Source organism: Nonomuraea sp. NPDC002799, from assembly GCF_053592075.1.
Genome location: NZ_JBSFVA010000044.1, coordinates 1 through 56,196, shown reverse-complemented (window position 1 = coordinate 56,196; position 56,196 = coordinate 1). Strand labels below are relative to the sequence as shown.

The window sequence follows — 56,196 nt, the reverse complement described above, 5'->3', positions numbered from 1 at the left end:
AGAGGCTCTTGAATGTCCGGTCCCGCAGGCCGTAACCGATGAACAACAAGGAACGCGTCGTGAGCGCCCGGCGGATCACCGGCGGGATGATGGCCGGGTCCGCTGTCAGGTTGGCGATGAACGCGTCGTGGTCGTCGCCGGTCAGGACCATGGAGGGCGGCTGGCTCAGCCGCCGTGCAGGTGGTAGATCAGCGGGGCGTCGGGCTGGGGGTTCCAGCCCGCCTCGCTGTCCAGGAGTTCGCCGCTGGGTCGTCGGCGTCGTCGTAGGGATAGCCGTGCTTCCTGGCCAGACGCCGGCTCAGCTCGCGGCCGCTGGGCAGGGCGCCCGCGACCGCGCCCGCGCCGATGAAGGGCACGCGGTCTCCGTGACGTAACTGGTCGATGAGCCGGTTCCACTCGCCGTCCCGCCACGCGCCGAAGTCCGTCAGGTGGCGCACGGGCGGATCAGGTCACCGAGCTGAATCCGGCGATCGGTTCGGTGTCCTCTTCGAACAGGCTCTCAAGGGTGCGCCGCAGCGGTGTGCTGTCCAGCTCCTTCAAATCCTCCAGCGACCAGTCCTCGACATTGATGAGGGCGGCCGTTCCCGGCAGGTCGTCATGCATTTTACGCTCCATGGTGTGGCCGGCGGCTGTATCCGGTCGTCCGATAACTTTAATAGGGTCGGTGGCTCGCGCGTGCTCTCAACGCGATTCTGTGGTGAGACGACATGCTATTCAACCTTTACTATGGCGGGCAGGGAAACAATCTTCCTTATCTCGGAGGTCCCAGATGGAGCCGGTCGACACCGCGGGCGCGCCTGGACCGGCTCCGGAGGTCTGGGGGCGGGTCCCGCAACGCAACCGCAACTTCACCGGCCGCGAAGCGCTGCTGGAGCAGATCCGCCACAGCGTCAGCGAGGTGGCCGCCGTGGTCCCGCTGCCGAAGGCCCTGCACGGGCTGGGCGGCGTCGGCAAGACACAACTCGCCGTCGAGTACGCCTGGCGCTACCGCGGCCTTTACGACCTGGTCTGGTGGATCACCGCCGACCAGCACGTCCTGGTCCCGCCCACGCTGGCGTCGCTGGCGCCCCGGCTCGGCGTTCCGCTGGCCGAGAACGTGGGCATCGAGCAGTCCGCCGAGGCCGTCCGCGACGCGCTCCAGCGCGGCCAGCCGTACGCCAAGTGGTTGCTGATCTTCGACAACGCCGACCAGCCGGAGTCGATCAAGGGCTACATCCCCGCGAACGGCCACGTGCTGATCACCTCCCGTAACCCCCGGTGGGACACGGCGGCGATGCCGGTCTCCGTCGACGTCTTCACCCGGCGCGAGAGCGTGGAGTTCCTGCGCAAGCGGGCGCAGGGCATCGAGGCCCGGCAGGCCGACGAGCTCGCCGACGCGCTGGGCGACCTGCCGCTGGCGCTGGAGCAGGCCGGGGCGTTGATCTCGCTCAGCGCGATCTCCGTGGGGGACTACCTGGACGAGCTGGAGAAGAACACGCGCGAGCTGCTCGGCTCCAGCAAGTCGACGGAATATCCGCAGTCCATGACCGCGGCCTGGCGGTTGTCGGTCGGCCTGCTCCAGGATCGTTGCCCCGAGGCCGTCGACATCCTGCGCTGCTGTGCCTTCTTCGGCCCCGAGCCCATCCCGCGCGACACCTTCCGCCAGGGCCGCGGGGTGGTGTCCACCCAGCTGGGCCAGCTCCTGTCCCGCCCGATCATGGTGGCCAAGGCGATCGGCGAGCTCAACCGCTTCGCGCTGGCGAAGATCGACGCGGAGTCCCGGACGATCCAGGTCCACCGGCTGATCCAGGCGCTTCTGCGCGACGACCTCACGAGCGAGGCCCAGTCCAGCGCCCGGCACGAGGTGCACCTGCTGCTGGCGAACGGCGCGCCCGCCGACCCCGAGGAGATCGAGACGTGGCGGCACTGGGAGGGGCTCGTCGCGCACCTGACGCCGTCGCGCGTGGCCGACTGCCAATCCCCGGCCGTCCGGGCCTTCGCCGTCGACGCCCTGCGCTACCTCTACCGCAAAGGCAACTACAGCACCGCGAGAGACGCCGCGGAAGAAATGCGCAGAAAGTGGACGGAGGACTCCGGGCCGCAGCACCTCGACGTGCTGAAGGTCCGCCGCCACCTGGGCAACGTGTTGTGGCAGCTCGGCGAGTACGACGCCTCCTACGCCATCAACCAGGAGACCCTGGGCATGGCGCGGGAGACCTTGGGGCCCGAGCACGAGGAGACGCTGCGCGTGCTCAACAACCACGGGGCCAACCTGCGTGCCCGAGGGGACTTCGGCGGGGCGATGGAGCAGGACCTGCTCTCCCGGCGGCTGCATGAGAAGGTCTTCGGCCCGGCGCATGCCCGCACGCTGCGCGTGATCAACAACCTCGCCCTCGACCGTGCCCTCATCAGCGACTACGACGGCGCCCGCGACCTGCACGAGCAGGCGTTCCTGGAGCAGACCAGCGGCGAGGCCGGCACCAGCCGGTGGGAATTGCTCAACACGATGATCGAGCTGGCCCGGGTGGTCCGGCTGTGCGGGGACTTCTCCGACGCCTGCGACGCGGGCATCGACGCCTACGACTACGGCCGCCTGGAGTTCGGCCTCCAGCATCCGCTGACGCTCAGGGCCGCCAAGGACCTGTCGGTCGCCAAGCGGCTCCTGGGCGAGGTGGGCGAGGCGCTGGAGCTCGCGGAGAACACGTACACCATGCTGGGCACGCTCTTCGGCCCGCGCCACCCCGACGCGCTGTCCGCCGCGGTCACCCTGTCCAACGCCCTGCGCGAGTCCGGCCAGCTCGAACGCGCCTCCGAGCTGGCCGGCCAGACCGTGGCGGGCTGCGCCGACGTCTACGGCAAGTCGCATCCCTTCACCCTCTGCACGCGCTCCAACCTCGCCCTGCTCTACCGGCTGCGCGGCCGCCCCGACGAGGCGCGGGCGATCGACGAGGAGATCTACGCCGAGCTCGTCGCCCGGCTCGGACCCGATCACGACTTCGTGCTGAGCTGCGCCTACAACCTGGCCGGCGACCTGGCCGCGCTCGGTGAGGCGACCGCGGCCAGGGACCTCGACCTGGCCACGCTCAAGGCGGCCCGCCGCCGGTTCGACGAAGAGCACTACATGATCTTCGCCGGCATCACCAACCTGGCGCGCGACCTGGAGGCGACGGGGGAGCGGGCGGAGGCCGAGCAGCTCCGCGGCCAGTTGCGGGCGCGGCTGGAGAGGACCGCATCCAGCCACGACCACCGGGCGTCGATGCTCACCAGCCGCCGGGTCGATCTGGACTTCGACCCGCCGCCGTTGTGAGGGACCTGTCGCGGTGGAGGCGGGACTCCTGGCGGGCCGCCGCCTCGGCCTCCGTCGTCACCGGCTCGGCCAGCCAGGGCTCCAGCGTGCTGCGCATCCCCGCCACGAACCGCTCGCCCTCCCCGGTCAGCAGCCCGCTCGCGACCAGCGTCCCGGTCACCTCGTAGGCGGCCGCGCGCCACCGGGCGAACCGCGTCTCGGCGGCGAACCGGTCCTCCTCCGAGCTGGGCAGCGACCGCTGGCGGCGCCAGAAGCCGCTCACCCCGAGGTAGGCGTACGCGCCGTGCAGGAGCCCGTGGATCGGCCGGGGGTCCTCGCGCCACGGGGCGTAGTGGCGCTGCCCGTCGTCCGGCCGGGTCAGGCGGACGACGTCGAGGAGGGCGGAGAGCTTGGCGTGCTGGATCTCGTGGGACAGCGTCTCCGCCAGGCCCAGCCCGTCCTGGGGCGGGGACAGCGCGATGGTGCCGAACAGGTCGCGCGAGGAGGCGCTGTTCTGGGCGCGTTCGCGCGCCTGGAGCGGGGTCAGGGCGATGACGATGGAGGCGATCTCGTTGGCGGTGGTCCAGTGGCCGGCCACCAGGATGCCCCAGGCGCGCTGCACGTGCTCACGCAGCGAGTGGTGCTCGCTGTCCTGATCCGCGGTCGAGCCGGGCCAGCGGTAGGGGTCCAGGTCGTCGACGAGCACGCTCAGGCGGCGCCCGCCCTCGTCGGCGGTCAACCGGCGCAGCCCCCGCCAGCCGTCGGTGCGGGCCATGCGCTCGTCGAGATGCCATCGGCCGATGGGCGCCGCGCGTCCGGCCACCGTGACCTGGCCGGAGCCGTCCACCTGAAGGGGCACGAGGTCGTCGTCGGCGTCCACGGTGAGCGCCCCCAGCGAGGGCAGCACCACCCGGCCCTCGTCCACCGGCACCCACACCTCGCACGGCAGGCGGCCCCTGATCGCCGCCGCGGCGGTGACGGCGCCCAGCCGGGCGGGTGACGGGGCGTCCTCCTTGGGCAGATCCTGGGCCGTCCGCCGGGCCCAGGCGCCCACCGCCGGATAGCGGATCAGCGCGTCCACGGCCTCAGGCGCGCGCTTCTGGATCGCGGCGAGCCCGTCGTAGGCCTGCTCCGCCGCCCGCACGTGCCGGTGCCCGCTACGCCGGGCCGCGTCCAGAGCTCCGAGGATGAGCAGGAGATGCTTGCTCCGCTGGATCGTCCGCAACGTCTGGGCGGCGCTCAGCCCGCCGCCTCCCCGGCTCAGAGCGGTGAACACGTCCCCGGGAATACGGTGCGAGTCGGGCCGCATCGTGGTCCTTTCTTGTCATCGGCCGTCCGGTCGCCGCAGGTCGGCGACGAGCCGGGCGCGAATGTGGCCGATCAGGCGGTAGAGGTCGGCGCAGTAGACGGACGGGTTCTGGAAGCCGGTGCCCGCTCGGTAGCGGTGCGGGTAGAGGCCGGCGCCGCACACCCGGCCGAACCGGCAGGAGCGGCACTCCTGGCTGAGCGCCGACCAGCCGAGCTGGCGGGCGACGATGCCGGGGTAGCGCAGTGCGGCGTCGAAGGGGTGGTCGGCGATGTTGAGGCCGGTCGCGGCGGCGCCGTGCCGGACGACCTTGAGCGAGTCGGTCTGCTCGATGGTGCCGTCCGTCTCGATGACGACCAGGCTCGACGGCGTCAGCCCGACCGCCTCGCTCGCGGAGGCGCCTCCGACGAGCAGCCGCATGATCTCGTGGAAGAGCCGGACGACCGTCTCGTCCCGGTCGGTGCCGTACCAGCGGTCGAAGATCTCGATCAGCCAGTCGGCGTACGGCGTCTTGTCCTGGCTGGGCGGTCTCCCGGGCGGCGGTGCGTCCCAGGTGCCGTGCGGCAGCAGGAAGTCGATCATCGGCGGCTGGAAGGCGACGAGCGCGGCGTAGGTTTCGAGGGGATCGTTGGCCAGGTCGATCGTGCACAGCAGGCCGCCGTACAGGTGGCGGTGCGACGGCCGCATGAGCAGCCGCAGCGCGGCGGCCACGGCGGCGTGGGAGCCGCGCCCGTCGGCGTAGCGCCGGTTGCGGTCATGCGCCCGCGGGTTGCCGTCGAGGCTGACGCCGACCTTGAGGTCGAGCTCGCCGAAGGCGTCGAGGGCCTGCTCGCCGAGCAGGACGGCGTTGGTCTGCACGACGGCGTCGACGCGGACGTCCGAGCCCGTCTCGGCGCGGATCGTCCGGACCACGTCGGTCAGGTAGGCGTGCCCCGCCAGCAGGGGCTCGCCGCCGTGCAGGACGACGCGCACCGATCGCAGGCCGTGGCCGTGGACGTGCTCGGCGATGCGGCGCGCGGCGGCGGCCACGACGGCGGGCGGCATCACCATCGGCTGCGAGCGCCAGCTCTGGTCCGACAGCGTGTAGACGTAGCAGTAGTCGCAGGCCAGGTTGCAGCGGCTGTGGACCTTGAGCAGGAATTGGCGGAACGGCTGCGGACGCCAGCCGTCATCGACCAGACCGTCGATGTCGAGCGTTTCCGGCCACTCAAGTCCTGAATCGGATTTCATCCGCGAAAGCACTCCCGTACCACCCCTGGGCAGGAGCGATTATCGATGCTAACCGAGTAACGGGAAGATCTGGAGCACAAAGCGAAATCATCCGGGGCCCGCATCGCCGGCCGCGTCGCCGTCCGGCATGGAATGCCTGCTCAGCAGGGGTGTCATCCGGTAATTGCCACGCTCGGCGGAAAAGCATTGGACGCCTCCGCAGAGCCGGTCATAAGCGGGCGCGTGGAAAAACGGTGTCGTCCGCGGAACAAGATTCTTTAACTGCCAGATGGGGAAACAGCACCGCTTCTCCAGCATTTCCGGACGTACGATGCCGCACTGATCAGCGGTGGGGCGGCGCCGGCCGGCTGCTTCGAACACGCGCTCGGGACACTACCGTGCGCGGGCGCGCCTGCTCTACCCGTCTCATACGCCGATATTTCGACCCTGACAAGATCTTGTCAGGGCGTTGCAGCGGTGTTTACCTCTTGCCCAAGATGCGCGCAATCTGCGCATCCCTGGCACGCAGGAGGGAAATCGTGTCGACCAGACCCTGGTTACGTAGCGTCCTCGTAGTCGTCGCGCTCACCGCGTCGGCTCTCCCGCTGGCCGCGGCCGCCCGAGGCGAACCCGGCGGGCAGGCCCCGGAGATCCACGACTTCCAGGCCGAGCAGCACGGCAAGCCCGACCTGGACAACCGGCAGGGACAGGTGCCGCCGCCCGTCGGCGCGAGCGCCCGCGCCGCAGGGCCCCAGGCCGAGATCCGCTGGAACGCTCTCGGCACCCCCGCCGCAGTCATCAGCGCGGAACCGCTGGCCGAGGGCCTGGGCTCCGATCCCGAGCAGGCCGCGCGCGCCTACCTCAAGAGCCACGAGAGCGTCTTCGGCCTGCCGGCCGGAGCGGTCGACGCGCTGGAGAAGGTCGCGGTCAACCCCATCGGCGCGGGTCACGCCGTGCTGCTGCGCCAGCGCTTCGGCGGCCTGCCGGCCGGCGTGGACGGTCTCGTCGCGATCGGCGTGCTCGACGGCACGGTCCGGCACGTCACCTCGTCGTTGTCCCGGCTGACCGAGGCGCCCCCGGCCGCCGCGATCAGCGAGCGGCAGGCGCTGGAGATCGCGGCCAGGGACGGCGGCATCGACCTGGCCACGGCGGCCACCCAGCAGGCCACCCCGGTCGCGGTGCCCGCGCCCGACGGGGTGCACAGCGCGTACCAGGTGGTCCTGATCGGCGGGGCGGACGGCGAGGCGGCGGCGTACACGACGCACGTGGACGCGGTCAGCGGCGCCATCCTGACCCGCGAGAACCTGGTCGACCACTTCGAGCCCGAGAACCCGCACTGGTCGGCGTTCCCGGCGAACCCGCCGGGCGACTACTCCTCCAGGGACACCCGGCAGACCTGGTGCTTCCAGCCCGGCCCCGGTTGCGACTACGTGAGCGGCGGCGATCCGGCGACGGGCAAGGCGTGGGACGTCGACCACGCCACGAACACGCCGACCTACTCCAGCCTCGGCAACGCGGCCAAGACCTACGAGAACCGGGCGAGCGGCGACGCGTTCACCGTCGGCACCCGCTCCAACGTGCTCACGCCCAGCAGGAACTACACCTACCCGTGGCGCAACGCCTGGTACGAGGCCAAATGCGACCCCGCGGCGCTCGACCAGAGCGGCGAAGCCGACCTGGAGGCCGCCATCGCCAACCTGAACGCCCTGCACAACCGCATGCACGACTGGTCCTACCGCCTCGGCTTCACCGAGACCGCCTGGAACATGCAGGCCGACAACGGCGAGCGCGGCGGCCTCGGCGGCGACCCCGAGCGGGGCAACGCCCAGGCGGGCGCCCGCGTGTTGTCCGTGCGGGACAACGCCAACCAGATCAGCGGCCCCGACGGGGTGGCGCCGATCACGAACATGTACCTGTGGCAGCCGATCGCCGGCTCGTTCTATTCGCCGTGCGTGGACGGCGACTACGACATGTCCGTGGTGGGCCACGAATACACCCACGCCATCTCCGGCCGCATGATCGGCGGCCCGAACGCCGGCTGGAGCGGAGCCCAGGCCGGCGCGATGAACGAGAGCACGTCCGACCTGATGGCGATGGAGTACCTGTACGAGTACGGCTTCCGCCCGGCCGGCCGCACGCCGTACGTCACCGGTGGCTACGTCACGGGGGACAAGGAACGCGGCATCAGGAACTACGACATGTCGAAGTCCCCGCTCAACTACAGCGACCTCAACTACGACATCGTCGGCCAGCAGGTGCACGCGGACGGCGAGATCTGGACGGCCACGCAGTTCGACGTGCGGGCGGCCTTCGTCAAACGGTACGGCTCGGCCTCGGCCGGGCTGCAGCGGTCGTGCGCGGACGGGCGCACGGCGGTCGAGCGGTGCCCGGGCAACCGGCGCTGGGCGCAGGTGTCGTTCGACGCCCTGCTGCTGATGGCCTCCGGCGCGGTCAGCTACGTCGACCACCGCGACGCGCTCCTGGCGGCCGACGCGATGCGCTTCGGCGGCAAGAACCAGGACATCATGTGGCGCGCGTTCGCCGAGCACGGACTCGGGGCGGGCGCCGCCAGCACCGGACCGAGCGACCCGGACCCGACGCCCAGCTTCGTCAACCCGGCGGGCCGGAACGGCTCGCTGCAGCTCAAGCCCCTGGGCGAGGCCAAGGGAGCGGCGCTGCGGCTGTACGTCGGCGACTACGAGGGACGCGTGGTCCCGGTCGCCGACACCGATCCCGCGACGCCGCTGGCGGACACCGTGGAGATGACGCCCGGCGTGTACGACTTCGTGGTGGCGGGCAACGGGTTCGGGCACAAGCGGCTCACGTACGCCGTGGTGCCCGGGGTGAAGCTGCCGCTGCCGCTGCTGTTGTCCCGTAACCACGCCTCGGCGGCGAGCGGTGCGACGGCGTCAGGGGACGGCGTCAACCAGGCCAGGCTGATCGACGACACCGAGGCCACGAACTGGGCCTCGCTCACCGGGGCGCCGGCCGGCAAGTCGGTCGTCGTGGACCTGGCCGGCGACAGCCCGGTCAAGATCCGCCGGATCCAGGTCAGCGCGATGCTCCGGCCGAACGTCAACGATCCGGCCGACCCCGGCGGGCAGAACCGCTTCTCCAGCCTGCGCGCGTTCGAGGTGCTGGCCTGCAGCTCCGGCTGCGCGGACGTGGCGAACTTCACGAAGGTCTACACCAGTCCCGGCGACGCGTTCGACGCCGGGCTGCCGCGTCCGCGCGGGGCGAACATGATCCTCAAGTCGTTCGGCGTGCGGACCGTCACCGCGACCCACCTGATGTTCCGGGTGGTGAGCACCCAGTGCACCGGCAACCCGTTGTACGCCGGTGAGCAGGACCAGGATCCGAACTCCGCGACCGACTGCGGCACCGCGAGCCCGCAGCGGGAGCAGGTGCGAGCGGCCGAGTTCCAGGCGTACTCGTCCTGAACCGCGATGCCTGCGGCCCGTCGCCGAGCGGCGGGCCGCAGGCACCCGCGCGTGGGCGGTCTTGAGGCTTAGTAGATGCGGTACTTGCGGCCGCAGTTGTCGAGCTTGCCGGCCCAGCAGGTGAAGGTGTAGACCTTCTTGATCTTCCGGCCGCTCCAGCTACCGGAGACCTTGCCGTCCCACACCTGGTTGAACTTGCGCCAGGAGCCGTTCTGGTAGACCTCGAACCACACCCACGCCTTCTTGCCGCCCTTCTTGTCCACCCCGTGCCACTTCGTGAAGACCTTGCCGTCGCTCTTCCACGTCTTGCCGAACGTGTAGGCCTTGCCGTCGCTGGAGAAGAACTTGCCCCAGTTCACGATCGTGGTGCCGGCCTGGGTGGCGCTCGTCGTCGCGGTCCGCGTGGTGGCCTGCGCCGCCGGGGTGAGGGCTATGCCGGTGACGGCCATGGAGCCGATGAGAGTCGCTGTCGCGAGGGCCTTGCGCATTGGGTTCCTCCCCGTTCGGTGCGCCGGTTCGTCCGGCGGCACGGACATTACGGAGAGCTGTGGCGATCATCTGTGGAGAAGTCCACACATCAATGGTGATCAGCGACACATCCCCGCCACGCCGCCTGTCGTGGCACACTGCGGAATGCGCTTTCCCACCGTCGGCGATGCCAGGCACACAGGAGCTCCCTTGCCACCACGCAACCATCGGGCCGCGATCATCGGAACCGGCGGGATCGCGTCCGCCCACGCCCAAGCCGTCGCGGCCGCCGGCGGCCGGGCCACGCTCGTCGCCGTGGCCGACGTCGACCCCGGCCGGGCCAAGGCGTTCGCCGGCACGTGGGACGTCCCGGCCGTCTACCCGGGCCTGACGGAGCTGCTGCGGGAGGAGCAGGTGGACATGGTCCACCTGTGCACGCCGCCGCGGTCGCACGCGCCGCTGGCCGTCGAATGCCTGGAGGCCGGGGTGACGGCGCTGGTGGAGAAGCCGCCGACGCTCACGCTGGCCGAGTTCGACATGCTGGCCGAGGCCGAGCGCCGTTCCGGCGCGCACGTCGCGACCGTCCTGCAGCACCGCTTCGGCGCGGGCGCGGCGCGCCTGCGGAACCTGGCGGACGCCGGCCACCTCGGCCGCCCGCTGCTGGCCACGTGCCTGACCCAGTGGTACCGCGACGAGGACTACTACGCGGTCCCGTGGCGCGGCACGTGGGAGTCCGAGGGCGGCGGCCCGACGATGGGGCACGGCATCCACCAGTTCGACCTGCTGTTCTCGGTGCTCGGCCCCTGGCGCGAGGTCACCGCCGTGGCCGCCCGCCAGGCCCGCCAGGTCGACACCGAGGACGTGTCGATGGCGCTGGTGACGTTCGAGAGCGGCGCGGTGGCCACCGTCGTGAACTCGGTGGTGTCGCCCCGGCAGACCTCGGAGCTGCGCTTCGACTACGAGCACGCCACGGTCGAGGTGGCGCACCTGTACGGCTACACCGACGACGACTGGACGATCACCCCGGCGCCCGGCCACGAGGCCGTGGCGGACCTGTGGGCGCCGGGGCACACCACCGTGCCGAGCGGCCACGAGGGCTGGCTCGCCGCCGTGCTCGACGCCCTCGACCAGGGCGCCAAGCCGCCGGTGACGGTCGAGGACACCCGGCGCACGATGGAGTTCATCGCCGCCCTCTACGCCTCCGCGTTCACCGGAGAGCGCGTACGAAGCGGGCAGATCACCGCTGACAGCCCGTTCGCCCGCAGCATGCGGGGCACGGGAGCCCCGTGGAAGAAGGTGCGGAACCCGTGACCCTGCAGGCCAACCACGAGCTCGGCCGGTCGGTCGCCGTCCGGTCGGGCGACGTCGAGCTGTTCACCTACGTCTACCGCCCGGACACGCCGGTGCTGGAGTCGCCCAAGCCGTACCTGCATCCGATCCGCACCCGGGGCGGCGCGGAGGTGGCGCTGTTCCGGCCGCACGACCACGTCTGGCACAAAGGCATCGCCTGGTCGCTGCCGCACGTGGGCGAGCACAACTTCTGGGGCGGGCCGACGTACGTCGAGGGCGCGTACGTGCAGCTCGGCAACAACGGCACCGCCGCGCACCGCGAGCTGACCGCGCTGTCGGCCGCCGGCGGCCGCGTCGAGATCGGGCACACGCTCGGCTGGACCGCGCAGTCCGGCGCCCCCGTCATCGAGGAGCGGCGGACGCTGACCGCGACCATCGTGGACGACACGATCTGGGCGCTGGTGTTCGAGACCGCGATGACGAACGTGTCCGGCGGCGCGCTCGACTTCGGCTCCCCGACGACGAAGGGCCGCGAGAACGCCGGCTACGGCGGCCTGTTCTGGCGCGGCCCCCGGTCGTTCACCGGCGGCGTCATCCAGTCGCCCGGCGGGGCGGGCGGCGACGAGCTACGCGGCACACGCGCCGAATGGTTCGGCTTCCGCGGCCGGCACGACGGGACGGGCGACCACTCGACGGTCGTCATGGTCGACGACGCGTCGAACCCGCGACACCCGCCGCAGTGGTTCGCGCGCAGCGAGGACTTCGCCTGCCTGTGCCCGGCCCCGTTCTTCAGCGAGGAGGTGACGCTGCCGGACGGCCGGACGCTCGCCTTCCGGTACGCGGTCGTGATCGCCGACGGCGACAGGGGCGAGGACGGCACGGCGCTGCTGGCCGAGCAGGGCAGGGACGCGCTCGCATGACCTTCCCCGGAGGCACGTCGGTCAGCCGGCTGTCGGTGTACACGGGCGTGTGCGCCGACGGCCTGGAGGGCGGCACACCGCACCTGCACACCGCCTCCACCGAGGCGTACGTCGTCGTCGGCGGGCACGGGGCGTTGCAGAGCATCGACCTGAACGGCCTGCGCGAGACCGAGCTGCGCGCCGGCTCGACCGTGTGGTTCACCCCGGGCACCATCCACCGCGCGATCAACCGCGGCGGCCTGGAGGTGGTCGTCGTGATGCAGAACGCCGGGCTGCCCGAGGCGGGCGACGCGGTCATGACGTTCCCGCCCGAGATCGTCGCCGACCCGGAGCGGTACCGGCAGGCCGCGACCCTGCCCGCCGAGGGCACGGCGGAGGCCGTCACGCGCCGGCGCGAGCTGGCCGTCGAGGGTTTCCTGCGCATCGCCGACGCCCTGCGCGCGGGCGACACCGGCCCGCTGCGCCGCCTCTACGACAGCGCCGTCGCCCTGGTCCGGCCCCGGGCGGCGGTCTGGCGGGACATCTGGGAGCGCACGGTCGCGACGGAGACCCGCCGCACCGGCGACATCCTGGCCGCCCTGGAACGCGGCGACGGGACCCACCTCCAGGAGTCGGCGCTGATGGAGAGCCCGCCGGAGGAGCGCTGGGGCATGTGCGGCCATCTGCGCGCGCACGACGTCGCCCACCCGATCGTGCACACCCCCTGATCGGGAGCCTGTGCCGATCTTCGATGTGGCACGCCTCTCAGATGTAGGGCGCGAGATGCTCGGTCGGGCCGGCCAGGGCGGGGGAGGCGTAGCGGGCCTGGGAGAGGTGCACGCCGGTGGCGCGTTCGGCCAGGGCGAGCGCGGCGGCCGTGGGGACCCCGGCCCACCCCGGGTCCTCGACGCCGGTCTCCATGCCGAGCTCGCGCAGGTCGGCCTGGAGGCGGCCGGGGTCCTCGCCCGTTCTGGAACGGCCTTCGTACAGGTCGAAGGCGGTGATCAGGCGGCCGTCGACGCAGTACGTGAAGTCGGCGCCCTCGCTGGTCACGAAGACGGCCGCGGTCGCCGACCCCTCCGACAACCCGCAGGCGTTCTCGAAGGCGACGCCTCCCCAGCCGGTCTCGACCAGGACGGCTCCGCCCCTGGCGGCCCAGGCGGCGATCCCGAACCCGTAGGCGCCCGTGATGGGGCCGGGGGTTACGCCGAGCCGCCGTAACGCCTCCCTGGGGGAGACCTCGCGGACGAAGCAGGCGCACAGCCAGGTCTCGTCCATGCCGTCGGTGTACTCCCGGTAGAGCCACTCGTACGTGGCCGCTGTCGCGTCGCTCATGGCGGCGATCTTGGCAGGCCGGCGGACCCGCGGACAATTTTGCACCTGGGAGCGACAGATCGATGCCCGTGAGGTGTTTTTTCCCTACGCCTCTGGCTCGAACCGGTGGCCCGGGGGGCCGCCGGATGGCAGGCTGCCCGCAACGCCCCGGCCCTCCTGCGAGGGGCCGGCCGGGGCGAAACGTCCGCAGTGTTCACCGGAAGGAGCGCAGCAGATGACTCAAGACGCCAGCCGCGTCGCGGCCAAGCGCATCAACGACCACGTGGAGCTCATCCACGAGGACAACCCGGACTCGGTGCTGGAAGTCCCGCGCCGCGACTGGGAGGCGTTCACCGCGGCAGTCAAGTCAGGCGCGTTCGATCTTGAGACGCTGAACCGGCAGGCTGAAGACCGCGTGGCCTGAGCCGCCACGCTGAAGACAGCCTGGCCTGTACCGGCAGGCTGAAGAGCGTGGCCTGAGCCGCCACGCCGGCACCGCACGGAAGCGCCCGCTCTCGCGCAGGAGAGCGGGCGCCGCCGTGGGGAACGGTGTCGTCAGCCGCGCCCCGTCCAGTAACGCTTCGCCCGGTCCCAGGCCGCGCCGCCGACCGCCCGCCCCAGCGAGCGGCCCTGCAGGTCACCGGCCTTGAAGTGGATCCCGCCGTACCTGCGTGACATCCCGGCCTCCTCAGCGGCCTCGGTGAAGGTGCGCCAGCGCAGCGTCACGTCCTGTGCGGGCGTCACACCCGGCTCCACGAGCGACGATCCCCTGGCGACGACCGCCTGACCGCCGAACGCGTCACCCCCGGTGAAACGCTTGAGCACCTCGGCCGCCGCCGCGCTGAACGTGCTGTGCCCCGAGACGTACTCGCCGAACGGCGGCGTCGGGAACGTCGGCACCTGGTACGGCACCCACGAGGCGCCCTCGACCACCCGCCCGCCCCACGTCGGGATCTGCTGCCCCTGGTAGAGGAAGCGGATCGTGGTGATCGGCCGCCCCGAGTCGTGGTCGCGCTTGACCTCCCACGAGGCGATGCCGGCGTCCATGACCGAGTTGGCCAGCGCGAAGAACAGCTTGACGTCCTGGTCGAGGCCGTGCCGGTCGCGGGCCGAGACGCCCTGCGCGAACAGGGACCAGTGGCCGGGCGGCGTCTCGCTGCTGGGGCCGTCGGCCCAGTATTCGGCGATCGACTTGCGCCGGTCGTCCAGCCCGGCCGTCTCCGCGACGATCTCGGCGGACTGCGTGGCGAACCCGGCCGAGCCGTACGGGACGGGCGCGGGCACGGCGTCCGCCAGCGAGCGGGCCCTGCCGCTGAAGGAGGCCACCCGCCCCCAGTGCGGCGCCAGGAACGGCGGCGTGACGAGCGCCCCGGCCCGGTTGACGTAGGTCAGCGGCGCCCAGCGGCCGGGGTCGTTCAGCGTGGTCAGCGGCTGGGCGACGACGACGGGGGCGTTGACCGGCGCGTATCCGGTGGTGTCGGCGTAGCCGCCGAGCTGGTTGGAGCCGTCGGCGTGGCGCTGGTCGAGCACCGCCTGGCAGGCGGTCACGCCGGTGCGGGCGGGCGTGCTCGACGGATCGGCCGGGTTGTAGCCCAGCTCGGCCATCAGCGCGTCGAACCCGGCCCGCTGCGCGGGATAGAGATCGACCGCCGCCAGGTGCGCGGCGAAGCTGAGGGCCTCGGCCTTGTTCGCCGCGGTGCGCTCCGCCGCGGGCCGCCGCAACGAGCCGCCCAGCCGGGTGCCGACGGCGACCGCGTCGTAGGCCGCCCAGGCGTCGTAGGCGCAGGTGTGCACGATGGCCAGCGCCCTGGCCACCTGCGGCGGGCCCAGCGTGCCGGTGCGCACCGCCGTCAGCAGCGCCTGATTCCATCTGACCACCACATTGGGTCCTGGAGCGGGCCCGGCGGTGGCGTGCGCGGGTGAGACGGGCAGGACGAGTGCGAGCGCTGTCACGAGCGTGAGAGCGCGGAAGGACCGGTGAACGGCCATGGCAGGTCTCCTCGTATTCGCGGGCCCCCGTGTGCCCAGCAGGAGGAGACGATGCCATGGTCGAACAGGCTTTCGAGATGGCTTTCAGGTTACATTCGCCTGACCTTGATAGTTACGGAAGACTAGCCCGAAACTTTCGGCGGGGCGGTGCTGGCCCGGAGGACGAGGTCGGTGGCCATCTCCAGGCGGTGGCTCGGCAGCGGCTCGCCCTGCGCCAGGGCGACCACCATGGCGGTCGCGGCGGCGGCCATCTCGGTGAGCGGCTGGCGGACCGTCGTCAGGGCCGGGATGATCCACCCCGCCAGCGGCAGGTCGTCGAAGCCCACCACGCTCAGGTCGTCGGGGATGCGCCGGCCCAGCTCGTTGGCCGCCTGGTAGACGGCGGCGGCCTGCCAGTCGTTGGAGGCGAAGACCGCGGTCGGCGGGTCGGGCAGCCGCAGCAGCTCGCGCGCCTCGCTCAGGCCCCGCTCCACGTGGAAGTCGCCCTCCCGGATCAGCGCGGGGTCGACGGGCACGCCCGCCGCGTCCATGGCGGCCCGGAAGCCGTCGAGCCGGGCGCGGCCGGCCAGCGCGTGCGCGGGCCCGGTGATGATCGCGATGCGGCGGTGTCCCAGGTCGAGCAGGTGCCGGGTGGCCGACAGCCCGCCGCTCCAGTTGCCCGCCCCCACCGAGGGCACCCGGTGGTCCGGGTCGCCCGTCGGGTCCACGAGCACCAGGGGGATGTCCCGCACGTCGAGCTGGTCGCGCTGCTCGGGGGTGAGCCCGGAGAAGACCGCGATCACGCCGGACGGGCGGCGGGCCAGCACCTCCTCCATCCAGCCCGAGCCGGGCGTCTGGTCGCCGTGCAACTGCGACAGCACCACGGCCAGGCGGTGCTCGCGCGCCACCTGCTCCACGCCCTTGATGATGGCCATCGCGTACGCGCCTTCGAGCTCGTTGAAGACCAGTTCGAGCAGGGCCGCCGAGGTGGCGCGGCGCTTCTGCCGCCGGTAGCCGTGCTGCCTGATGAGGCGCTCGACGTGGGCGCGGGTCTGCGCGGCCACCTCCGATCGGCCGTTGACCACCTTGGAGACGGTCGCCACGGAGACCCCGGCCAGCTCGGCGAGTTGCGCGATGGTCGGCGGGGTGGTGGCGGACGGGCTCGGCTCCCTGGTCACGGTCATGGAAGGCAGTCTAGTGACCTCTCTTTCGGCGCTTGGCTCCGAAAGTTTCGACGCAACAGCGAAATATTCTTGACGGTATTCCAGGCGGAGACTTAGAGTCCGAAGGTCAACGATCGGAATGAGCTGCCGAAAGTTTCAGCCGTACCTCGCGACAGCGGCTGGTCCGACCACGCGAAGGAAGCCATGACCTCTGTGAACGCGCCGGGCCTCGCGCCCTGGCGGGACAACGCTCGCGCGATCGACGAGCGCGTGGAGACCCTGCTGGCCGAGCTGACCATCGAGGAGAAGGTGGCCCAGCTCGGGTCCGTCTGGGTCCAGGGCGACGATCCAGGCAACGTCGCCCCTCTGCAGGACCAGTTCGCGGCCGCCGGCGGGCTGGAGGAGCGGCTGCGCTACGGGCTCGGCCACCTCACCCGCGTCTACGGCACCGCGCCGCTGAGCCCGGCCGAGGGGGCGGCCCGCCTGCGCTCGTTGCAGGAGCGGGTGATCGCCGCCAACCGGCTCGGCCTGCCGGCCATCGCCCATGAGGAGTGCCTGACGGGGTTCGCCACGTACGGGGCGACCGCGTACCCGACGCCGCTGGCCTGGGCGGCCACGTTCGATCCCGGGCTGATCGAGCGCATGGCGGCGGCGATCGGCGCCGACCTGCGCGCCGTCGGCGTGCACCAGGGCCTGTCGCCGGTCCTCGACGTGGTGCGGGACTACCGGTGGGGGCGGGTCGAGGAGACGCTCGGCGAGGACCCGTACCTGGTGGGCCAGCTCGGCGCCGCGTACGTGCGCGGCCTGGAGGGCACAGGGATCATCGCCACCCTCAAGCACTTCGCCGGCTACGGCGCCTCGCGCGCCGGGCGCAACCACGCCCCGGTCAGCATCGGGCCCAGGGAGCTGGCCGACGTCATCCTGCCGCCGTTCGAGACCGCGCTGCACGAGGGCGGGGCGCGCTCGGTCATGAACTCCTACACCGACCTCGACGGTGTGCCCGTCGGAGCCAGCGCGGACCTGCTGCGGCGGCTGCTGCGCGAGGAGTGGGGCTTCGGCGGGACGGTGGTGGCCGACTACTGGGCGATCCCGTTCCTGGCCTCCATGCACGGCGTGGCCGAGGACGACGCGGGCGCGGGCGCGCTGGCCATGCTCGCGGGCATCGACGTGGACCTGCCCGAGACCGTCGGCTACGGCGAGCACCTGGTCGCGCACGTGCGCGCCGGCCGGGTGGACGAGGCGATCGTGGACGAGTCCGTACGCCGCGTGCTGCGCCAGAAGATCGAGCTCGGCCTGCTGGACGGCGGCCCGCTCGTCCCGGACGGCGCGGACACCGTGGACCTCGACAGCCCGCGCAACCGCGAGATCGCCACCGCCGTCGCGGAACGCTCCATCGTGCTGCTGGCCAACACCGGCGCCCTGCCCGTGGCCGCGGGCAGCACGGCCAGGATCGCGGTCGTCGGCCCGTGCGCCGACGACCCCCGCACGCTGCTGGGCTGCTACGCCTTCCCCAACCACGTGCTCGACCGCTACCCCGAGCACGGCATGGGGCTGCCGATCTCCTCCGTCAGGCAGGCGCTGGCGGCCGAGTTCCCCGAGGCGGACCTGCGCTACGCGCGCGGCGCCGACGTGTCGGGCGGCGACGCCTCCGGGATCGCGGCGGCGGCGGCCGTCGCGGCCGAGGCCGACCTCGCGCTCGTGTTCGTCGGCGACCGGGCCGGGCTGTTCGGCGGCGGCACCTCGGGGGAGGGCTGCGACGCGGCCGACCTGCGGCTGCCCGGGCTCCAGCCGGACCTGGTCGAAGCCGTCCTCGCCACCGGCACGCCGGTCGTGCTGGTCGTGGTCTCCGGCCGGCCGTACGCGCTCGGCGCGTACAAGGACCGGGTGGCCGCGGCGGTCCAGGCGTTCTTCCCCGGCGTGGCGGGCGGCCCGGCGGTGGCCGGCGTGCTCAGCGGCCGGGTGAACCCCTCGGGACGCCTGCCCGTGCAGATCCCGCACTCGCCCGCCATCAATCCCTCCACCTACCTGCAGGCGCCGCTGGGGAGGAGGGCGGACGGCATCACGGCGCTCGACCCGACACCCGCCTTCGCGTTCGGGCACGGGTTGTCGTACTCGGCGGTCGAGTACGCGGCGCTGACCACGGACGTGGCCGAGTGCTCCACGGACGGCTCCGTCGAGGCCCGGGTGACGGTCCGCAACACCGGCGGCAGGCCCGCCGAGGAGGTGGTGCAGCTCTACGCCTCCGACCCGGTCGCGCAGGTGGCCAGGCCCGTCCTCCAGCTCGTCGGCTTCGCCAGGGTGGCGCTGGAGCCGGGGGAGGCCCGGGAGGTGACGTTCGAGGTGCCCGCCGACGCCTTCTCCTACACCGGCCTCGGCCTGCGCAGGATCGTCGAGCCGGGCGTGATCACGCTGTCCGCTGGGCCCTCGGCCGACGAGCCGCCGCTGCGCGCGGTCATCCGGCTCACCGGCGAGACCGTGACCCTCGGATCCGCACGGCGGCTCACCACCCGCGTCAGAGAGACCTGACCCGGCGCTCCGGCGCTCCGGTGGCCGGCTGGGGGCGGGTGCCGCGCGGCGCAGGCCGTGAGGGTGAGGGTGGGTTCCGCGCGGCGCAGGCCGGAGGGCGGGTGCCGCGCGGCGCAGGCCCGAGGGCGGGTTCCGCGCGTGGTCAGGGCAGGCGGAGCTCGGCGAAGACGGCGCGGTGGTCGGTCCTCGGGACGTTCAGGACCTCGACCCGACGCACGGCCACCCGCCGGTCGGCCAGGACGTGGTCGATGGAGATGATGGGCGGGATCGGGCGGAAGTTCGGCCAGGTCGGGATCAGGCCCCGGCCCACCTGGTCGGCCGCGTCCACGTAACCGCGCGCCAGCAGGTCGCGGAAGGCGCGATGGTCGAGGCTGGCGTTGAAGTCGCCGGCCAGCACCCGGATCGTGTCCTCGGCGGGCGGCGGGAGGGCACGCAGGGCGGCGTTCCACTCCTCGGTCATCCGGCCGAGCGGCGGATTGGGGTGGATCGCCACGATCTCCACCGTGCCGCCGCCGGGCAGCGTCATGGTGGCGGCGGGCATGTTGTGGCCGATCGGGGTGAACAGGCCGGTCCGCTCGGTCACCGGGTGCTTGGCGAAGATGCCGCTGCCGGTGGCGCCGAAGTCGGGCTGCAGCACGCGGTAGGGCAGGAGCTGCCTCAGCCCCGCCGTGTCCAGCCGCTCGACCTCGGCGTGGCTGAGCTCCAGCGTGGAGAGCACGTCGACGTCGTAGCGGCGGACCAGGTCGACCACGGTCCGGGCGTCGCCCCGGGTGAACAGGTTGATCGACAACACCCGCAGCGGCACGCCCTGCGCCGCCGGCTGCTCCGCGCCGAACAGCCGCGGCGCCACGCAGGCGGCCAGCACCGCGCAGGCCACGGCGGCGCAGATCGCCGCCCGGCGGTTGCGCCTGATCAGCAGCAGCGCGGTCAGCGCCGCCACCGCCGCACCGTAGGGCGTCACGGTCATGAGCTGGGTCAGGAACGAGCCCTGCTCCAGGCCGGTGACCCTGATGACGGCCCATCCGGCCAGCAGCGCGACGATCGTCCACGACAACCACCGCCGGCGCCGCCGTTTCGGCGTGGCCGGCCGTTCGCCGGCGGGGGCCTGCTCGGCCCCGACCACGGCGCTCACAGCGCCGTCCTGTCCGCGTGTACGATCACACTTGAACTTTAAACGGCCTTGGAACGATCCGGGGTGCCGGACACTCAGCGCTTGGCGCCGACTCCGGCGTACATCCAGGTCGCGGCGTCGTCGAACAGCGGGGTGTCGCGCCAGGCGGAGACCGCCACGAGACCGGGCTCGATCAGCTCGAACCCCTCGAAGTAGCCGCCGATCTGGGCGCCCGTCCTGGGCGTGCGGTGCATCGCCTGGCCGCCGGTGGCCGACATGTAGGCGTCGGCGGTCTCCTTGGGCAGGAAGTCGAGCGTCAGGTGGCTCAGCACGAGGAAGCTGCCCTCGGGCAGGGCGTCCGTGTAGGTCTTGACCAGACCGGCCGGGTCGTCCTCGTCGGCGATGTGCATGAGGAGCGCGACCATCACCAGCGCGATCGGCCGGCTGAAGTCGAGGGTGGCCAGCACGTCAGGGTGCTGGAGGATGCCGCGCGGATCGCGCGCGTCGGCCTCGATGTAGGCCGTGCGGCCCTCCGGCGAGCTGCTCAGCAGCGCCCGCGCGTGCGTCATCACGATGGGGTCGTTGTCGACGTAGACCACCCGGGACTCCGGCGCCTCCGCCTGAGCCACCTCGTGCGTGTTGCCCTGGCTGGGAATGCCGGTGCCGAGGTCGAGGAACTGGCGGATGCCGAGCCGCGTGAGATGGCGCACCGCCCGGCCGAGGAAGGCCCGGTTGTTCCTGGCGCTCTCGCGCACGCCCGGCACCGCCGTCATGGTCTCCTCGGCCACCCGCCGATCGGCCTCGAAGTTGTCCTTGCCCCCCAGCCAGTAGTCGTAGACCCGGGCGGAATGCGGGATGTTCGGGTTGACGCCGTGCGGTGCGGTCACGTTCACGATCTTAGTGCAGCCGTCCCCCCGGACGGTGTCTCAGGCGCTCACGAAGTCGGCGATGACCACCGTCGCGTCGGCCTCCGGCTCCGCGGCCGCCATCTCGTCGTACAGCAGGTCCAGGCAGGCGGCCGCGGACGCTCCGTCGGTCAGCAGCGCCTTCAGGCGAGGCAGGCCGAGGGCGCGGATGACGCCGTCCGTGACGACGACCACCCGGTCGCCCGGCCGCAGCGCCACGCTGCCCACCTCCGGGTTGAGCGAGCACGGCAGGCCGACCCCGCGCAGCGGCTCGCCGTCGCCGAAGCAGTGCCTCGTCGTCAGCGGCTGCGGCTGCCCGCCCTTCGCGCAGTGCCAGATCACGCCGTTGCCGACGTGGGCGAAGCGCAACCGCGGGCTCTCGCCCTGATCGAGGACGATCACGTCCAGGGTGCTGATGAGCCCCGGCGTCGTGGGGTTGCTCAGCGCGGCGGTGCGGACGGCGCGGTGCGCCGCCTGCGCGCACTCGTCGAGGTCCTGCTCGCGCGTCCCGGTGTGCTGCGGCCTGGCGGCCACCACGGCCCCGAGGGCCAGCGCGGCGGCCGTGTGGCCGAGCTCCGTGCCGCCCGCGCCGTGCGCCGCCGCGACGAGCCGCTCCTGGATGACGTACGCGTCCGAGGGCTGCCCCTGCGAGCCCTCGTACGTGCCGCCCACCGCCATCAGCCGCGGCCGGGCCACCGGCATGCCCGACGGCCAGTCCCCCCGACGGCCGCGGACCGACATCACGGACAGACACCCGATCAGAATCGAGATCACGATGATGGTCATGGGTCCCCTCTCTCGGATAGATCGCGGCCCGCGCCCAGTACACGCGCCCATGAGAAGACGCGACTGACGGCCGATCGGCCGTCGTAGCGATATGACGGCCGATCAGCCGTCATGCCCGGCGGGCCGCCCGAGGGGGAGGGTGGGGAAACGGCGGCGAAAACCGCGTAAGAGCCGGCCAGAGGGAAAAACCATGAGACCCATGACCCCATATGCCGACATAACTGGAGAAATCGCTTTTCGTTTCTTTTTACCCAGGCTGCCCTGCGTTATCGTGAGACCCGTCTTGTGCCCATATCGCGTGCGGACGGCTCATGGCTCACCCCGGTTCCACGAGGTACGACTCCGCGACCAGGCAGCTGGAGAAGGCCGTCGCGCGTACGGCTGCGGGCGCGCGCGGAGCCGTGGGCTCGGTGGCGGTCGTCGCGGCGCTGCTCGGCGCCGTTGCGCCGGTCTCCGCACGGTGGCTGATCCCCCTGCTGGCGATTCACCTGGTGGGGACGGCGCTGTTCCTGCGCGTGTTCGTCCGCAAAGGGCTGCTGCCGCACTGGCTGGTGGCCGCTGATGTGGCCCTCACCGTCATCCTCTGCCTCGCGCAGCGCCATCTCGTGGCCGAGGAGGCGCTCGACTCCGGGTCGAGCTGGGTCGCCGGGCTGGTCACCATGACCATCGTCGTCGGCGGCGTCGCCTGGCAGCCGAGGGTGGCCGTGCCCGTGGGCCTGGGCGTGGCGGGGAGCTACCTGGCCGGGGTGCGGATCGCCTCCCCCTCGCACGACGTCTTCGGCACCCTGGGGATCCACCTCGTCCAGTTGCTCGCCATCGTGATGCTGATCACGCTGCTGCGCCGTTCGGCCGCCGCGACCGACCGCTTCCTGCGGGAGCGGGCGCGCGCCGAGATCGCGCTCATGGTCGACCGGCTGCGGCGCGAGGACGAGCTGACGCAGATCAGCAGCATCCACGAGACCTCGCTGCACACGCTGACGATGGTCGGCCTGGGCACCTACGACGAGCCGTCGCGCACCCTGCGAGCGCAGGTCGCCGCCGACCTGTCGGCGCTGGAGAAACTCCGTGACCGGCCGCGGGACGACCCCGCGCCCATCGCCCTGGACGCCCTGCTGGACGAGGTGGCCGGCCGGGCGAACGGCCTCGACGTGCGCCGGAGCCTGACCCCCGAGACGGTCCCGGGGATCGTCGCGGAGCGCTTCGCCCGCGCCGCGACCGAGGCGCTGGCGAACGTCGCGCAGCACGCCGGCGTCCGCGAGGTCGAGCTGGTCTCCAGCAGGAGCGACGGCGAGATCCTGGTGGAGATCGCCGACACCGGCCGCGGGTTCGACCAGGAGCGCCTGCCGCCCGACCGGTTCGGCGTGCGCGGCTCGATCCTCGACACGATGCGCTCACTCCCCAACGGCGGCGCCGAGATCTTCTCCGGCGCCCATGGAACACGGGTACGCCTGTGGTGGCGACCGTGACCGAAGAGATCGAGCAGGTGGCGCAGCGGTACGCCCGCTACACCGCACTCGGCGCCGGGGTGATCGCCGGTGTGTGGCACCTCGGCTACGACCTCACGGTCACCCTCACCGGCTGGCACACCTTCCGCTGGCCGCTGGTCGCGATGATCGCCTGGGTCGTCTACTCCGCGGTTTTCGTCATCGCCATGCTGGCGCTGTCCCGCACCTCCAAGGGCCCGTCCCGGATCCGCGAGCTCGCCGTCGCCGCGCTGGCCGTGGAGGTCGCGGTGATCGTCGCCTGCCGCCCGGACGAGCTGCTCGGCATCAGCGACTGGGCGTTCGGCTCGGTGGGCTGGCTCGGCGTCATGCTGGCCTGGAACCGGCCGCGCTGGCGGGCCGAGCTGATCGCGTTCCTCATCGGCAACGCGGGCATCATGCTGGCGGCGATGGCCGTGGCCGGGGCGCTCGACCGGGTCTCCATCGCCAAATACCTGGTCGTCATCGCCGGTGGGGTGACCATGCAGCTCGGCTACGCGGCCGGCTGCCACCTGCTGCGGGCCCGCGCCGAGGACGCCGTGCTCCTGTCGCGCCGGCTCGCCGCCGGCGACGCCTGGCGGGAGTCGGCCCAGCGCATCCACACCGACCGGCTGCGCCGTTACGCCGCGATCAGGGACGTGGCCGAGTCGCTGCTGGAGCAGCTCGCCGACGGGGCCGATCCCGGTGACGCCCGCGTACGGGCCGACTGCACGGCCGGGGCGATGCGGCTGCGGCGGCTCATCACCGAGCGTGAGGACGTGCCGGACGAGCTGGTGTCGGCGCTGCGCGAGCGCATCGACGCGGCCGAGCGGCGCGAGGTTCTGGTGACGGCGCCGCCGTTCGGGGAGAATCTGCCCCTGCTGCCGGACGGCGTGCGGGAGGATCTTCTCAAGGCTCCCATCCAGGTCCTGGACGGGGCCAGGCAGCGGGCCAGGGTCACCGTGTCGGCGATGTCGACCATGGTGAGCGTGGCCGTCGTGGCCGACAACGAGGATCTGGCCGTCAGCGCGGATCCGGTGTGCGAGCCCAGCGGGGTGGTCGTCACCTATCAGCGTCAGGGAGGGGAGGTATGGGTCAACAGCATCTGGCAGAACGCATGACGGAACCGGTGACGGTGGCCCTGGTGGAGGACCACCAGGTCGTCGTGGACGGGGTCAGGTCGTGGTTCGGCCCGCCGGGCCCGGTCGAGCTGGTCGCCCAGGGCCCCACCATCGAGTCCGTCCGCGGCGTCGGCGCCGACGTGCTCCTCCTCGACCTCAACCTCAACGGCACCATGGTCGTCGACCGGGTGGGGGAGTTGTGCGCGAGCGGTCAGCGGGTGATCGTCTTCTCCGAGCACGAGGAGCCGGAGACGGTACGCGCCGTGCTGGACGCGGGCGCCTCGGCGTTCATCGGCAAGGGCCGCGCCACCAAGGAGTCGTGCCTGGAGACCATCCTGGAGGTGGCCGCCGACCGGCCGAGCGTCACGCCGCCGATGGCCCAGGCCATCGCCACGGACGAGGGCCCGCACCGGCCGCACCTCTCGGACAAGGAACGGGCGGCGCTGCTCTACTGGTTCCAGTCGATGTCGAAGGCGTCGGTGGCGGCGCGGATGGGCGTCAAGGAACGCACCGTGCGCCAGTACATCGACCGGGCCCGGGTGAAGTACGCCGCGGCGGGGCGCCCCGCGCCGACCAAGGAGAAGCTGCTCATCTGCGCCATCCAGGACGGGCTCGTCCGGCCGGACGAGGTGACCGTTTACACCTCTTTGGCGGCCCGTTCCGGCGAGCCGGACGCCTCCGGCTGAAAGGCCGCGCATTCAGGGCCGGGAGCTGAAACTTTCAGCCGTCGGCGCGCTTATTGGAAAGCCCTTTCCGCTGCTCATCCCCAACACGGGCATCGCAGTACGCACGTTGACTTGGCGTCGTCATTTGTACGGATTTATGCGGTCAGATACCGTCGCCCACCGGGAGTGCTCCTAACAACCGGAACCCCGACCGGAACACGGAGACCGCACTATGCCCCACGTCGCACCAACCAGCTGGGCCAAACGCGCCCTGGTACTGCTGATGTCCCTCACGATGATCTTCGCCGTCCCCCTCGCCGACACCGCCTCGGCGCACGGCTCGACCACCGACCCGGTGTCCCGCAACTACGGCTGCTGGCTGCGCTGGGGCAGTGACTTCCAGAACCCCACCATGCAGCAGCAGGACCCGATGTGCTGGCAGGCGTGGGCGGACAACACGAACGCCATGTGGAACTGGAACGGGCTCTACCGGGACAACGTCGCCGGCAACCACCAGGCCGCCATCCCCAACGGGCAGCTCTGCAGCGCCGGTCAGACCCAGGGCGCCCGCTACCGCTCCATGGACACCCCCGGGGCATGGAAGACCACGACCCTGTCCAGCACGTTCAACATCCGCCTGACCGACCAGGCCCTCCATGGTGCCGACTACATCAGGGTCTACATCACCCGTCAGGGCTACAACGCGCTCACCACACCGCTCGGCTGGAACCACCTGGAGCAGGTCCGCGAGACCGGCCGGTACGCGCCGAGCAACACGTACATGATCAATGACCTGAACAAGGGATCGCGCACCGGCCGCCATGTCGTCTTCACGATCTGGAAGGCCTCGCACATGGACCAGACGTACTACTTCTGCAGCGACGTCATCTTCTGACCCGACCCGACCGCCCCCTGCCCCGCCGGACGCCTTCGCGCGCCCGGCGGGCGACGTCATGACGCGCGTCGGCCGGGCGGCGGAGTCGCTGAGCCCGGGGGAGCCGACGCCTGGGCCGGGGAAGACGTTCAGGCGGTCGCCACCCGGGGTAGTGGCCTTCCGCATCCATGTGCGGGCGGCGCGGAGCAGGTTCGAGCCGAGCCAGGACATCGACGCGGAGTCGTACGCACGGGTCCGCGACGACCTCGCCGCCGGCCATCCCGGGCTCGCCGACCTGATGGGCAATTCATGACATTTCCTACCTTCATCTCTACGCAGACTGAGCCCTTCGGCCGCGGCAAGGAGCTCGGCACCCACTTCCGCCGGAAGATCGCCGCCAACCTGGCCGGCTACTCCGACCTGTTCGCGGCCGCGGGAGCCGGCCCCGCGCAGGTCAGGACGTGGGGCGGGCAGGCGCTCGACCGCGCCGCCGACTGGGCGCCCGCGCTCGCGGACGAGATCGCCGGGATCGCGGCGGGCGCCGGGCTGGAGCCGTGGCAGGTCGCCGTGGTCAACGCCCGCACCGAGATCCTGGCCGCCATCGACGCGACGGGGGAGGGGGAGTGCTCGACCTCCGTCGTGCTGCCGGGCGCCGGGCTGCCCCCGCGCACGGTGCAGACCTGGGACTGGCACGACCACCTGCGCGACGCGCCCATGTTGTGGCGGCTCGAACCCCGGCCGGGACACGTGGTCCGCACGTTCACCGAGGCCGGGGCGCTGGCCAAGATCGGCATCAACGGCGCGGGCCTCGGCGTGCACTTCAACATCCTGCGCCACGACACCGACAGCGCCGACCTCGGCGTGCCCGTGCACCTGATCGCCCGCCGGATCCTGGACGAGGCGGCCACCGTCGAGGAGGCCGTCGCCATCGCCCGTTCGGCGGCGGTCTCGGCCTCGACCGTCATCACGGCCGTGACCATGTCGGACGCGGCCTCCATCGAGATCTCCCCGGCGGGCGTGGCGGCCATCCCGCCCGATTCCGACGGCGTCCTGCTGCACTGCAACCACTTCCACGACCCCGCGCTGGCGAAGGGGCAGCGGCACGCCACCGAGCGGCCCGGCACGTACGCCCGGCTCCAGCACCTGCGCGACCACGTCGAGGGCCTGTCGGGCGCGGACCTCACCGGGCGGGCGCTGGCCCTGCTCAGCCACGGCCCCGGCGACGCGCCCGTCTGCGCCCATCCCGACTTCACGCAGCCGCTCAACCAGCGGTGGGAGACGCTGGCCACGATCGGCCTCGACCTGCCCGCCGGGCGGCTGCGGGTGCACCAGGGCGGCCCCTGCCAGGTCACCGAGACGACCTGGCAGACGTTCTGACGCTCAGCGATGCGCGGCGGTCTGACGCTCAGTGGTACGCGGCGGTCCGACGCTCAGCGATCCGACGCTCAGCGGTCTGACGCTCAGTGGAATGCGGCGATTCCCGTCAGCGCCTTGCCCACGACCAGCGAGTGGATCTCGGAGGTGCCCTCGTAGGTCAGCACCGACTCCAGGTTCACCGCGTGCCGCAGCACCGGGTATTCCAGGGTGACGCCGCTCGCGCCGAGCAGCGTGCGGCACTTCCTGGCGACCTCCAGGGCCTCCCGGACGTTGTTGAGCTTGCCCACGCTCACCTGCTCGGGAGTGATCGTGCCGGCCTCCTTCAGCCGGCCCAGGTGCACCGCGAGGAGCAGGCCCTTGCCCACCTCCAGCGCCATGTCGGCGAGCTTCTCCTGGGTGAGCTGGTACGAGGACAGCGGCTTGGCGAACACCTCGCGGTCGCCCGCGTAGGCGATGGCCGTCTCCAGGCAGTCCAGCGCCGCGCCCATCGCGCCGAACACGATCCCGAACCGGGCCTCGTTGAGGCAGCCGAGCGGCCCCGACAGGCCCCTGGCACCGGGCAACATCGCCGCGTTCGGCAGCCGGACCCCGTCGAGCACCAGCTCGCTGGTCACGCTCGCGCGCAGCGAGATCTTGTGCTTGATGTCGTTGACCGTGAAGCCGGGCGTGCCCGCCGGGACCAGGAAGCCCCTGACCCCCTCGTCCGCACGCGCCCAGACCACCGCCACGTCCGACACCGAGCCGTTGGTGATCCACATCTTGGTGCCGTTCAGGACCCAGTCGCCGCCCTCCCGCCGGGCGGTGGTACGCATGCCGCCCGGGTCGGAGCCGAAGTCGGGCTCGGTCAGGCCGAAGCAGCCGATGCGCTCGCCGGCCGCCATCGCGGGCAGCCACTCCTGCTTCTGCTCCTCGCTGCCGTACTTCCAGATCGCGTACATGGCCAGCGAACCCTGCACCGACACCAGGCTGCGCAGCCCGGAGTCGGCGCCTTCCAGCTCCAGACAGGCCAGGCCGTACGAGACCGCGCCCATGCCGGCGCAGCCGTAGCCGTCCAGGTGCATGCCGAGGACGCCGACGGAGCCGAGGGTGCGGGCCAGCTCCCTGGCGGGCAGCTCGCCGGCCTCGAACCAGGCCGCGACGTGCGGCCGGATCTCCTTGTCGCAGACGCGCCGGACCGTGGCCCTGATCTCGCGCTCCTCCTCGGTGAGCAGGGTGTCCAGGGCGAACAGCGCGGTGGGGGCGATCATAGGGAGATCCTCCTCTGTATTTTGGATCCAATATTGAAAATCCAATATGGCACAGTTAGGCTGCGTTGACCATGGACGTTCTGAATCTCAGCGGCGGGCGGGCGGCCCGGAAGTTCCCTGCCCACACGGTCTGCCCGGGGACGCCGGCGTGACCGGAGCGTTGTCGGGGGTGCTGATCGCCGACTTCAGCCGGGTGCTGGCCGGGCCGTACGCCACGATGCTCCTCGCCGACCTAGGGGCCGAGGTGATCAAGGTGGAGCGGCCCGGGAGCGGGGACGACACCCGCGCCTGGGGGCCGCCGTACGCCGAGGGCGCCGAAGGAGCGGCCGGTGAGGCGACGTACTTCCTCGGCGTCAACCGCAACAAACGCTCGATCGCCCTCGACCTGCGCGCCGACGTGGAGGTCGCGCGGGCGCTGGCCGCGCGGGCGGACGTGCTCGTCGAGAACTTCAAGCCCGGGACCATGGACCGGCTCGGGCTCGGCTACGAGACGCTGCGCGCGCTCAACCCCGGGCTGGTGTACTGCTCGATCACCGGTTTCGGGTCGGGCGAGGGGGCCGGGCTGCCCGGATACGACCTGATCGCGCAGGCCGTGGGCGGGCTGATGAGCGTCACCGGCGAGCCGGACGGGCCCGGGACGAAGGCGGGCGTGGCGCTGGTGGACGTGATCACCGGCCTGCACGCCGCCCTCGGCATCCTGGCCGCCCTCCACCACCGCGACCGCACCGGCCAGGGCGGCCACCTCCCCAGCACCAGCAACCCCGACCGCGCTTCCCCTTCCGGCCGCGACTCCGGCTCCGCATCCGGCCGCGCTTCGGGGGAGGGGCAGCGGGTGGAGGTCTCCCTTCTGTCGTCTCTTCTCTCCGCGCTCACCAACCACGCCTCCGCCTATGCCGCCGCGGGCGTCGTGCCGCGCGCCATGGGCAACCGGCATCCCAGCATCGTCCCCTACGAGGTGTTCAGGGCCGCCGACCGCCCGATCGTGATCGCGGCCGGCAACGATCGCCAGTTCCGCGCCCTGTGCGCGGCGCTGGAGCGCCCGGACCTCGCGGCCGACGCCCGCTACGTCACCAACGCCGGCCGGGTCGCGGCGCGCGGCACCCTCGTCGCGGAGCTGAACGCCGCCCTCGCCACGCGTACGGCGGACACCTGGTTCGAGCGGCTCACCACGGCCGGCGTGCCCTGCGGCCCGATCAACGACCTGGCCGCCGCCTTCGCCCTCGCCGAGGACCTCGGTCTGGCCCCCGCCGTGGACCTGGACGGCGTCGGCCAGGTCGCCAACCCCGTACGCCTCAGCACCACCCCGCCCTCCTACCGCCGCCCGCCGCCCGCGCTCGGTCAGGACGACGCGTGGGTCCGTGAGATATTGGGGCGGTGAGCGAGGACGAGCCGCGACGCAGGCCACCCACGGCCCAGCAGTTCGTGCTGGCCGAGCTCCGCCGGGCCATCACCACCGGCCGCCTGCGCCCCGGCGCCCCCATCCGGCAGGACGCGCTGGCCGAGGAGTTCCAGGTCAGCCGGGTCCCCCTGCGCGAGGCGCTGAAGACGCTCCAGGGCGAGGGCCTGGTCACCTACGAGGCCCATCGCGGCTACTTCGTGGAGACGCTCTCCCTCGACGACCTGCGCGAGGTCTACCGCATCCGCGAGCTGCTGGAGGAGGAGGCCGTGCGCCGCGCGGTGGGCCGCCTGACCGACGCCGACCTCGACCGGCTGGAGGCCGTCCAGGACGAGGTCGAGCGAGCCGCCGCCGCCGGCGACGTGCTCGCCATGGCGACCGCCAACCGGTTGTTCCACATGACGCTGTTCGACCGCGCGGGCATGCCGCGGCTGGTCCGGCTGATCAGGACCTTGTGGGACACGACCGACGCCTACCGGTCGATGTACTACGGAGACGCGGGCAACCGCGAGCGGGTCGTCAAGGAGCATCGGGCCACGCTCGACGCCCTGCGCCGCCGCGCCACCGACGAGGCGGTGGCGACGCTCAACGTCCATCGCGATCACGCGGTCGCCGAGCTACGCCCCCTGCTCGACCCCACCTGACCTCGCCGCGCCTGAGAGGGCCGTGCTTGAGCGGGCCGTGCTTGAGCGGGCCGTGCCGGACGCGCGGCGGCTGATCCGGGCCCGCCGGACCCGGCCTGTGCCGACTCCGTGTGGTGTCAGCGCAAGGTGATCGCGGAGATGCGCTCGCTCTTGTGGTCGAGCAGGTCGAGGGTGGTCGGCTTACGGCTCCGCCACCAGGCCACGGCCTGCAGCCCATGGTCGGGCACCGTGATCTCCAGGCCCCCGAACCTGACGGCCCCCACCTCCGCCGACAGCCGGATGACGCCGTAACCCGCGAACTTGCGCGGCCACGGGATCCGGCGGTCGGCGTTGATGTTGAGGCGGGTCGTGTCGCCGGTCGTCGCGTGACCGCTCAGGACGGCCGTCGCCGGGCGCGGGGTCAGCAGGTCGTCGTCGCGGCCGGCCGGGTCGCTGCGGCCATCGCGTACGTGCCAGCGACCACCGCGCTTCTGTGACAGCAACCAGACGTCGAGCCAGAACAGCCCGACCTCGTCCAGCCGGGCGAAGGCCGCCGCCGCCAACCGGTCACCGACGCACAGGGAGAGCGGCGTGAACCGGTGCCGTCCGCCCAGGGTCTCCGGCAACTCCTTGGGAAGTCCGTGATCAAGAAGCCGCCGGCTCTCGATGGCGGGGGTGTACCCAAGATATTGAGTACGATCCACGCGCTCATCGTACTCTCGGCACCTCGCGGTTGCAGGGGGTCACTTCGCGCAGTTGTCCGCGCAACCGCCGAATCGCCCGGCGTCGGGCGCGACGAAGGCGGCCTCCGGGACGCCGTCCAGAGCCGCCTTCATGGACGCCTTCCAGATGGGCCCCGGGATCGACAGGCCGGTCACGTGCGGGTAGTGGCGGCCGCCGATGGTGACGTCCGTGAGCCGGTCCGTGCTGGTGTGTCCGGGGACGGCGAGCGCGACGGCGGCGGCCAGGCCCGGGGTGTAGCCGGCGTACCAGGCGGTCTCGTCGTCAACGGTGGTGCCCTGCAGGCCGGCCGCGTCGCGGCCGAGGCCCTTGAGCGGGCTGCCGGCCAGCCCCTTCGCCAGCATGTCCGTCACCGCGTCCGCCACGGCCGGCTCCAGCGCCTCCGTGCAGCGCGGAGCCGTGGAGCGCAGGACGCGGGACGCCTGGCGGACCTCCGTGGCCGCCATCGGCGCGCAGCGCCGGCCACGGCCGGCGAGCGTGGCGTAGGTGGTCGCGACCGAGATCGGATCAACATCGTTGATGCCCAGCACGAAGGTCTCGAACTGTCGGATCGGGCTTCCGTCGGCGCGCTGGAGGCCGAGCCGCTCGGCCGCTCGCACGCTTTCGCAGAGGCCGACCTGCTCGGTCAGCCTGAGGAAGAACGTGTTTTCGGCGGCCCAGGTGCCCGACCGCAGCGTGGTGAACCGGCCGTGCTCCCGGCCGACGTTGGTGACCGCATGGGCGGGGTCGCCGACCGCTTCGCCCGCGCAGTTCTTGAACGAGGTATAACGCGGCGGCCGGTATTGCGCGGAGTACGGAAAGCCGTCCTCGAAACGCAGGCCCTTCTCCAGCGCGGCGGTCAGCGCGTAGACCATCGCGGTGCTGCCCTGATGGGAGGCGTACCCCTCAGAGGAGGCGTGGTTCACGGCCAACGCCCTGATCTCGCCGGTGCCGGGCACGATCATGGCCTGCGCGGCGACGGGCCGGTCCCCGGAGCCGACGCGGTCGGCGATGGCCTGCTCGGCGGCCCGCTGCAGCCGCAGGTCGATCGTCGTCCTGATCGTGAGGCCGCGCCGGTCACGTAGCTCCGCGCCGAGCTCGTCGCGCACCCGGGCGCACACGTACGGATATCGGCTGTCCGCGCAGTCACCGGAGAATTCCTCCATGACCGCGCCCTGGCTGTCCGTCAGCACACTTTCGGGAAGGGGCTGACTGACCAGCCGTTCGCGGGCGGGCCGCTGTTCTTCGTCGTTTTCGAACAGCAGGAAACCGGCGACCAGCACGCCCGCTGCCGCCGCGCCCGCCACGATGACCGTCCATCTCATAGGCTTCGGAATTGTACGATCACGGCGCCTTATCCGCATCGGGGGCGGAGTGCCGGTTCTCGCTCAGGGTGAACCGACGATACGTCCGGCCAGTTTCACCACCGCGCCGATCACCTCGTCACCGTTCAGCATGGCCAGGTCGTTGTGCCCGGCGCCGGGCACCTCGACGATCGTGGCCCCGGCGGCGGCGACCGCCTTGCTCAGGCGGGGCGGCACGATCGTGTCAGCGGTGCCGTACACGACCACGACCGGCGCCCGTACCTTCCCGATGAGGTCGGCGACGGGGAAACGGTCGCGCAGCAGCAGCCCGACGGGCAGGAACGGGTAGTTGACCCGGCCCGCCGCCGCGAGATCGGTGAACGGCGAGCGCAGGACCAGGCCGGCGGGCGGGCACTCCAGGGCGAGCCGGGTCGCCACGGCCGCGCCGAGGCTCTCGCCGAAATAGAGGACCGGCCTGTCGCCGAGGAACGCGCGGGCGGCGCGGGCGTCCTGGAACAGGCCCTCCTCCGACGGCCTGCCGGGGTTGCCGCCGTAGCCGCGGTAGTCCATCAGCAGCACCGGCAGGCCGTGTTCCGCCAGGGCGCGGGCCAGCGGGGCCCGGTGCCGTCGGTTGCCCGCGTTCCCGCCCATGATCAGCACGGTGACCGGCATGGTGTCGGTCACCGTGATCGGCAGCGTGATCGGCAGCGTCGCGTCGTGGCGGCCGGGGACGTACCAGGCCGAGAGCCGGAGGCCGTCGCCGGTCGTGAACGTGACGTCGCGCGCGCCGGGGATGCTCTCGGCGGCCGGCGGCACCTGATCGCGGTCGGGCAGGTAGATCAGGCACCGCTGGAACACCCACAACAGGCCGAGCAGCAGGAGGAGCACCGCGACGATCACCAGGGTGGTGCGCGTCATCGTCGTCACCCTGTCACTATGCACGCCCGCCGCCCCGCCGCACAGACAGGGCGGGCGGTGACCAGCCGGAGACGACCTGGCCGGTCCCGGGCGGTGACCAGCCGGAGACGACCTGGCCGGCCCCGGGGAGTGACTAGCCGGAGACGACCCGGCCGGCCTGGACGACGTGGCGGACGCGGCCGGGGTCGGCCAGGGCGCCGATGTCCTCCAGCGGGTCGGCGTCGAGCACGAGCAGGTCGGCGTGCGCGCCGTCGGCCAGCGTGCCGAGCTCGGCCGGCGAGCTGGCCCAGCTCGCCGGGGTCAACGTGGCCACCGTGACGCGCATCGCGCAGACGCTCGGCTTCGCCGGCTGGCCGGCGCTCCAGCAGGAGCTGCGGGCGCGCTACCTGTCCTCGCTCAGCGCGGGCCAGGTCGCCGCCGAGCACAGCGGCACGGGCTCACCCAGCTCCCGCTCGCTTCGGCGCGATCTCGACAGCCTCGCGCTGCTCACCCGGCGCACGGACGAGACGGTGCTGCGCACGATCGCCGAGGCCGTCGCCGCCGCCCGCCGCACGGTGATCGTCGCCGACGGCAGCTACGCGGCCGTCGGGCTGGCGCTGGCGCACAACGCCCGGCTGGCGGGCTACCCCGTCGCGGCCGTGACGGCCGGGGACGCGGAGCTGGCCAACGCGATGATCGCGATCGGGCCCGGCGACGTGCTGATCGCGATCAGCTTCTGGCGGCTGTACGAGAGCACGGTGCTGGCCGCCAACGAGGCCCGCGCGCGGGGCGTGCGGGTGTTCGCGCTGACGGACGCGGCCAGCCCCGCCCTGGCGAACGCCGCCGAGCAGGTGGTCATGGTGCCGGCCGAGAGCGAGGCGTTCTTTCCGTCGCTGACGGCCGGCATGGCCGTGGCCCAGGCGCTGGTGACCCAGCTCGCCGCCGTGGACCCGAGGCGCACGAATGCCTCCATCGAGGCGGCGGAGGCGATGTGGGCCAGATTCGGCCTCCTCCATCGCCGGCCCTCCGGCGGCTGACCTACGCCGTCTTGTGGCGCCTGTCCCTTACAGCCAGCTCTCGCGGACGCTGACCGCGTTCGGGTCCGGTGCGGTGCCGAGCCGTCCCTCGCGTACCCCGTCGAGCAGCCGCCCGACGGCTTCGAGGATCTCCGGCGTACGCTCGCGCAGCCCCGCCACGTCCTGCGGGCTCACCTCGTCGAGGCTCACGCCGGTCTCGGCCAGCACGCCCTCCAGATCGCTCAGCCGCTCACCCAGCCACTTCAGTGGCTGGCCCGACAACTCCACGTCGAACACCCGCGGCCCCGGCTCCCACCCGGTGACCGTCGGATGGTGGTGGGTGCGGTCGAAGCTGCCCGGCTCGCTGTCGACCGACTCCAGCAGGTCCACCCGCCAGATGGGCCGGTCGACGGCGATGGGGCGGGCCGAGTAGATCGACCCCTTCAGCTCGCCCGGTTCGAGCCTGCGCAGCTCCAGGCGCACGCCCCGCTCCGCGCCCTCCTGGTCGGTGAGCGGATTCGGGTCCACGAAGTAGATGTCGCTCACGACCACGCCGATCCGCTCGAAGCCGAAGAGATAGAGCACGGGAACCACGTCCTTCGCAGGTGTCCGAGGGGGGCTTCGTCCAACGTAACCCGGCCGCACCCGGCGATCAAAGGTCTCACGGCTCCACCAGGCCGGCGCGGATGGCGTAGCGGGTCAGGTCCAGCCGGTCGCGCATGCCGAGTTTCTGCAGGATGTTCGCGCGGTGCCGATCGACGGTCTTCACGCTGATGACGAGCGTCTCCGCGATCTCCTTGGCCGAGCTGCCCTCCGCGATCAGCTTGACGATCTCCTCCTCGCGCGGGGTCAGGATGCTCTCCGGCATGCGCTCGCCGCCCCGGTCGCGCTGCAGGTAGTCGCGGATGAGCGCGGTGATCGCGCCGGGGTAGAGGAACGGCTCGCCGCGCATCGTCGCCCGGCAGGCCTCCAGCAGGTCCTGGTCGGCGACCGACTTGAGCACGTAGCCGGAGGCGCCGACCTTGAGCGACTCGAAGAAGTACTGCTCGTTGTCGTACATGGACAGGATCAGGATGCGGATGCCGGGCGCGCGCCGGGAGATCTCGCGGGCCGCCTGGAGACCGGTCATGCGCGGCATCGCGATGTCCAGGATGGCCAGGTCCACGGTCGCCTCCGAGGCGGCCGCGACCGCCTCGGCGCCGTCGGCCGCCTCGGCGACGACCTCCAGGTCGGGCTCGGCGTCGAGGATCAGGCGCAGTCCGCGCCGGACCAGCGCGTGGTCGTCGGCCAGCAGGATCCGGGTCTTGTTCACGAGGTCGGGCTCCTGTCCGGGATGACCAGGCTGACACGGGTGCCGCCGCCCGGCGGCGAGTCGACGTCCAGACGGGCGCCGATGAGCAGGGCCCGCTCGCGCATGCCGCGGATCCCGGCGCCCTCCTGGAGCGCGCCGCCCCGGCCGTCGTCGGTGATGCGCAGCGTGGGCCGGCCGTTCTCCGTGGTCAGCGAAAGTTCGGCGCGGGTGGCGCGGGCGTGCCTGGCGATGTTCGTGAGACTCTCCTGGGCGATCCGGTAGAGGACGAGCTCGGTGTCCGCGCCCAGGACGGGCAGGTCCGGCGCGACCGCGCGGGTCACCGGGATGCCGCTCATCTGCGAGAAGTCGCTGCTCAGCGCACTCAGCGCACTGTGCAGCCCGAGGTCTTCGAGCACGCCGGGGCGCAGGCGGCGGGCCACCTGCCGCACCTCGTCGAGGCTGGCGCGCACTGTCTCCTGCACCCCGTGCAGCTCCTCCCGCAGCTCGGCGGGGGCCCGGTCGACCACCCGTTTCAGCCCCAGAAGCACCACGGTCAGGCTCTGCCCGATCTCGTCGTGCAGCTCGCGGGCGATGCGCTGCCGCTCGCCCTCCTGAGCGGCCAGCGCGTGCGCGCTGCTGGCGCTGCGCTCGGCCTCCAGGCGGTCGAGCATCGCGTTGAACGTGCCGATCAGGTGGGTGAGGTCGCCGTTGCCCCGGTCGGTCAGCCGGTCACCGCCGCGCAGCAGGTCGACGCGTTGCATCAGCGTCGTCAGCGCGTCCAGCGGGGCCAGGCCGCGGCGCAGCAGCAGCGCGTTGGCGGCCAGCATCAGCGCCAGGCCGATCAGCAGGACGGGCACCTCGGCCAGCACGACCGGGGACGAGACCGTGGCGGGGGAGAGCGCGAGCACGATCGTGCCCGCCGCGAACACCAGCCCATTGATCACGAACACCCGCCGGAACAGCGCCTGTGGCGCGCCCCGGCTCCGCCGGTCGCTCCTCACGCCGGCCCCGTCCGCCGGTCGCCGCTGTCGTCCATCTCATCAGCCTGTTCGTCGTCGGTCTGGTTGTCCATGCGGGCTGCTACCCATTCTGAGCTGCCCACTTACATGTTCTATCCCGCCATAGATGGGTGCTGGACCCCATGGTGACGGCCCCGTTCCCGCACCCAGACTGGTCGCTCGATCCGGATTGGAGTCAGCGACATGGACGTCACCCGCGCGACCGCGCCGGACACCGGCACCCTGCACCTCGTCCCCCTGAGGGGCCAAAGCATCGTCGAACGGGAGGATGTCATGCAAGCGAGCAACATCGCCGTGAACCTACCGACCGTGACCGTCAACGACCCGGTCAGCAAGGCCGTGCGGATCATGGCCCTGGGCCGGATGCCCGGACTGATCGTGGTCGACGGCCGCGGCCGGCCGTCGAGCGTGCTTCCCGGCACGCAGGTGCTGCGGCTCGCGGTGCCCGGCGCGTTCCAGGAGGATCCGGCGTTGTGCCGGACGATCGACGAGAGCCACGCCGACCTCTTCTGGAGCGAGCTGGGCGATCTGACGGTGGGCGACTGCCTGCCGCGCCGGCCCGACACGCCCGCGACCGTGCCGCTCGACGCGACGCTGCTCGAAGTGGCCGCCCTCATGGCCCGGCTGCGCAGCCCGATCGTCGCGGTCGTCGGCCGGGACGGCGCGCTCGTGGGCGCCATCACCCTGGAGCGGCTGCTCACCAGCCTGGCCCTCGCCGGGCCTGAGGCCGGGGGCACCTCCGCCGGGCCGCCGGGGCAGGCCGGATGAGCGCCTTCGCCGCGCTCGCGATCTTCGTCGTGGCGTTCTTCTTCATCGCCACGGAGAAGATCGACAAGGTCAAGGTCGTGCTCGTCGCCTCCGGGCTGATGGCCGTGCTGGGCCTCATCCCCGGTGCCGAGGTGTTCTACTCCGAGCACGAGGGCATCGACTGGAACGTCGTCTTCCTGCTGTTCGGCATGATGGTGATCGTCGGGATCATCAAGCAGACGGGCGTCTTCGACTATCTCGCCATCTGGGCGGCCAAGAGATCCCAGGGCCGGCCGTACCGGCTGATGGTCATGCTCATGGGCATCACCGCCGTCGCCTCGCCCTTCCTCGACAACGTCACCACGATCATGCTGGTCGCGCCGGTCACCGTGGTGGTCTGCGACCGGCTGCGCATCCCCGCGCAGCCGTACCTCATCGCCGAGGTCCTCGCCTCCAACATCGGCGGCGCCGCCACGCTCATCGGGGACCCGCCGAACATCATCATCGGCAGCCGCGCCGGCCTGACCTTCAACGACTTCCTCATCCACATGGCGCCGGTCGTGGTCGTCATCTTCGTGGTGTTCGTGCTGTTCACCAGGGTGCTGTTCCGTAAGTCGTTCCACTACGACGCCGAGCGCGTGGCCGAGGTGATGGCGCTGCAGGAGCGGCGGGCCATCACCGACCCGCGCCTGCTCGCGCGCTGCCTGGTGGTGCTGGGCGCCGTCGTCGCCGGGTTCGCCCTGCACGCGGTGGTGCACGTGGAGCCGTCGATCGTGGCGCTGGTCGGCGCCGGGGTGATGATGCTGGTCGCGCGCGCCAACGTCTCCGAGGTGCTGCACGAGGTCGAGTGGCCGACGCTGGTGTTCTTCATGGGCCTGTTCGTCATGGTCGCGGGCCTGGTCCACACCGGGGTCATCGCCGCGGCCGGCACGTGGGCGCTGAACGCGGTGGGCGACGACTACTTCGTCGCGGCCACGGCGCTGCTGTTCGGATCGAGCGCGCTGGGCGCCTTCTTCGACAACATCCCGTACGTCGCCACCACAGCGCCCATCGTGGAGGGCGTGGTCGCCGCGGCCCCCGACCCGCAGACCGGCCAGGCCCTGTGGTGGGCCTTCGCCCTGGGCGCCGACTTCGGCGGCAACGGCACCGCCGTGGCGGCCAGCGCGAACGTGGTGGCCCTCGGCATCGCGGCGCGTACCGGACACAAGATCGGCTTCTGGCAGTTCACCAAATACGGGATCGTCGTGACCATCCTCAGCACGCTGATCGCCTGGGGATACGTCTGGCTGCGCTACTTCTCCTGAGCGGCGTCCCTGAGCCGCCCCAGGGAAAAATCAGGGGCGATCACCGATGGGCGGCCCGGCCGCGAACCGGCATCGTGGCCGGTATGAACACCGCGACCCGACTGACTCAGATCGCCTGCACGGCCGGCCCCGCCGCGTTGCTCGGCGGATGGTTCCTGATGAGCCCCATCGACGGCGACCTCGTCCCCGGCCCCTGGTGGACCGCCGCGCACGCGGTCTGGCTGGCCGGCTTCCTGATGTTCGGCGTCGTGACGGTGGCCCTGCGCGCGATGGCCGGGCCCGTGACGGGCGGCCGCCGCGTGGTCGTGGAGGCGGCGGCCGGGGTGGCCCTGCTGAGCGTGGCCGCCAACGTCGTCCAGCTCGTCATCGACCTGTACGCCGGATTCACCGCGGTGGACGGGGCGGCCATGCGGGCCATCTTCGACCAGGTCAAGAGCGACCCGGTCGTCGAGCTGATCGTCTACTCGGTCGGCGCGCAGCTCTTCTACCTCGCCCTCGTCGCCCTGGCCGTCATCCTGGCCGCGCTGCGCCAAGTCACGGTCGTGAGCGCCGTCATCACCACCGCCGGCGTGGTGCTGCTGGCGGTCGGCATGTTCCAGGCGGGCCGGGACTCGGCGCTGGCCGGCGTGGGCATGGCGCTCCTGTGGCTGGGCACGCTGCTGCTGGGCCGGGGCACGTCGTCGTCCCCGCACGGGACGGCCCTGACCGCGAGCTAGCCGGACCGCGAGCCAAGCCTCCGAGCGGGACCGAGGGCCGCGCCGCTCCAACCCCGTCACCTCGCTCACCGCGAGTGGGACCGGTGCTCTCGTTCTCGTGGCGCAACGGCAACGGGTCAAGCCCGTGCGGCCCCGGTTGTCATCTCTCCGGCCTCCTGCGCGCCCGCTATCTGGCCCGGCCTGCAGGGGAACGTGCGCGGTTCCCGTAGAGACCAAGATGTGGACACCCCATTTGTGCGATTCCGGTTGTCCACGAGCACCCGAGACCTTAGCGTGATCGCGATCATGCGCCCATCGGGGGCGTTTCCTCCATATAGGAGTGATACCGGCATGTCCGAATATTCAGCCGGCGAGCAGCCCAGCAGGTTCAGCAGGCGTGCGCTGGCGGGTGGTTTAGCCGCCACGGGCGTGGGCGCTCTGGCGATGTGGGGCGCCGGCCCGGCCGAGGCCAACACCGACCCCTCGGTCTACAGCGTCGACGTCAAGGACCACGGCGCGAAGGGGGACGGCGTCACCGACGACTCCGACGCGATCAAGGCCGCCGTCACGGCCGCCATCGCCGGCCGCAGCAACGGCATCGTCAAGAAGGAGGTCTTCTTCCCGCCGGGCAACTACAAGGTGACCAGGGCCCCTGGGACCGCGTCATCGGCATCGACGGCGACCACGAGGCCAACAACAACAGCGAGCACCACTTCCTGCTGTGCTCGACCGACACCGTCTCGGTCTACACCGACGCGTTCCTGCACTGCGGGATCTCCAGCCCCTCCGGCCGCAACCAGCAGAACCAGTTCCTCAACTACTTCATGTTGTCGTGCAACTTCGCCCTGGCCGGCGGCGACTTCTTCCGCTTCGACCGCGGCGGCTCGATCAACGTGATCGGCGGCTCCTGGTCGATGGTCGGCTCCAACCCGGCCCGCTACTTCTCCATGCCCCTGGCCAACGGCGAGATGAGCGCGACCCGGCTGAGCGTCACCGGCGTGCGCTTCGAGCCGAAGAGCGCCAACCAGAAGATCATCGACTGCAACTGGAACAACGGCTTCGTCACCTTCACCTCCTGCTCCGACACGGCGGCCCTCCAGGTGGCCGGGGCCGCCAACCACAACCTGCACCGCTACGGCACGACCTCCAACCGGCTCCCCATCGTCCGCTACCAGGACAGCGCGCTGGCCGGCTACCACCTGGTCGACGGCGCCGGAACGAGCCTCACCAACGGCAAAATGATCTACGAGGGCTGCCGTTTCTACCACACCAACACGGCCGTCAGCGCCGCCACGGGCACGGCCTTCCTCCGCTACGCCGGCGCCCCGGCCCGCTACGCCTTCCGCGACTCCTGGGCCACCGCAGACGTCTCCGGCTGATCCCCCGCGCGCCGGTCGCCCCCGGCAGGTGCTCGTCCCGGGTTGGCGCGGCCCCAGCCCGGGAGACCATCACGCGTCCTCCGGCGGGCGTGGTGGACCGATGCTCGGCCGGCAGGCGAAGCCTCGGTGGTTCCGTTCGCTGGTCAGCCGCTCGAACGTGCCGGACTCATCCCGGATCCGGCAGGTCCATCGACGCCAGCCTGGCCGGGTCGATCACGACCGCGATGCCGGTGATCCGGCCGTCGGCGACGGTGAACGACATGATCGACAACGGCGCGCCGTCCGCACGCCAGGACACGATCCCGGGAAGGCTGTTGACGAGCACCTCCAGCGCCCGCGCGGCGCCGCCGGCGCCCACGCGCGTGCCGGTGGCGACCTCGGTGGCGCCGAGGACGACGACCACGCCGTCGGAGGTGTCGATGGTCAGCTTCACCTGGGGGTCGAGCACGCGCAGCAACGCCTCGAAGTCGCCGTGGCGCGCCGCCGCCAGGAAGGCCCGGACCACCTCGCGCTGCTCCCGTCTGACGCCCGCCGGCCGCTCGGCCCCTTGCACCTTCCTGCGGGCGCGGCTGGCGAGCATCTTGGTGGCGTCGGTGGACTTGCCGAGGATCTGGCCGATCTCGTCGAACGGCACCGCGAACAGGTCGTGCAGCACGAACGCCAGCCGCTCGCCCGGCCCGAGCGAGTCGAGGACGACGAGGAGGGCGAGCCCGACCGAGTCGGCGAGCGCCACGTCGTCCTCCGGCGCGGGCCCGTCGTCGACCGTCACGACGAGGTCGGGCAGCTGGTCGTCGTAGGACGCCTCGGGGTGGGTCTGGCGTGATCGCAGGACGTCGAGGCTGATCCGGCCGACCACCGTGGTCAGCCAGCCGGAGAGGTTGTGGATGGCCGCCGTGTCCTGGCGGGAGAGCCGCAGCCAGGCCTCCTGGACCGCGTCCTCGGCGTCGGCGTGCGATCCGAGCATGCGGTAGGCGACCGCGCGCAGCCGGTCGCGCTGCGCCTCGAACGCCTTGGCCACCGGGTCCGCCGGGCTGCTGTGGGACATGTAGTTACCTTCCTCGGCTCTGCTCCGTCATAGGTGATGACGGGCCCGGATGAACACAGGTAACCGACGAAGGAGCAAGACCTATGGAAGCACGCATGAAGAGCGCGGCGAACCCCGACGTGCTCACCGCGATCCAGCACCTCTACAAGGCGGTGAACGCCGGCGGCGTCGACCCGCTCGTGCTCGAACTGGTTCACCTGCGGGCCAGCCAGATCAACGGCTGCAGTCCGTGCGTCTTCGCCGGGGTCGCGTCGGCGAAGAAGCACGGAGAGACCGACCAGCGGCTGCACAACGTGGTCGCGTGGCGCGAGGCCCCCTTCTTCACCGAGCAGGAGCGGGCGGCGCTGGCCCTGACCGAGGCCGCCACCCGGATCCAGGACGGCGCGCCGGGCGTCACCGACGAGATCTGGGAGGCCGCCGTCGCCCACTTCGACGAGAACCAGGTGTCCTCGATCATCCTGATCATCGCGCTGACCAACTTCTTCAACCGGATCAACCACACGATCCGGGAGCCGGCCGGCAAGACCTGGTGAGCCGGAGGGCGTGGTTCCCCTTCGCTGTACGAGGAACTGCTCGTGCTGACCGCCCGCGGACTGGACGTCCCCGACGACATCCACGCCCGCATCAGCGCCTGCACCGACGTCGCCCAGCTCGAAACCTGGGCCGGCCGTGCGGCCACCGCCCACGCCCTCCATGAGTTGTTCGAGGAATCAGACGATTAGTTCAGCGCTCCGTCGCTCTGACGCCACGACGGCTCCACCGGGGTGTGGTGCGCGAGGATGTGGCCCTGGCCGTCACCTCGATCCCCGACGGCCTCTGGACCGAGCTGGAGTAGCCCGTGAGCCGCATCGACGCCCACCACCACGTATGGGATCTCTCCGTCCGCCCGCACACCTGGCTGGACCAGGAGGACATGGCGCCCGTGCGCCGCACGTTCACCCTCGGCGACCTCGCCGGGCCCGCCGCCGCCGCGGGGGTGAGCGGGACCGTGCTGGTGCAGGTGCTGCCCGACCTGGAGGAGACGCGGGAGTTCCTGGCCCTGGCCGCCGGGTCCGACCTCGTCGCGGGGGTCGTGGGCTGGATCGACCTCACCGCGCCCGGCGCCGCCGACGTCCTCGCCGGCCTGCCCGCCGGGCTGGTGGGCGTGCGCCACGGCGTGCAGTCCGAGCCTGACCCCGGCTGGCTCGCCCGTCCCGACGTGCGCTGCGGGCTTGCCGCCGTGGCCGCCGCCGGGCTGGCGTACGACCTGCTGACGCTTGCGCACCAGCTTCCCGCCGCCGTCGACACGGTGGCCGCGCTGCCCGAGCTGACGTTCGTGCTGGACCACCTGTCCAAGCCGCCGATCGCGTCGGGGGAGCTGGAGCCGTGGCGCGGCCGGATCCGCGAGCTGGCCGCGCATCCGAACGTCTACTGCAAGTTGTCCGGGATGGTCACCGAGGCCGACTGGGCGGCGTGGCGGGTGGCCGACCTGCGGCCGTATGCCGAGACCGTGCTGGAGGCGTTCGGGCCCGAGCGGGTGATGTTCGGCTCCGACTGGCCGGTGTGCCTGCTCGCCGCCGGATACGAGCGGGTCGCCGAATCCGTCGACGAGTTGTGCGCCGGCCTGTCGGAGGGCGAGCGTGCCGATGTCCTCGCCGGCACGGCCCGCCGCGCCTACCGCCTGTCCGCGTAGCCCTCAGGCCGCGGCGAAGTCCCATGCCGGTGTGGCCGAGCTCACTTGACTAAGCGAGTCAACGTGAAGTCGGTGACCTTGAGTAGCCGTTAAATATGTCCGGATCCTGTGACATGGAACTCTTCAAAAATGTTGTGGCGGCGGCCGGGGATGGGGGTGTTCTACCAGGTCGGCCGACATGTGATAAGGGGCCTGACCGGTCTAGTTGATCTTTTGTGGGTGACCTTACTGTTATGTCACACGGTTTCTGACTGTTATATATTTGCATATATTCTGCGCGTTGATCGCCATCCCGACGTGAGTGCTTTCGCGGTACGGGAGGGGGGTTTCGTTGCGGGGTCGCGCCTCCAGGAGAAGGTTGCGCCCTCGGTCAGCGCGAACGGAGAGTAATGGGCAAGTACCTGCTTCGCAGGTTGGCAATAAATGTGATCTTGGTCGCCATCGCGGCCAGTTTGGCGTACATGCTCGCGGCCACCACCATGAACCCACGCGCCGCGTACGAGGGCCGTCAGCCCCCGGTCGCCGAGTCCGTCATCGACTCCACACTGGATGCCTACAACCTGAACGACAAGACCCCGGTGCTCCAGCGCTACGCGACCTGGGCCTCGGGTGTCGTCACCGGAGACTTCGGCAGGACCTGGAACGGCGGCTCGGTCAACAGCGAGATGGGCCGCCGGATCATGGTCAGCCTCCGGCTGCTGCTCATCGGCACGCTGGTGGGCTTCGGTGTCGGGGTGGCGCTGGGCGCGGTCTCCGCGGTGCGCCAGTACAAGCTCAGTGACCGGTTAATCGGCGTCAGCTCTTTCGTGATCATGGCCGTCCCGGTGTTCGTGCTGGCGACGCTGCTGGCGATCGCCACGTACAACGTGAACAGAGGGCTGGGGTTCACGTTGATCGAGTACACCGGCGAGTACAACCCGCGGTTGTCGGGGTGGGACCAGTTCGTCAACCGGCTGAACCACCTGATCCTGCCGACCATCTCGCTCAGTCTCGGCTCGATCGCCTTCTACAGCCGCATCCAGCGCAACATGATGCTCGACGTGCTCGGCCAGGACTTCGTCCGCACCGCCATGGCCAAGGGCCTGCGCCGCAGGACCGCGCTCACCAAGCACGCGCTGCGCACCGCGCTGATCCCCTCCGCCACGTACTTCGCGTTCGCGTTCGGCACGATGTTCACCGGAGCGACCTTCACCGAGAAGATCTTCGCCTGGCACGGCATGGGCGCCTGGTTGATCGACTCGATCAACCAGAACGACGTCAACTCCGTCGCGGCGGTGACCTTCTTCGCCGCCGTCTGCGTCCTGACCGCCGCGTTCCTGTCGGACCTGCTGGTGGCGGCCCTCGATCCTCGGGTGCGGGTGAGCTGACATGCGATCGAAAGTCGTCTTCAGGCGTCTGCTGAGCAACAAGCAGGCCCGTTATGGCTCCATCGCCCTGATCCTGCTGGTGGCGCTGGCTTACGTCGGCCCCTACTTCGGCGCGTACGAGTGGACGGACAAGGACTTCATGGCCTTCCTGTCCGGCCCCGACGCCGACCACTGGTGGGGGACCACCTCGATCGGCCAGGACATGTACGCGGTCACGCTGCGCGGCATGCAGAAGTCGATCATCATCGGCCTGCTGGTGGCGCTCATCTCGACCGGTCTGGCCGCCATCGTGGGCGCGTTCGCCGGATATTTCGGCGGCTGGATCGACCGGGCGCTCATGTGGGGCGTGGACCTGCTGCTGGTCCTGCCGAGCTTCCTGGTCATCGCCATCGTCTCGCCTAGACTGCGGGACGGCTCCTGGCTCTGGTTCGTGGTGCTGCTCGCCGCGTTCTCCTGGATGATCACCTCCAGGGTCGTGCGCAGCATGACCCTCTCGCTCCGCGAGCGGGAGTACGTCCTCGCCGCCGTCTACATGGGCATCCCGCGCTGGAAGATCATCTTCCGGCACATCGTCCCCAACCTGTCCTCATTGCTGATCATCGACGCAACCCTCAACGTCAGCGGCGCGGTCATCGGTGAGGCGGCGCTGTCCTTCTTCGGCTTCGGCATCCAGGCGCCGGACGTCTCACTCGGCACCCTCATCGCGGAGGGCTCCCGGAACGCCACCGGCTACCCGTGGCTGTTCGCCTTCCCCGCGGGCCTGCTGGTCCTCCTCGTCCTCAGCGTGAACCTGATCGGCGACGGCCTGCGTGACGCACTCGACCCGGGGAGCAATTCGTGAGCATCTTGGAGGTCAGGGACCTCACCGTCACCTTCCCCGGCGGCATCGAGGCCGTGCGCGGCGTCAGCTACGAGGTCGAGCGCGGCGAGGTGCTCGGCATCGTCGGCGAGTCCGGCTCCGGCAAGTCGGTGACCTCGCTCGCCGTCATGGGCCTGCTGCACCCGAGGGCCGTGGTCAGCGGCTCGGTCAAGCTGCACGGCCGCGAACTGCTCGGCATGAAGGAAGACGAGCAGATCAAGGTACGCGGCAAGTCGATCAGCATGATCTTCCAGGATCCGCTGTCGGCGTTCACGCCCGTCTACACCATCGGCGACCAGATCGCCGAGGCCGTCCGCGTGCATCAGAAGATGAACAAGGACAAGGCCGCCAAGCGCGCCGTGGAGCTGCTCGACCTGGTCGGCATCCCCAACCCGAACCTGCGGGCCAAGGCGTTCCCGCACGAGTTCTCCGGTGGCATGCGGCAGCGCGCGATGATCGCGATGGCCGTCGCCAACGACCCCGACCTGCTGATCTGCGACGAGCCGACCACCGCGCTCGACGTCACCATCCAGGCGCAGGTGCTGGAGGTGCTCAAGACCGCGCAGCGGGAGACCGGCGCCGGCATCGTGATGATCACCCACGACCTCGGCGTCATCGCCGGCATGGCCGACCGGGTGCTCGTCATGTACGCGGGCCGGCCGGTGGAGCAGGGACCCGTCGACGACATCTACTACCGGCCGCGGATGCCGTACACGATGGGGCTGCTCGCCTCGATCCCCAGGGTCGACGGCGAGGAGGGGCCGCTCGTGCCCATCGAGGGCAACCCGCCCTCGCCGTCGTCGCTGCCGCCCGGCTGCCCGTTCGCGCCGCGCTGTCCGATGAAGGTGGACATGTGCGACGACGAGGAGCCGCCGCTGACGCCGTTCGGCGGCGGGCGCCACGTCGCCTGCATCCGCTCGCACGAGATCGAGCACAAGGGCCTGACAGGCGCCGACGTGTTCCCCGTGCCGGTGATCCCGCCGAGTGACGTGGTCAAGGTGCCGCGCGCCGAGCGCGAGACGGTGCTGGAGCTCGACGAGATGATCCGGCACTACCCGCTGATGAAGGGCGCGATCTTCAAGCGCCGCGTCGGCACCGTGTACGCGGTCGACGGCATCAGCTTCGACATCGCGCAGGGCGAGACGCTGGCGCTGGTCGGCGAGTCCGGCTGCGGCAAGACCACCACCTTGCAGCAGATCATGAAGCTGGAGCCGCCGGAGGCCGGGCGGGTCGTGGTGCTCGGCAAGGACAGCGCGAAGCTCGGCAAGTCCGAGCGCAAGTCGCTCCGCGGTGACCTGCAGATCGTCTTCCAGGACCCGATGGCCGCGCTCGACCCGCGCATGCCGGTCGGCGACATCATCGCCGAGCCGCTGCGCGCGCACGGCAAGAAGGACGTGGCGGCCAAGGTCGCGGAGCTGCTGCGGCTCGTCGGGCTCTCGCCGGAACACGCCGAGCGGTATCCGGCGCAGTTCTCCGGCGGCCAGCGCCAGCGCATCGGCATCGCCCGGGCGCTCGCCCTGGAGCCGAAGATGCTCGTCCTGGACGAGCCGGTCTCCGCGCTCGACGTGTCCATCCAGGCGGGTGTGATCAACCTGCTGGAGGAGCTGAAGAACAGGCTGGGGCTGTCCTACCTGTTCGTGGCGCACGATCTGGGCGTGGTGCGGCACCTGGCCGACCGGGTGGCCGTCATGTACCTGGGCAGGATCGCCGAGATCGGGGCGGTCAAGGACGTCTACGAGAGGCCCGCGCACCCGTACACGCAGGCACTGCTCTCGGCGATCCCCCTGCCCGACCCCGAGATGGAACGCACGCGCATGCGGATCCTGCTCGAAGGCGATCTGCCCAGCCCGGCCGACCCGCCGTCTGGATGCAGGTTCCGCACCCGCTGCCCGAAGTTCGCCCGGCTCAGCGAGGCGGAGCAGCGGCGGTGTGTGGACGAGGAGCCCTCGGTCGCCCGGCTCGCGAACGCCGTCGATCACGGCGCAGCCTGCCATTACGCAGAAGAAGTCGAGGTCATCACGACCTCGGATAATCAGGAGGAAGAGTGAACGTTCGATACCGTGCGGCCGCCGGGCTTTCGGTCCTGGCCCTGGCCGTCGCGGCCTGCGGTGGCGGTGGCGGCGAGGCTAAGAAGCCGAGTGCCGAGCAGTCCCAGCAGGCCAAGCAGCAGATGACGGAGACCCCGGCCATCAGCATCAACCCCGTCCCTTACGAGCAGGTCAAGGACGGCGGCACGCTGACCCTGGCGATCGGGCAGTGGCCCACCCAGTGGAACGGCAACCACGTGGACGGCAACCAGTCCGACACCGCGGACATGCTCGACCCGGTCATGCCGCAGCTCATGATCGCCGACGAGGGCGCCAACTTCACGGCGAACCCGGACTACCTGACCGACGTGAAGAACGACTCGTCGTCGGGCAAGCAGGTCATCACCTACACGATCAACGAGAAGGCCGTGTGGTCGGACGGCACGCCGATGACGTGGAAGGACCTTGAGGCCGCCTGGAACGCCAACAACGGCAAGAACAAGAAGTTCAAGCCGGCGTCCACGGACGGCTGGGACCGCATCGAGTCGGTCACCAAGGGTGACAGCGACAAGGTCGCCATCGTCACCTACGCCAAGCCGTATCCGGAGTGGATGGGGCAGTTCTCGCGGTCTCCGCATCTCGTCCCCGCCACGCACATGGGGACGCCCGACGCGTACGACAACGACTACAACCAGAAGATCCCGGTCACCGCGGGCCCCTTCAAGGTCGAGAAGATCGACGAGGGCACCAAGACGCTCACCCTCGTGCGTGACGACAAGTGGTGGGGCAAGAAGGCCAAGCTCGACAAGATCATCTGGCGTGCCATCGAGACGCCCGCCGCGCAGGTGAACGCCTTCGCCAACGGCGAGATCGACGCGGTGGAGATCCCGTCGGGCTCCCCGGCCGAGCTGAAGCGCGCCAAGGAGGTCCCCAACTCGGAGATCCGCAAGGCGCTCAGCCCGAACTGGCGGCACATCACGGTCAACAACCAGAGCGCGAACCTGAAGGACAAGTCGGTCCGTCAGGCCGTGCAGTACGCCATCAACCGTGACGTGATCACCCAGTCCGACCTGAAGGACATGGACTGGCCGCTGCAGACGCTCGGCAACCACGTCTTCATGAACAACCACAAGGGCTACGTCGACAACTCCGGCGACCTCGGCAAGTACAACCTGGAGAAGGCCAAGCAGCTTCTCGACGCGGCCGGCTGGAAGCAGGAAGGCGAGTTCCGCAAGAAGGACGGCAAGGACTTCGCGCTGACCTTCGTCATCCCGACCGGCACGCCGGTCGCGCAGACGGAGGGTGAGCTCACCCAGGCCATGCTCAAGGAGGCCGGGATCAAGCTCACGATCCGCCCGGTTCCCCTGGACAAGTTCTTCAACGACTTCATCATCAAGGGCGACTTCGACCTGGTGCCGTTCTCGTGGATCGGCACGCCCCTGCCGATCGGCGCGCTGGCGCAGATCTACAAGACCGGCTCCGAGAGCAACTTCCCGAAGTCCGACGACCCGGCCGTTGACGCCGCCATCGAGGCGGCCGTGAGCGAGATGGACCCGGCCAAGGCCGTCGAGATGGCCAACGCCGCCGACAAGCTGATCTGGGACATGGTGCACACCATCCCGCTGTACCAGCGTCCCGACATCCAGGCGGTCAAGAAGACGCTCGCCAACTGGGGTTCGCGCGGTTACCAGAGCCTCGACTACTCGGCGGTCGGCCTGACCGGCTGATCACCACCCATGACGAAACCCCCGGCCGGGCGCGCCTCCGGCCGGGGGTTTCGGCTGTGCTCAGCCGTGTGAGCCGGCCGCCCCGCCCTTGATGGAGAACAGGCACGACGGGCCGCTGGGCCCGTTGAAGCGGACGGAGTCGAAGAAGTCACGGAAGGAGCTGAAGAAGTTGCCCTTGTCGCGCGGGCTGGTCACCGCGGCGCAGCCGTCGTAGTTCGCTTCCGAGAAGAGGTAGATGAACGAGTCGGTACGGTTCCAGTCGGACTTGCCGCGGTCGGCCAGGTTCAGTGCGGCGAGGTCGGGCGTGTTGCCCTGGATCTGGATGATGTCGCCGGTGCCGTCGAGCCCGGAGAACATGCAGTAGTAGCCGTCCTGGCAGCGGTCGTAGCCCGTGGCCGCCTGGGCAGGCGCCCCCAGGGCCGCCAGCGCGACAGCAGCGATCGGGAACGCCAACAGGTGAAGCTTCTTGCCCATCATTCCTCCATGGGTGAAACTTTCTTTCGATCGCAACATACATGGTTGGATCTTGTGACGCCAGAGGTCGGACGCACCGCTGTGGACGCCCTGCCTGATGGCGGACGGGTGAAACTTTCACCGGATTCGGGCTGTTTGCGCAGGTGCCGGACCGGGTGGGCGGCGGGCGGGCGGGAAAGCGGTCGAGGTGGCTTACAGTCCGTTTTGGGAGCGCTCCCAATCGACCGGGCTGGAGCAGTGTGCCATGAGCAAGTGGATGATCAGAGCGGCCGTGGTGCTGGTGGCCGGGCTCGTCCTGCCGGGCCAGTCCGCCACGGCGGTGCCCGTGGCGGCGTCCGCCGCGCCGGCGGGGAAGTCCGCTGCGGCGCTGTCCGCCGCGCTGCCGTACCAGGACCCCACCCTGCCCGTCGCCACCCGGGTGGCCGACCTCATGTCGCGGATGTCGCTGGATGAGAAGCTCGGCCAGATGACGCAGGCCGAGCGCGGCTCGGTGAGCAACGCCGACGTCACCACGTACCGGCTGGGCTCGGTGTTGTCCGGTGGCGGCTCCGCGCCGTCGCCCAACACGGCGGCCGGGTGGGCGGACATGTACGACGGGTTCCAGAGCGCGGCCCTGGCCACGCCGCTCGGCATCCCCATCCTGTACGGCGCCGACGCCGTCCACGGCCACAACAACGTCACCGGCGCCACGATCTTCCCGCACAACATCGGCCTCGGCGCGACCCGGGACCCCGCCCTGGCGGAGCGGATCGGCCGGGCCGTCGCGGAGGAGGTCTCCGGCACCGGCGTCGACTGGAACTTCGCCCCCTGCCTCTGCGTGGCCCGCAACGACCGGTGGGGCCGCACGTACGAGTCCTTCGGCGAGACGCCCGACCTGCCCGCGTCGATGACCACGTTCGTCACCGGCCTGCAGGGCACGGCGCTGAACGGCCCCGCCTCCGTGCTCGCCACCGCCAAGCACTACCTCGGCGACGGCGGCACCACGGGCGGGGTCGACCAGGGCGACGCCCAGCTCTCCGAGGCCGACCTGCGGGCGATCCACCTGCCGCCGTTCAGGGCCGCCGTGGAGCGCGGCGCCGGCTCGGTGATGATCTCCTACAGCAGCTGGAACGGCGCCAAGCTGCACGGGCACCAGCACCTGATCACCACCGTGCTCAAGGGCGAGCTGGGCTTCACCGGGTTCGTGGTCTCCGACTGGAACGGCATCGACCAGATCGACGGCGCCACCGGCATGTCCGCGCTGGACGTGCGCACGGCCGTGAACGCGGGCGTCGACATGGTGATGGTGCCCACCGCGTGGCGGCAGTTCATCGACCTGCTGCGGGCCGAGGCGCAGGCGGGCCGGGTGACGGCGGCCAGGGTCGACGACGCGGTCCGGCGCGTCCTGACCAAGAAGTTCGAGCTGGGCCTGTTCGAGAAGCCGCGGACGGACCGGGCCTACACCGCGACCGTGGGCAGCGCCGCGCACCGGGCGCTGGCCCGCGAGGCGGTGGCCAAGTCGCAGGTCGTGCTGAAGAACGGCGGCGGCGTCCTGCCGCTCGCCAGGACCGGCGGCAAGATCTTCGTGGCGGGCAAGAGCGCGGACGACATCGGCTACCAGAGCGGCGGCTGGACGATCTCCTGGCAGGGCTCGCCGGGCAACATCACCCCCGGCACCACCATTCTGCAGGGCATCAGGAACACCGTCGGCTCCGGCGCCACCGTCACCTACAACCGGGACGGCAGCGGCATCGACGGCTCCTACCGGGCCGCCATCGCGGTGGTCGGCGAGGCGCCGTACGCGGAGGGCCAGGGCGACCGCCCCGGCGCCATGGGCCTGGACGCCGCCGACCTGAACACCATCGCCACCCTGCGGGCCTCCGGCGTCCCGGTCATCGTGGTGCTGGTCTCGGGCCGTCCCCTCGACGTCGCGGCCCAGCTGCCCGGCTGGAACGCGCTGGTGGCCGCCTGGCTGCCGGGCACCGAGGGGCAGGGCGTGGCCGACGTGCTGTTCGGCGCCGTCCAGCCGGCCGGCAAGCTGCCGGTGACGTGGATGAGCAGCGCCTCCCAGCAGCCGATCAACACCGGGGACGGCAAGACGCCGCTCTTCCCGTACGGGTTCGGGCTGGCGTACACGCCGGGCGGCGACACCAGCGCGCCCACCGCGCCGGGCACGCCGGTGGCCTCCGCCGTCACCTCCTCCTCCGCGACCCTGACGTGGGCCGCCGCCGGCGACGACACCGGCGTGAGCGGCTACGACGTGGTGCGCGTGCAGGGCACGACGGAGACGGCCGCGACCACGTCAGCGACCCCGTCGGCCGCCGTCACCGGCCTGACCCCGAACACGTCCTACACCTTCGCCGTCTACGCCAGGGACGCGGCCGGCAACCGCTCGCCGCGCTCCGGCACGGTCACCGTGACCACGACCGGCGGCGGCGGGACGGGCGGGTGCGCGGTCACCCCGTCCACCCAGAGCCAGTGGGGCAACGGGTACGTCGTCCAGGCCACCGTCACCAACACCGGCACGACCCAGCGGAACGGCTGGAGCGTCACCTTCACCCTGCCGGCAGGCCACACGCTCACCGGCCACTGGAACGCCGTGCTCACCGTGACCGGCCAGACCGTCACCGCTCGCAACGCGGCCCACAACGGCACGCTGGCGCCCGCCGCCGCCACGTCCTTCGGCTTCCAGGCGAGCCGCCCGAACGGTGACACCGCCGTGCCGTCGGGGTACACGTGCGCGTGAGGGTGGTGGCCTGTGGCGCCGCCGTGGGGCTGTCGCTCCGACGGCGGCGCCTCAGGGGTGCGCTCAGCGGTCCTCGTGCAGGCGGCCGAACTCCACCGCCGGGCTGACACCGGCGAAGTTGCCGTTGACCTCGGCCCGCTCGGCGCTGCTCGGGTTGGCGTTCGTGCAGCTCACCGGCGCGCTGGAGCCGGACATCAGGTCGGTGCAGCGCCCGGTGCGCCGGTCGGGCAGGCCCAGGATGTGGCCGATCTCGTGCGTGGCGATCCGCAGCGGGTTGTAGCCCTGGCTGGTGGCCTGCCGGCCCATCCAGACGGTGCCGCGGCCCAGGCTGGTGGGCAGCGCACGGGGCCAGCCGTTGTCGGCGTACACGACGAAGTGGGCGGGCGTGCCCTGGACGAGCCGGACGTTCGTGACGCTGGAGTTCCAGATCTGCGCGGCCTGGTTCACCACGCCGACGAACTCCGCGGCCCTGCTCGGGTCGTACCTGAGGACCGTGACCAGGGCGGCGGCCTGCGCCGGCGCGGTGACCAGCAGGAAGACGAAGCTGAGGGTGAGGGAGAGCACGAGGCGAAGGGATCTTGACACGGGGCTTCCTCCGAGGTGGGGGGTGCTGTCACGGTATGCGCACCCCCTCGCTCGGAGACCTGTCAGATTGCCCCTATCACGGTGATATGGGGGTCCGTCAGCAGATGGTCTGCCGGCTGTTGACCAAGGTGTTGTTCCTGAAGGTGGTGTTGACCCCGCACGGGTTCTCGGTGATGGCGGAGTTGGTCACCGTCAGGTTCTGGATGAGGATGTCGGAGGTGTTGGGGAACTCCGTGCGGGCCGCCAGCCGGATGTCGCCGGGGCCCGTCACCGTGCCGCCCTGGGCGGCGATGTTCACGTTGTAGCAGTTCTCGACGAGGATGGCGTTGTTGCCGGTCTGGGCGATGTCCACGCGGTCGATGACCGCGCCGCCGCTCTCGGAGACGCAGAAGACGCCGCGCCCGCCGCCGCGCGCGATCACCTGGCCGACGCGGATGTTGGTGGGGTACGAGCTGCCGATCCGGCCGTTCCTGTTGGCCATGCGGAAGGCCGCGTAGCCGGTGCCGGTGCCCGCGCCCTGGGCGTCGACCGTGCCCACCGTGGCGTTGATGGTGTCGTTCAGCAGCAGGCCCGAGTGCCCGGTGTTGCGGGCCACGACCGTGCCGACCGTCAGGCCGTCGAGGCCGTACGTCTCGACGCCGTGGGTGCTGGTGCCCGAGACGTAGACGTTGCCGATCCGCACGTTGCGGGTGCGGACGCTGCGGTCGCCGTGGTTGTCGACGCGGATGCCCAGGCCGCTGGACAGGCGCATGTCGATCTGGTCGAGGATGATGTTGACGCCGTTGCGGACGAAGATGCCGTAGAGCGGGGCGCCGGTGACGTTCAGGTGCTGGACCTCGACGTCGGTCACGCCTCTGGCGTACACGACGGCCTGGTCGCCCGAGCCGGAGCCGGTCACGTTGACGGTGCCGCAGACGTCCAGTGTGGTGTAGCTCGGCAGGGAGAGCCGCGAGCCGGCGCTCATCGAGCCCGAGCCGCGCACGACGACCCGCTGCTTGGCGGTGCGGCCCGCCGTGAGGCTGCCCACGGCGGCCTGCATGGCCGAGAGCATGCTGGTGCCGGTGTAGACGGTCCTGCTGCCGTTGCGGGCGGTCCAGGTGCTGCCGCTGAGCACCGCTTCGGCGTTGAAGGAGCCGTCGCCGCAGGCGAGCCGGGCGCCGGCCCCGGACGTCTCGGTGTGGCCGCGCGCCGTGGCGCCGGCCGGCGCGGAGCCCATGAGGGCCATCGCGGTAAGGGCGATCGCGAGGCCGATCCGGCGCTTGTTGCCGTTGCTGCGCATACTTCGCTCCCGGGGTGAGGGCGGGCCACCTGCCCCGATGAATCGATTCATTCGCCGCCGATCCTCAGACCTGCGGTGATGGAGGTGCTGGCGAGGGCGAACGGTGGCTGATTCGGGGGGAGTATTGCAACGTTCAAATAGCGCGTCAACAGCGCATGAAACTTACACGTGACGGCGCGGGTCAGAGTAGGGGCGCGGCCCGGTGCCGGGCGAGCGGAAACTGTCAGTGGCGGCATGCACACTCTGAGCATGCAGAACGAGCCGCTCGAACTCGGCGAGATCTCCTTCCCCCACTGGAACGTCCACAACGACAAGATGGCGGAGGTCGGGTTCCTGACCATCGCCAGACGCCTGCCCTCGCTCGTGGCCCAGGCGATCCGCATGGCCTGGGGAGCGAGCCCCCGCGACGCGCTGGCCACGGTCACCCTCAACATCCTCGGCGGCGTGTTCACCGCCTTCGGCCTGCTGGCGACGACCGGCGTGCTGAGCGCGCTCTTCAGCGAGGGCCCCACCCCCGGCCGGGTGGTGGCCGCGCTGCCCAGCCTCGCCCTGGTGGGCGCCGCCGCGGTGCTGCGCACGACGACACAGGCCGGCGCGGGCTGGGCGCAGTCCCGCCTGTCCCCGCAGATCGCCCGGCTGACCGAGGAGCGGCTCTACGGCCTGACCAGCCAGGTGGAGCTGGTCGCCTTCGACGACCCGGAGTTCCACGACTCCTTGGAACGTGCCAGTGGCCGCGGGGTGTCCGTGGCCGACTCGGTGGTCACCTCGGCCGTCGACGTGGTCACGGCCGCCGTCGGCATCGTGGCCGCGGCCGGCGTCCTGGGCGTGCTGCATCCGGTGCTGCTGCCGCTGCTCCTGCTGGCGGTGCTGCCCGACGCGTGGGCGGCGGTGCGCAGCGCGCGCATGCGCTACTCCACGATGTACAGCCTGATCCCGGCCCGCCGCCGCAAGTGGATCATCTCCGACCTGCTCGCCGAGCGGGGGCCCGCGGCCGAGGTGCGCTCGTTCACGATGCGCGGCTTCCTGCTGCGCATGTACGACGCGGTCGCCAAGGCCGAGCAGGACGTCATGCTGGTCCTGGCCAGGCGGCAGACCGTGGCCAGGCTCGTGGGCGAGGTCCTGGGCGGCGCCGGCACCGGCCTGGTCTATCTGGCGCTCGGCGTCCTGCTCGCGGTGGCGGCCATCCCGCTGGCGGTGGCGGGCACCGCGGTCCTGGCCATCAGATCGGGCCAGCAGTCGCTGAGCAACCTGATGTACGCGACCAACAGCCTCTACGAGCAGGGCCTCTACTTCACCGACTTCCTGGAGTTCTGTGCCGACGCCGAGCGCCGCCTGGTCGGCCCCCGCCCGGCCGCCGTCCCCGTGGGCTTCGAGCGCGTCTCGGCCGGAGCCGTGAGCTTCACCTATCCCGGCGCGGAGGAGCCCGCCCTGCGCGAGGTGTCCATCGAGATCAAACAGGGCGAGGTCATCGCCTTCGTCGGCGAGAACGGCTCAGGCAAGACCACCCTCGCCAAAATCCTGTCCGGCCTCTACGAACCCGACACCGGCACCGTCCTCTGGGACGACACCGACCTGCGCCAGGTCGACCCCGAACAACTCCGCCGCCGCACCGCCGTCATCGCCCAAGACCACACCCGCTGGCCCCTCACCG

Annotated in this window: 54 protein-coding genes (1 of these 54 only partly in view); 30 read left to right on the top strand and 24 right to left on the bottom strand. The window is 71.3% G+C overall.

What is annotated here, in order from left to right; translation table 11 throughout:
* The 3 genes in view from ACWD0F_RS44730 to ACWD0F_RS44720 are tightly spaced (at most 19 nt apart) and all read right to left on the bottom strand, a layout consistent with a single transcriptional unit that may run on beyond the window.
* Positions 1–169: the beginning of an SIR2 family protein gene (locus ACWD0F_RS44730; protein ID WP_449888157.1), read on the bottom strand. It extends 212 nt beyond the left edge of the window; 169 of the gene's 381 nt are visible here — the first part of the coding sequence; the start codon lies at positions 167–169; its stop codon lies beyond the left edge, outside the window.
* A 19-nt stretch (positions 170–188) separates the two neighbouring features.
* On the bottom strand, positions 189–437 hold the full coding sequence (locus ACWD0F_RS44725; RefSeq protein ID WP_449888125.1) for a hypothetical protein: 249 nt from the start codon (positions 435–437) through the stop codon (positions 189–191).
* A gap of 7 nt (positions 438–444) precedes the next feature.
* The gene (locus tag ACWD0F_RS44720) at positions 445–603 is read right to left on the bottom strand and encodes a hypothetical protein (RefSeq protein WP_449888123.1); all 159 of its coding nucleotides are present in this window, start codon (positions 601–603) and stop codon (positions 445–447) included.
* A gap of 166 nt (positions 604–769) precedes the next feature.
* Between ACWD0F_RS44720 and fxsT the strand changes: the two genes are divergently transcribed.
* Positions 770–3,286, top strand: coding sequence for an FxSxx-COOH system tetratricopeptide repeat protein (gene fxsT, locus ACWD0F_RS44715; protein ID WP_449888121.1), 2,517 nt, complete (start codon positions 770–772; stop codon positions 3,284–3,286).
* On the opposite strand, the gene ACWD0F_RS44710 is transcribed toward fxsT, so the two are convergent.
* Both ACWD0F_RS44710 and ACWD0F_RS44705 read right to left on the bottom strand, forming a co-directional pair.
* Positions 3,240–4,541 (bottom strand): HEXXH motif domain-containing protein, encoded by a 1,302-nt coding sequence (locus tag ACWD0F_RS44710; RefSeq protein ID WP_449888120.1) that lies wholly within the window; start codon positions 4,539–4,541, stop codon positions 3,240–3,242. The genes fxsT and ACWD0F_RS44710 overlap by 47 nt on opposite strands.
* Before the next feature lie 48 nt (positions 4,542–4,589).
* Complete coding sequence (locus ACWD0F_RS44705; protein WP_449888118.1) at positions 4,590–5,801, bottom strand: FxsB family cyclophane-forming radical SAM/SPASM peptide maturase; 1,212 nt, start codon at positions 5,799–5,801, stop codon at positions 4,590–4,592.
* Between the two features lie 518 nt (positions 5,802–6,319).
* Between ACWD0F_RS44705 and ACWD0F_RS44700 the strand changes: the two genes are divergently transcribed.
* Positions 6,320–9,220, top strand: coding sequence for a M36 family metallopeptidase (locus ACWD0F_RS44700; RefSeq protein WP_449888116.1), 2,901 nt, complete (start codon positions 6,320–6,322; stop codon positions 9,218–9,220).
* Positions 9,221–9,288: 68 nt separating this feature from the next.
* On the opposite strand, the gene ACWD0F_RS44695 is transcribed toward ACWD0F_RS44700, so the two are convergent.
* Entirely contained in the window at positions 9,289–9,708 is a 420-nt protein-coding gene (locus ACWD0F_RS44695; RefSeq protein ID WP_449888114.1) for a hypothetical protein, read from the bottom strand.
* 190 nt (positions 9,709–9,898) lie between these two features.
* Here ACWD0F_RS44695 and ACWD0F_RS44690 point away from each other — a divergent pair, with 190 nt between their 5' ends.
* From ACWD0F_RS44690 to ACWD0F_RS44680, 3 genes are read left to right on the top strand one after another with little or no spacing between them, the layout of a single operon-like run.
* Positions 9,899–10,999 carry a Gfo/Idh/MocA family protein gene (locus ACWD0F_RS44690; protein ID WP_449888113.1) on the top strand — a complete coding sequence of 367 codons (1,101 nt, stop codon included), beginning with the start codon at positions 9,899–9,901 and terminating at the stop codon, positions 10,997–10,999.
* Positions 10,996–11,898, top strand: coding sequence for a DUF6807 domain-containing protein (locus ACWD0F_RS44685; protein ID WP_449888112.1), 903 nt, complete (start codon positions 10,996–10,998; stop codon positions 11,896–11,898). Before ACWD0F_RS44690 ends, ACWD0F_RS44685 begins: the two co-directional genes overlap by 4 nt.
* Positions 11,895–12,605 (top strand): cupin domain-containing protein, encoded by a 711-nt coding sequence (locus ACWD0F_RS44680; protein ID WP_449888111.1) that lies wholly within the window; start codon positions 11,895–11,897, stop codon positions 12,603–12,605. The genes ACWD0F_RS44685 and ACWD0F_RS44680 overlap by 4 nt, the downstream gene beginning before the upstream one ends.
* A gap of 37 nt (positions 12,606–12,642) precedes the next feature.
* Here the strand turns inward: ACWD0F_RS44680 and ACWD0F_RS44675 are convergent, their stop codons facing one another.
* Positions 12,643–13,212, bottom strand: a complete 570-nt coding sequence (locus ACWD0F_RS44675) for a DUF6461 domain-containing protein (protein WP_449888110.1) — start codon at positions 13,210–13,212, stop codon at positions 12,643–12,645.
* Positions 13,213–13,426: 214 nt separating this feature from the next.
* Between ACWD0F_RS44675 and ACWD0F_RS44670 the strand changes: the two genes are divergently transcribed.
* The gene (locus tag ACWD0F_RS44670; RefSeq protein ID WP_449888108.1) at positions 13,427–13,615 is read left to right on the top strand and encodes a hypothetical protein; all 189 of its coding nucleotides are present in this window, start codon (positions 13,427–13,429) and stop codon (positions 13,613–13,615) included.
* Positions 13,616–13,746: 131 nt separating this feature from the next.
* On the opposite strand, the gene ACWD0F_RS44665 is transcribed toward ACWD0F_RS44670, so the two are convergent.
* Together ACWD0F_RS44665 and ACWD0F_RS44660 are read right to left on the bottom strand one after the other, a co-directional pair.
* Entirely contained in the window at positions 13,747–15,180 is a 1,434-nt protein-coding gene (locus ACWD0F_RS44665) for a vanadium-dependent haloperoxidase (protein ID WP_449888106.1), read from the bottom strand.
* Between the two features lie 122 nt (positions 15,181–15,302).
* A complete protein-coding gene (locus ACWD0F_RS44660; RefSeq protein ID WP_449888105.1) occupies positions 15,303–16,343 on the bottom strand; it encodes a LacI family DNA-binding transcriptional regulator in 1,041 nt (346 codons plus the stop codon).
* A 183-nt stretch (positions 16,344–16,526) separates the two neighbouring features.
* Here ACWD0F_RS44660 and ACWD0F_RS44655 point away from each other — a divergent pair, with 183 nt between their 5' ends.
* Positions 16,527–18,848, top strand: a complete 2,322-nt coding sequence (locus ACWD0F_RS44655; protein WP_449888103.1) for a beta-xylosidase/alpha-l-arabinosidase — start codon at positions 16,527–16,529, stop codon at positions 18,846–18,848.
* A gap of 142 nt (positions 18,849–18,990) precedes the next feature.
* Here the strand turns inward: ACWD0F_RS44655 and ACWD0F_RS44650 are convergent, their stop codons facing one another.
* The 3 genes from ACWD0F_RS44650 to ACWD0F_RS44640 all read right to left on the bottom strand — a co-directional run bounded on the left by ACWD0F_RS44650 (position 18,991) and on the right by ACWD0F_RS44640 (position 21,650).
* Entirely contained in the window at positions 18,991–19,980 is a 990-nt protein-coding gene (locus tag ACWD0F_RS44650; protein ID WP_449888102.1) for an endonuclease/exonuclease/phosphatase family protein, read from the bottom strand.
* A 74-nt stretch (positions 19,981–20,054) separates the two neighbouring features.
* Positions 20,055–20,846 carry an SAM-dependent methyltransferase gene (locus ACWD0F_RS44645; RefSeq protein WP_449888100.1) on the bottom strand — a complete coding sequence of 264 codons (792 nt, stop codon included), beginning with the start codon at positions 20,844–20,846 and terminating at the stop codon, positions 20,055–20,057.
* Positions 20,847–20,885: 39 nt separating this feature from the next.
* Complete coding sequence (locus ACWD0F_RS44640) at positions 20,886–21,650, bottom strand: SpoIIE family protein phosphatase (RefSeq protein ID WP_449888098.1); 765 nt, start codon at positions 21,648–21,650, stop codon at positions 20,886–20,888.
* A 311-nt stretch (positions 21,651–21,961) separates the two neighbouring features.
* Between ACWD0F_RS44640 and ACWD0F_RS44635 the strand changes: the two genes are divergently transcribed.
* The 6 genes from ACWD0F_RS44635 (at position 21,962) to ACWD0F_RS44610 (ending at position 27,147) form a co-directional block, all read left to right on the top strand.
* Positions 21,962–23,116: a sensor histidine kinase gene (locus ACWD0F_RS44635; RefSeq protein ID WP_449888096.1), complete on the top strand. Its 1,155-nt coding sequence runs from the start codon at positions 21,962–21,964 to the stop codon at positions 23,114–23,116.
* Complete coding sequence (locus tag ACWD0F_RS44630) at positions 23,113–24,231, top strand: hypothetical protein (RefSeq protein WP_449888094.1); 1,119 nt, start codon at positions 23,113–23,115, stop codon at positions 24,229–24,231. Before ACWD0F_RS44635 ends, ACWD0F_RS44630 begins: the two co-directional genes overlap by 4 nt.
* On the top strand, positions 24,228–24,917 hold the full coding sequence (locus tag ACWD0F_RS44625; RefSeq protein WP_449888093.1) for a response regulator: 690 nt from the start codon (positions 24,228–24,230) through the stop codon (positions 24,915–24,917). The genes ACWD0F_RS44630 and ACWD0F_RS44625 overlap by 4 nt, the downstream gene beginning before the upstream one ends.
* Before the next feature lie 262 nt (positions 24,918–25,179).
* A complete protein-coding gene (locus tag ACWD0F_RS44620) occupies positions 25,180–25,791 on the top strand; it encodes a lytic polysaccharide monooxygenase auxiliary activity family 9 protein (protein ID WP_449888091.1) in 612 nt (203 codons plus the stop codon).
* A 58-nt stretch (positions 25,792–25,849) separates the two neighbouring features.
* A complete protein-coding gene (locus ACWD0F_RS44615) occupies positions 25,850–26,083 on the top strand; it encodes a hypothetical protein (protein ID WP_449888090.1) in 234 nt (77 codons plus the stop codon).
* Positions 26,080–27,147 (top strand): C45 family autoproteolytic acyltransferase/hydolase, encoded by a 1,068-nt coding sequence (locus tag ACWD0F_RS44610; protein ID WP_449888088.1) that lies wholly within the window; start codon positions 26,080–26,082, stop codon positions 27,145–27,147. The genes ACWD0F_RS44615 and ACWD0F_RS44610 overlap by 4 nt, the downstream gene beginning before the upstream one ends.
* A gap of 83 nt (positions 27,148–27,230) precedes the next feature.
* Here ACWD0F_RS44610 and ACWD0F_RS44605 read toward each other — a convergent pair whose 3' ends face one another.
* Positions 27,231–28,394 carry an acyl-CoA dehydrogenase family protein gene (locus tag ACWD0F_RS44605; RefSeq protein WP_449888087.1) on the bottom strand — a complete coding sequence of 388 codons (1,164 nt, stop codon included), beginning with the start codon at positions 28,392–28,394 and terminating at the stop codon, positions 27,231–27,233.
* A 148-nt stretch (positions 28,395–28,542) separates the two neighbouring features.
* Between ACWD0F_RS44605 and ACWD0F_RS44600 the strand changes: the two genes are divergently transcribed.
* Positions 28,543–29,772 carry a CaiB/BaiF CoA transferase family protein gene (locus tag ACWD0F_RS44600; protein ID WP_449888085.1) on the top strand — a complete coding sequence of 410 codons (1,230 nt, stop codon included), beginning with the start codon at positions 28,543–28,545 and terminating at the stop codon, positions 29,770–29,772.
* Positions 29,769–30,434, top strand: coding sequence for a GntR family transcriptional regulator (locus tag ACWD0F_RS44595; RefSeq protein WP_449888084.1), 666 nt, complete (start codon positions 29,769–29,771; stop codon positions 30,432–30,434). Before ACWD0F_RS44600 ends, ACWD0F_RS44595 begins: the two co-directional genes overlap by 4 nt.
* A 116-nt stretch (positions 30,435–30,550) precedes the next feature.
* Here ACWD0F_RS44595 and ACWD0F_RS44590 read toward each other — a convergent pair whose 3' ends face one another.
* From ACWD0F_RS44590 to ACWD0F_RS44575, 4 genes are all read right to left on the bottom strand, one after another.
* Entirely contained in the window at positions 30,551–31,117 is a 567-nt protein-coding gene (locus ACWD0F_RS44590) for a hypothetical protein (protein WP_449888083.1), read from the bottom strand.
* Between the two features lie 39 nt (positions 31,118–31,156).
* Positions 31,157–32,458 carry a hypothetical protein gene (locus tag ACWD0F_RS44585; protein ID WP_449888081.1) on the bottom strand — a complete coding sequence of 434 codons (1,302 nt, stop codon included), beginning with the start codon at positions 32,456–32,458 and terminating at the stop codon, positions 31,157–31,159.
* A gap of 63 nt (positions 32,459–32,521) precedes the next feature.
* Entirely contained in the window at positions 32,522–33,355 is an 834-nt protein-coding gene (locus ACWD0F_RS44580; RefSeq protein WP_449888079.1) for an alpha/beta hydrolase, read from the bottom strand.
* 133 nt (positions 33,356–33,488) lie between these two features.
* Positions 33,489–33,680: an amidohydrolase family protein gene (locus ACWD0F_RS44575; protein ID WP_449888078.1), complete on the bottom strand. Its 192-nt coding sequence runs from the start codon at positions 33,678–33,680 to the stop codon at positions 33,489–33,491.
* Between ACWD0F_RS44575 and ACWD0F_RS44570 the strand changes: the two genes are divergently transcribed.
* The gene (locus ACWD0F_RS44570; protein WP_449888076.1) at positions 33,670–34,371 is read left to right on the top strand and encodes a MurR/RpiR family transcriptional regulator; all 702 of its coding nucleotides are present in this window, start codon (positions 33,670–33,672) and stop codon (positions 34,369–34,371) included. The two genes, ACWD0F_RS44575 and ACWD0F_RS44570, sit on opposite strands and share 11 nt — an antisense overlap.
* A 27-nt stretch (positions 34,372–34,398) precedes the next feature.
* Here ACWD0F_RS44570 and ACWD0F_RS44565 read toward each other — a convergent pair whose 3' ends face one another.
* From ACWD0F_RS44565 to ACWD0F_RS44555, 3 genes are all read right to left on the bottom strand, one after another.
* A complete protein-coding gene (locus ACWD0F_RS44565) occupies positions 34,399–34,935 on the bottom strand; it encodes a hypothetical protein (protein WP_449888074.1) in 537 nt (178 codons plus the stop codon).
* Positions 34,936–35,011: 76 nt separating this feature from the next.
* Positions 35,012–35,662: a response regulator gene (locus ACWD0F_RS44560; RefSeq protein WP_449888072.1), complete on the bottom strand. Its 651-nt coding sequence runs from the start codon at positions 35,660–35,662 to the stop codon at positions 35,012–35,014.
* On the bottom strand, positions 35,659–36,642 hold the full coding sequence (locus ACWD0F_RS44555; protein ID WP_449888070.1) for a HAMP domain-containing sensor histidine kinase: 984 nt from the start codon (positions 36,640–36,642) through the stop codon (positions 35,659–35,661). Before ACWD0F_RS44555 ends, ACWD0F_RS44560 begins: the two co-directional genes overlap by 4 nt.
* Positions 36,643–36,843: 201 nt before the next feature.
* Between ACWD0F_RS44555 and ACWD0F_RS44550 the strand changes: the two genes are divergently transcribed.
* From ACWD0F_RS44550 to ACWD0F_RS44530, 5 genes are all read left to right on the top strand, one after another.
* Complete coding sequence (locus tag ACWD0F_RS44550) at positions 36,844–37,428, top strand: CBS domain-containing protein (RefSeq protein ID WP_449888068.1); 585 nt, start codon at positions 36,844–36,846, stop codon at positions 37,426–37,428.
* A complete protein-coding gene (locus ACWD0F_RS44545) occupies positions 37,425–38,711 on the top strand; it encodes an SLC13 family permease (RefSeq protein WP_449888066.1) in 1,287 nt (428 codons plus the stop codon). Before ACWD0F_RS44550 ends, ACWD0F_RS44545 begins: the two co-directional genes overlap by 4 nt.
* Positions 38,712–38,794: 83 nt before the next feature.
* Positions 38,795–39,427, top strand: coding sequence for a hypothetical protein (locus ACWD0F_RS44540; protein ID WP_449888065.1), 633 nt, complete (start codon positions 38,795–38,797; stop codon positions 39,425–39,427).
* Positions 39,428–39,712: 285 nt separating this feature from the next.
* Entirely contained in the window at positions 39,713–40,303 is a 591-nt protein-coding gene (locus tag ACWD0F_RS44535) for a glycosyl hydrolase family 28-related protein (RefSeq protein ID WP_449888155.1), read from the top strand.
* The gene (locus ACWD0F_RS44530) at positions 40,231–40,785 is read left to right on the top strand and encodes a hypothetical protein (RefSeq protein WP_449888064.1); all 555 of its coding nucleotides are present in this window, start codon (positions 40,231–40,233) and stop codon (positions 40,783–40,785) included. The genes ACWD0F_RS44535 and ACWD0F_RS44530 overlap by 73 nt, the downstream gene beginning before the upstream one ends.
* A gap of 166 nt (positions 40,786–40,951) precedes the next feature.
* Here ACWD0F_RS44530 and ACWD0F_RS44525 read toward each other — a convergent pair whose 3' ends face one another.
* Positions 40,952–41,830, bottom strand: coding sequence for a sigma-70 family RNA polymerase sigma factor (locus ACWD0F_RS44525; protein WP_449888062.1), 879 nt, complete (start codon positions 41,828–41,830; stop codon positions 40,952–40,954).
* A gap of 83 nt (positions 41,831–41,913) precedes the next feature.
* On the opposite strand from ACWD0F_RS44525, the gene ACWD0F_RS44520 reads away from it, so the two are divergent.
* The 7 genes from ACWD0F_RS44520 to ACWD0F_RS44490 all read left to right on the top strand — a co-directional run bounded on the left by ACWD0F_RS44520 (position 41,914) and on the right by ACWD0F_RS44490 (position 49,482).
* Entirely contained in the window at positions 41,914–42,363 is a 450-nt protein-coding gene (locus ACWD0F_RS44520; RefSeq protein ID WP_449888061.1) for a carboxymuconolactone decarboxylase family protein, read from the top strand.
* 42 nt (positions 42,364–42,405) lie between these two features.
* On the top strand, positions 42,406–42,552 hold the full coding sequence (locus tag ACWD0F_RS44515) for a hypothetical protein (protein WP_449888059.1): 147 nt from the start codon (positions 42,406–42,408) through the stop codon (positions 42,550–42,552).
* Between the two features lie 116 nt (positions 42,553–42,668).
* Positions 42,669–43,502 carry an amidohydrolase family protein gene (locus tag ACWD0F_RS44510; protein ID WP_449888058.1) on the top strand — a complete coding sequence of 278 codons (834 nt, stop codon included), beginning with the start codon at positions 42,669–42,671 and terminating at the stop codon, positions 43,500–43,502.
* Between the two features lie 389 nt (positions 43,503–43,891).
* A complete protein-coding gene (locus ACWD0F_RS44505) occupies positions 43,892–44,869 on the top strand; it encodes an ABC transporter permease (RefSeq protein WP_449888056.1) in 978 nt (325 codons plus the stop codon).
* Between the two features lies 1 nt (position 44,870).
* Entirely contained in the window at positions 44,871–45,710 is an 840-nt protein-coding gene (locus ACWD0F_RS44500; RefSeq protein ID WP_449888055.1) for an ABC transporter permease, read from the top strand.
* Complete coding sequence (locus ACWD0F_RS44495; RefSeq protein WP_449888054.1) at positions 45,707–47,776, top strand: dipeptide ABC transporter ATP-binding protein; 2,070 nt, start codon at positions 45,707–45,709, stop codon at positions 47,774–47,776. Before ACWD0F_RS44500 ends, ACWD0F_RS44495 begins: the two co-directional genes overlap by 4 nt.
* Complete coding sequence (locus ACWD0F_RS44490; protein WP_449888052.1) at positions 47,773–49,482, top strand: ABC transporter family substrate-binding protein; 1,710 nt, start codon at positions 47,773–47,775, stop codon at positions 49,480–49,482. The genes ACWD0F_RS44495 and ACWD0F_RS44490 overlap by 4 nt, the downstream gene beginning before the upstream one ends.
* A gap of 60 nt (positions 49,483–49,542) precedes the next feature.
* Here the strand turns inward: ACWD0F_RS44490 and ACWD0F_RS44485 are convergent, their stop codons facing one another.
* Positions 49,543–49,956 carry a peptidase inhibitor family I36 protein gene (locus tag ACWD0F_RS44485; protein WP_449888050.1) on the bottom strand — a complete coding sequence of 138 codons (414 nt, stop codon included), beginning with the start codon at positions 49,954–49,956 and terminating at the stop codon, positions 49,543–49,545.
* A gap of 244 nt (positions 49,957–50,200) precedes the next feature.
* Here ACWD0F_RS44485 and ACWD0F_RS44480 point away from each other — a divergent pair, with 244 nt between their 5' ends.
* Positions 50,201–52,681, top strand: a complete 2,481-nt coding sequence (locus ACWD0F_RS44480; RefSeq protein ID WP_449888049.1) for a glycoside hydrolase family 3 N-terminal domain-containing protein — start codon at positions 50,201–50,203, stop codon at positions 52,679–52,681.
* A 63-nt stretch (positions 52,682–52,744) separates the two neighbouring features.
* Here the strand turns inward: ACWD0F_RS44480 and ACWD0F_RS44475 are convergent, their stop codons facing one another.
* Positions 52,745–53,266, bottom strand: a complete 522-nt coding sequence (locus ACWD0F_RS44475) for a snapalysin family zinc-dependent metalloprotease (RefSeq protein WP_449888047.1) — start codon at positions 53,264–53,266, stop codon at positions 52,745–52,747.
* Between the two features lie 97 nt (positions 53,267–53,363).
* Positions 53,364–54,545, bottom strand: a complete 1,182-nt coding sequence (locus ACWD0F_RS44470; RefSeq protein WP_449888045.1) for a hypothetical protein — start codon at positions 54,543–54,545, stop codon at positions 53,364–53,366.
* A gap of 249 nt (positions 54,546–54,794) precedes the next feature.
* On the opposite strand from ACWD0F_RS44470, the gene ACWD0F_RS44465 reads away from it, so the two are divergent.
* Positions 54,795–56,196: ATP-binding cassette domain-containing protein (locus tag ACWD0F_RS44465; RefSeq protein WP_449888043.1), on the top strand; the 1,402-nt coding region annotated here is incomplete at its 3' end.

Excerpts from the sequence above, each read along its gene's own strand:
- ACWD0F_RS44680 (WP_449888111.1), top strand. The coding sequence starts at position 11,895 with ATGACCTTCCCCGGAGGCACGTCGGTCAGCCGGCTGTCGGTGTACACG.
- ACWD0F_RS44720 (WP_449888123.1), bottom strand. The coding sequence starts at position 603 with ATGCATGACGACCTGCCGGGAACGGCCGCCCTCATCAATGTCGAGGAC.
- fxsT (WP_449888121.1), top strand. The coding sequence starts at position 770 with ATGGAGCCGGTCGACACCGCGGGCGCGCCTGGACCGGCTCCGGAGGTC.
- ACWD0F_RS44620 (WP_449888091.1), top strand. The coding sequence starts at position 25,180 with ATGTCCCTCACGATGATCTTCGCCGTCCCCCTCGCCGACACCGCCTCG.
- ACWD0F_RS44610 (WP_449888088.1), top strand. The coding sequence starts at position 26,080 with ATGACATTTCCTACCTTCATCTCTACGCAGACTGAGCCCTTCGGCCGC.
- ACWD0F_RS44655 (WP_449888103.1), top strand. The coding sequence starts at position 16,527 with ATGACCTCTGTGAACGCGCCGGGCCTCGCGCCCTGGCGGGACAACGCT.
- ACWD0F_RS44640 (WP_449888098.1), bottom strand. The coding sequence starts at position 21,650 with ATGACCATCATCGTGATCTCGATTCTGATCGGGTGTCTGTCCGTGATG.
- ACWD0F_RS44705 (WP_449888118.1), bottom strand. The coding sequence starts at position 5,801 with ATGAAATCCGATTCAGGACTTGAGTGGCCGGAAACGCTCGACATCGAC.
- ACWD0F_RS44500 (WP_449888055.1), top strand. The coding sequence starts at position 44,871 with ATGCGATCGAAAGTCGTCTTCAGGCGTCTGCTGAGCAACAAGCAGGCC.
- ACWD0F_RS44520 (WP_449888061.1), top strand. The coding sequence starts at position 41,914 with ATGGAAGCACGCATGAAGAGCGCGGCGAACCCCGACGTGCTCACCGCG.
- ACWD0F_RS44635 (WP_449888096.1), top strand. The coding sequence starts at position 21,962 with ATGGCTCACCCCGGTTCCACGAGGTACGACTCCGCGACCAGGCAGCTG.
- ACWD0F_RS44585 (WP_449888081.1), bottom strand. The coding sequence starts at position 32,458 with ATGAGATGGACGGTCATCGTGGCGGGCGCGGCGGCAGCGGGCGTGCTG.
- ACWD0F_RS44615 (WP_449888090.1), top strand. The coding sequence starts at position 25,850 with ATGACGCGCGTCGGCCGGGCGGCGGAGTCGCTGAGCCCGGGGGAGCCG.
- ACWD0F_RS44625 (WP_449888093.1), top strand. The coding sequence starts at position 24,228 with ATGACGGAACCGGTGACGGTGGCCCTGGTGGAGGACCACCAGGTCGTC.
- ACWD0F_RS44480 (WP_449888049.1), top strand. The coding sequence starts at position 50,201 with ATGAGCAAGTGGATGATCAGAGCGGCCGTGGTGCTGGTGGCCGGGCTC.
- ACWD0F_RS44695 (WP_449888114.1), bottom strand. The coding sequence starts at position 9,708 with ATGCGCAAGGCCCTCGCGACAGCGACTCTCATCGGCTCCATGGCCGTC.
- ACWD0F_RS44605 (WP_449888087.1), bottom strand. The coding sequence starts at position 28,394 with ATGATCGCCCCCACCGCGCTGTTCGCCCTGGACACCCTGCTCACCGAG.
- ACWD0F_RS44575 (WP_449888078.1), bottom strand. The coding sequence starts at position 33,680 with ATGCGCGTCACGGTGGCCACGTTGACCCCGGCGAGCTGGGCCAGCTCG.
- ACWD0F_RS44665 (WP_449888106.1), bottom strand. The coding sequence starts at position 15,180 with ATGGCCGTTCACCGGTCCTTCCGCGCTCTCACGCTCGTGACAGCGCTC.
- ACWD0F_RS44535 (WP_449888155.1), top strand. The coding sequence starts at position 39,713 with ATGCGCCCATCGGGGGCGTTTCCTCCATATAGGAGTGATACCGGCATG.
- ACWD0F_RS44545 (WP_449888066.1), top strand. The coding sequence starts at position 37,425 with ATGAGCGCCTTCGCCGCGCTCGCGATCTTCGTCGTGGCGTTCTTCTTC.
- ACWD0F_RS44580 (WP_449888079.1), bottom strand. The coding sequence starts at position 33,355 with ATGACGCGCACCACCCTGGTGATCGTCGCGGTGCTCCTCCTGCTGCTC.
- ACWD0F_RS44530 (WP_449888064.1), top strand. The coding sequence starts at position 40,231 with ATGTTGTCGTGCAACTTCGCCCTGGCCGGCGGCGACTTCTTCCGCTTC.
- ACWD0F_RS44550 (WP_449888068.1), top strand. The coding sequence starts at position 36,844 with ATGGACGTCACCCGCGCGACCGCGCCGGACACCGGCACCCTGCACCTC.
- ACWD0F_RS44525 (WP_449888062.1), bottom strand. The coding sequence starts at position 41,830 with ATGTCCCACAGCAGCCCGGCGGACCCGGTGGCCAAGGCGTTCGAGGCG.
- ACWD0F_RS44675 (WP_449888110.1), bottom strand. The coding sequence starts at position 13,212 with ATGAGCGACGCGACAGCGGCCACGTACGAGTGGCTCTACCGGGAGTAC.
- ACWD0F_RS44485 (WP_449888050.1), bottom strand. The coding sequence starts at position 49,956 with ATGGGCAAGAAGCTTCACCTGTTGGCGTTCCCGATCGCTGCTGTCGCG.
- ACWD0F_RS44505 (WP_449888056.1), top strand. The coding sequence starts at position 43,892 with ATGGGCAAGTACCTGCTTCGCAGGTTGGCAATAAATGTGATCTTGGTC.
- ACWD0F_RS44540 (WP_449888065.1), top strand. The coding sequence starts at position 38,795 with ATGAACACCGCGACCCGACTGACTCAGATCGCCTGCACGGCCGGCCCC.
- ACWD0F_RS44470 (WP_449888045.1), bottom strand. The coding sequence starts at position 54,545 with ATGCGCAGCAACGGCAACAAGCGCCGGATCGGCCTCGCGATCGCCCTT.
- ACWD0F_RS44670 (WP_449888108.1), top strand. The coding sequence starts at position 13,427 with ATGACTCAAGACGCCAGCCGCGTCGCGGCCAAGCGCATCAACGACCAC.
- ACWD0F_RS44660 (WP_449888105.1), bottom strand. The coding sequence starts at position 16,343 with ATGACCGTGACCAGGGAGCCGAGCCCGTCCGCCACCACCCCGCCGACC.